At 70.5% G+C, this 48,152-nt stretch carries 49 protein-coding genes and 2 pseudogenes; 32 read left to right on the top strand and 19 right to left on the bottom strand.

The annotated features are described in order from the left end of the window. From ACH4E7_RS39785 to ACH4E7_RS39765, 5 genes are all read left to right on the top strand, one after another. The coding region (locus ACH4E7_RS39785; RefSeq protein WP_396254086.1) for an integrase core domain-containing protein at positions 1-532 on the top strand (532 nt) is incomplete at its 5' end. Between the two features lie 185 nt (positions 533-717). After that, a complete protein-coding gene (locus tag ACH4E7_RS39780) occupies positions 718-1,419 on the top strand; it encodes a DUF1524 domain-containing protein (protein WP_396254085.1) in 702 nt (233 codons plus the stop codon). Beyond that, positions 1,416-1,727 (top strand): hypothetical protein, encoded by a 312-nt coding sequence (locus ACH4E7_RS39775; RefSeq protein WP_396254084.1) that lies wholly within the window; start codon positions 1,416-1,418, stop codon positions 1,725-1,727. The genes ACH4E7_RS39780 and ACH4E7_RS39775 overlap by 4 nt, the downstream gene beginning before the upstream one ends. Positions 1,728-1,962: 235 nt before the next feature. Then, a protein-coding gene (locus ACH4E7_RS39770; RefSeq protein WP_396254092.1) for an IS5 family transposase occupies positions 1,963-2,753 on the top strand; the annotation gives its coding sequence in 2 pieces (ribosomal slippage) (positions 1,963-2,277 and positions 2,280-2,753; 789 coding nt in all). Between the two features lie 147 nt (positions 2,754-2,900). Then, the gene (locus tag ACH4E7_RS39765; protein ID WP_396254083.1) at positions 2,901-3,920 is read left to right on the top strand and encodes a DUF2599 domain-containing protein; all 1,020 of its coding nucleotides are present in this window, start codon (positions 2,901-2,903) and stop codon (positions 3,918-3,920) included. Here the strand turns inward: ACH4E7_RS39765 and ACH4E7_RS39760 are convergent, their stop codons facing one another. The 3 genes from ACH4E7_RS39760 to ACH4E7_RS39750 form a co-directional block, all read right to left on the bottom strand. After that, positions 3,921-4,499, bottom strand: a complete 579-nt coding sequence (locus ACH4E7_RS39760; protein WP_396254082.1) for a hypothetical protein — start codon at positions 4,497-4,499, stop codon at positions 3,921-3,923. A gap of 95 nt (positions 4,500-4,594) precedes the next feature. Continuing rightward, on the bottom strand, positions 4,595-4,762 hold the full coding sequence (locus ACH4E7_RS39755) for a hypothetical protein (RefSeq protein WP_396254081.1): 168 nt from the start codon (positions 4,760-4,762) through the stop codon (positions 4,595-4,597). 166 nt (positions 4,763-4,928) lie between these two features. Next, positions 4,929-5,816 carry a hypothetical protein gene (locus tag ACH4E7_RS39750; protein WP_396254080.1) on the bottom strand — a complete coding sequence of 296 codons (888 nt, stop codon included), beginning with the start codon at positions 5,814-5,816 and terminating at the stop codon, positions 4,929-4,931. A 204-nt stretch (positions 5,817-6,020) separates the two neighbouring features. On the opposite strand from ACH4E7_RS39750, the gene ACH4E7_RS39745 reads away from it, so the two are divergent. From ACH4E7_RS39745 to ACH4E7_RS39735, 3 genes are all read left to right on the top strand, one after another. Further along, a complete protein-coding gene (locus ACH4E7_RS39745; RefSeq protein WP_396254079.1) occupies positions 6,021-7,046 on the top strand; it encodes an ATP-dependent DNA ligase in 1,026 nt (341 codons plus the stop codon). Then, entirely contained in the window at positions 7,043-7,507 is a 465-nt protein-coding gene (locus tag ACH4E7_RS39740; RefSeq protein WP_396254078.1) for a hypothetical protein, read from the top strand. Before ACH4E7_RS39745 ends, ACH4E7_RS39740 begins: the two co-directional genes overlap by 4 nt. A gap of 432 nt (positions 7,508-7,939) precedes the next feature. After that, positions 7,940-9,319 (top strand): hypothetical protein, encoded by a 1,380-nt coding sequence (locus ACH4E7_RS39735; protein ID WP_396254077.1) that lies wholly within the window; start codon positions 7,940-7,942, stop codon positions 9,317-9,319. A 242-nt stretch (positions 9,320-9,561) separates the two neighbouring features. On the opposite strand, the gene ACH4E7_RS39730 is transcribed toward ACH4E7_RS39735, so the two are convergent. The 3 genes from ACH4E7_RS39730 to ACH4E7_RS39720 all read right to left on the bottom strand — a co-directional run bounded on the left by ACH4E7_RS39730 (position 9,562) and on the right by ACH4E7_RS39720 (position 11,745). Next, positions 9,562-9,882, bottom strand: coding sequence for a restriction endonuclease (locus tag ACH4E7_RS39730; RefSeq protein ID WP_396254076.1), 321 nt, complete (start codon positions 9,880-9,882; stop codon positions 9,562-9,564). A 299-nt stretch (positions 9,883-10,181) separates the two neighbouring features. Then, positions 10,182-10,844 carry a recombinase family protein gene (locus ACH4E7_RS39725; protein WP_396254075.1) on the bottom strand — a complete coding sequence of 221 codons (663 nt, stop codon included), beginning with the start codon at positions 10,842-10,844 and terminating at the stop codon, positions 10,182-10,184. Positions 10,845-10,998: 154 nt separating this feature from the next. Beyond that, positions 10,999-11,745 (bottom strand): TetR/AcrR family transcriptional regulator, encoded by a 747-nt coding sequence (locus tag ACH4E7_RS39720; protein WP_396254074.1) that lies wholly within the window; start codon positions 11,743-11,745, stop codon positions 10,999-11,001. Positions 11,746-11,909: 164 nt separating this feature from the next. On the opposite strand from ACH4E7_RS39720, the gene ACH4E7_RS39715 reads away from it, so the two are divergent. Continuing rightward, entirely contained in the window at positions 11,910-13,505 is a 1,596-nt protein-coding gene (locus ACH4E7_RS39715; RefSeq protein ID WP_396254091.1) for a CocE/NonD family hydrolase, read from the top strand. Here the strand turns inward: ACH4E7_RS39715 and ACH4E7_RS39710 are convergent. Then, the gene (locus ACH4E7_RS39710) at positions 13,502-15,055 is read right to left on the bottom strand and encodes a Tn3 family transposase (RefSeq protein ID WP_396254073.1); all 1,554 of its coding nucleotides are present in this window, start codon (positions 15,053-15,055) and stop codon (positions 13,502-13,504) included. The two genes, ACH4E7_RS39715 and ACH4E7_RS39710, sit on opposite strands and share 4 nt — an antisense overlap. Then, the gene (locus tag ACH4E7_RS39705) at positions 15,012-15,671 is read right to left on the bottom strand and encodes a hypothetical protein (protein WP_396254072.1); all 660 of its coding nucleotides are present in this window, start codon (positions 15,669-15,671) and stop codon (positions 15,012-15,014) included. The genes ACH4E7_RS39710 and ACH4E7_RS39705 overlap by 44 nt, the downstream gene beginning before the upstream one ends. A gap of 20 nt (positions 15,672-15,691) precedes the next feature. Between ACH4E7_RS39705 and ACH4E7_RS39700 the strand changes: the two genes are divergently transcribed. The 3 genes from ACH4E7_RS39700 (at position 15,692) to ACH4E7_RS39690 (ending at position 17,024) form a co-directional block, all read left to right on the top strand. Continuing rightward, positions 15,692-16,090 carry a transposase gene (locus ACH4E7_RS39700; protein WP_396254090.1) on the top strand — a complete coding sequence of 133 codons (399 nt, stop codon included), beginning with the start codon at positions 15,692-15,694 and terminating at the stop codon, positions 16,088-16,090. A 176-nt stretch (positions 16,091-16,266) separates the two neighbouring features. Further along, entirely contained in the window at positions 16,267-16,809 is a 543-nt protein-coding gene (locus tag ACH4E7_RS39695; RefSeq protein ID WP_396254071.1) for a hypothetical protein, read from the top strand. A gap of 56 nt (positions 16,810-16,865) precedes the next feature. Continuing rightward, positions 16,866-17,024: a hypothetical protein gene (locus ACH4E7_RS39690; RefSeq protein ID WP_396254070.1), complete on the top strand. Its 159-nt coding sequence runs from the start codon at positions 16,866-16,868 to the stop codon at positions 17,022-17,024. Between the two features lie 17 nt (positions 17,025-17,041). Here ACH4E7_RS39690 and ACH4E7_RS39685 read toward each other — a convergent pair whose 3' ends face one another. Genes ACH4E7_RS39685 through ACH4E7_RS39670 form a run of 4 tightly spaced genes read right to left on the bottom strand, consistent with a single transcriptional unit; the run spans position 17,042 to position 22,837 of the window. Further along, positions 17,042-18,955 carry a TniQ family protein gene (locus ACH4E7_RS39685; protein WP_396254069.1) on the bottom strand — a complete coding sequence of 638 codons (1,914 nt, stop codon included), beginning with the start codon at positions 18,953-18,955 and terminating at the stop codon, positions 17,042-17,044. A 5-nt stretch (positions 18,956-18,960) separates the two neighbouring features. Beyond that, on the bottom strand, positions 18,961-20,094 hold the full coding sequence (locus ACH4E7_RS39680; RefSeq protein WP_396254068.1) for a TniB family NTP-binding protein: 1,134 nt from the start codon (positions 20,092-20,094) through the stop codon (positions 18,961-18,963). Then, the gene (locus ACH4E7_RS39675) at positions 20,091-22,160 is read right to left on the bottom strand and encodes a transposase (RefSeq protein ID WP_396254067.1); all 2,070 of its coding nucleotides are present in this window, start codon (positions 22,158-22,160) and stop codon (positions 20,091-20,093) included. The genes ACH4E7_RS39680 and ACH4E7_RS39675 overlap by 4 nt, the downstream gene beginning before the upstream one ends. Before the next feature lie 11 nt (positions 22,161-22,171). Further along, a complete protein-coding gene (locus ACH4E7_RS39670; protein WP_396254066.1) occupies positions 22,172-22,837 on the bottom strand; it encodes a TnsA-like heteromeric transposase endonuclease subunit in 666 nt (221 codons plus the stop codon). Positions 22,838-23,260: 423 nt separating this feature from the next. Here ACH4E7_RS39670 and ACH4E7_RS39665 point away from each other — a divergent pair, with 423 nt between their 5' ends. The 6 genes and pseudogenes from ACH4E7_RS39665 to ACH4E7_RS39640 all read left to right on the top strand — a co-directional run bounded on the left by ACH4E7_RS39665 (position 23,261) and on the right by ACH4E7_RS39640 (position 28,048). Next, positions 23,261-23,476 carry a hypothetical protein gene (locus ACH4E7_RS39665; RefSeq protein WP_396254065.1) on the top strand — a complete coding sequence of 72 codons (216 nt, stop codon included), beginning with the start codon at positions 23,261-23,263 and terminating at the stop codon, positions 23,474-23,476. 322 nt (positions 23,477-23,798) lie between these two features. Continuing rightward, positions 23,799-24,539 (top strand): hypothetical protein, encoded by a 741-nt coding sequence (locus tag ACH4E7_RS39660; RefSeq protein WP_396254064.1) that lies wholly within the window; start codon positions 23,799-23,801, stop codon positions 24,537-24,539. A 328-nt stretch (positions 24,540-24,867) separates the two neighbouring features. Further along, positions 24,868-25,068 (top strand): annotated as a pseudogene (locus ACH4E7_RS39655) (helix-turn-helix domain-containing protein); the annotation flags it as partial. 36 nt (positions 25,069-25,104) lie between these two features. Further along, positions 25,105-26,079 (top strand): transcriptional regulator, encoded by a 975-nt coding sequence (locus tag ACH4E7_RS39650; protein ID WP_396254093.1) that lies wholly within the window; start codon positions 25,105-25,107, stop codon positions 26,077-26,079. A 312-nt stretch (positions 26,080-26,391) separates the two neighbouring features. Then, positions 26,392-26,814, top strand: coding sequence for an ATP-binding protein (locus ACH4E7_RS39645; protein ID WP_396254063.1), 423 nt, complete (start codon positions 26,392-26,394; stop codon positions 26,812-26,814). Between the two features lie 265 nt (positions 26,815-27,079). Continuing rightward, the gene (locus tag ACH4E7_RS39640; protein WP_396254061.1) at positions 27,080-28,048 is read left to right on the top strand and encodes a hypothetical protein; all 969 of its coding nucleotides are present in this window, start codon (positions 27,080-27,082) and stop codon (positions 28,046-28,048) included. Here ACH4E7_RS39640 and hemC (ACH4E7_RS39635) read toward each other — a convergent pair. Further along, positions 28,045-28,977, bottom strand: a complete 933-nt coding sequence (hemC, locus tag ACH4E7_RS39635; protein ID WP_396254060.1) for a hydroxymethylbilane synthase — start codon at positions 28,975-28,977, stop codon at positions 28,045-28,047. The two genes, ACH4E7_RS39640 and hemC (ACH4E7_RS39635), sit on opposite strands and share 4 nt — an antisense overlap. A 103-nt stretch (positions 28,978-29,080) precedes the next feature. On the opposite strand from hemC (ACH4E7_RS39635), the gene hemC (ACH4E7_RS39630) reads away from it, so the two are divergent. Together hemC (ACH4E7_RS39630) and ACH4E7_RS39625 are read left to right on the top strand one after the other, a co-directional pair. Next, positions 29,081-30,016, top strand: coding sequence for a hydroxymethylbilane synthase (gene hemC, locus ACH4E7_RS39630; RefSeq protein WP_396254089.1), 936 nt, complete (start codon positions 29,081-29,083; stop codon positions 30,014-30,016). A gap of 558 nt (positions 30,017-30,574) precedes the next feature. Further along, a complete protein-coding gene (locus tag ACH4E7_RS39625; protein WP_396254059.1) occupies positions 30,575-31,255 on the top strand; it encodes a GNAT family N-acetyltransferase in 681 nt (226 codons plus the stop codon). 390 nt (positions 31,256-31,645) lie between these two features. On the opposite strand, the gene ACH4E7_RS39620 is transcribed toward ACH4E7_RS39625, so the two are convergent. Then, a complete protein-coding gene (locus tag ACH4E7_RS39620; protein WP_396254058.1) occupies positions 31,646-31,921 on the bottom strand; it encodes a hypothetical protein in 276 nt (91 codons plus the stop codon). Between the two features lie 61 nt (positions 31,922-31,982). Between ACH4E7_RS39620 and ACH4E7_RS39615 the strand changes: the two genes are divergently transcribed. Together ACH4E7_RS39615 and ACH4E7_RS39610 are read left to right on the top strand one after the other, a co-directional pair. After that, complete coding sequence (locus ACH4E7_RS39615) at positions 31,983-32,225, top strand: hypothetical protein (protein ID WP_396254057.1); 243 nt, start codon at positions 31,983-31,985, stop codon at positions 32,223-32,225. 384 nt (positions 32,226-32,609) lie between these two features. Beyond that, positions 32,610-33,035: a hypothetical protein gene (locus ACH4E7_RS39610; RefSeq protein ID WP_396254056.1), complete on the top strand. Its 426-nt coding sequence runs from the start codon at positions 32,610-32,612 to the stop codon at positions 33,033-33,035. Positions 33,036-33,747: 712 nt separating this feature from the next. Here ACH4E7_RS39610 and ACH4E7_RS39605 read toward each other — a convergent pair. Next, positions 33,748-34,659, bottom strand: coding sequence for a DNA-3-methyladenine glycosylase family protein (locus ACH4E7_RS39605; RefSeq protein WP_396254055.1), 912 nt, complete (start codon positions 34,657-34,659; stop codon positions 33,748-33,750). Between the two features lie 162 nt (positions 34,660-34,821). Between ACH4E7_RS39605 and ACH4E7_RS39600 the strand changes: the two genes are divergently transcribed. The 5 genes from ACH4E7_RS39600 (at position 34,822) to ACH4E7_RS39580 (ending at position 41,951) form a co-directional block, all read left to right on the top strand. After that, positions 34,822-35,508, top strand: coding sequence for a hypothetical protein (locus ACH4E7_RS39600; RefSeq protein WP_396254054.1), 687 nt, complete (start codon positions 34,822-34,824; stop codon positions 35,506-35,508). Between the two features lies 1 nt (position 35,509). Beyond that, on the top strand, positions 35,510-37,051 hold the full coding sequence (locus ACH4E7_RS39595) for a DNA polymerase Y family protein (RefSeq protein ID WP_396254053.1): 1,542 nt from the start codon (positions 35,510-35,512) through the stop codon (positions 37,049-37,051). 52 nt (positions 37,052-37,103) lie between these two features. Then, positions 37,104-40,385: an error-prone DNA polymerase gene (locus tag ACH4E7_RS39590; RefSeq protein ID WP_396254052.1), complete on the top strand. Its 3,282-nt coding sequence runs from the start codon at positions 37,104-37,106 to the stop codon at positions 40,383-40,385. A gap of 112 nt (positions 40,386-40,497) precedes the next feature. Continuing rightward, entirely contained in the window at positions 40,498-41,184 is a 687-nt protein-coding gene (gene lexA / locus ACH4E7_RS39585; RefSeq protein ID WP_396254051.1) for a transcriptional repressor LexA, read from the top strand. A gap of 53 nt (positions 41,185-41,237) precedes the next feature. After that, positions 41,238-41,951, top strand: a complete 714-nt coding sequence (locus tag ACH4E7_RS39580; protein WP_396254050.1) for a hypothetical protein — start codon at positions 41,238-41,240, stop codon at positions 41,949-41,951. Between the two features lie 271 nt (positions 41,952-42,222). Here ACH4E7_RS39580 and ACH4E7_RS39575 read toward each other — a convergent pair whose 3' ends face one another. The 3 genes from ACH4E7_RS39575 to ACH4E7_RS39565 all read right to left on the bottom strand — a co-directional run bounded on the left by ACH4E7_RS39575 (position 42,223) and on the right by ACH4E7_RS39565 (position 44,407). After that, positions 42,223-42,438, bottom strand: a complete 216-nt coding sequence (locus ACH4E7_RS39575; RefSeq protein WP_396254088.1) for a transposase — start codon at positions 42,436-42,438, stop codon at positions 42,223-42,225. 266 nt (positions 42,439-42,704) lie between these two features. Next, a complete protein-coding gene (locus ACH4E7_RS39570) occupies positions 42,705-43,691 on the bottom strand; it encodes a LuxR C-terminal-related transcriptional regulator (protein ID WP_396254049.1) in 987 nt (328 codons plus the stop codon). 233 nt (positions 43,692-43,924) lie between these two features. Next, complete coding sequence (locus tag ACH4E7_RS39565; protein ID WP_396254048.1) at positions 43,925-44,407, bottom strand: SRPBCC family protein; 483 nt, start codon at positions 44,405-44,407, stop codon at positions 43,925-43,927. 63 nt (positions 44,408-44,470) lie between these two features. On the opposite strand from ACH4E7_RS39565, the gene ACH4E7_RS39560 reads away from it, so the two are divergent. Further along, positions 44,471-45,100, top strand: coding sequence for a TetR/AcrR family transcriptional regulator (locus ACH4E7_RS39560; protein WP_396254047.1), 630 nt, complete (start codon positions 44,471-44,473; stop codon positions 45,098-45,100). Positions 45,101-45,243: 143 nt separating this feature from the next. On the opposite strand, the gene ACH4E7_RS39555 is transcribed toward ACH4E7_RS39560, so the two are convergent. Beyond that, complete coding sequence (locus tag ACH4E7_RS39555; protein ID WP_396254087.1) at positions 45,244-45,585, bottom strand: hypothetical protein; 342 nt, start codon at positions 45,583-45,585, stop codon at positions 45,244-45,246. A 340-nt stretch (positions 45,586-45,925) separates the two neighbouring features. Here ACH4E7_RS39555 and ACH4E7_RS39550 point away from each other — a divergent pair, with 340 nt between their 5' ends. The 4 genes and pseudogenes from ACH4E7_RS39550 to ACH4E7_RS39535 form a co-directional block, all read left to right on the top strand. Beyond that, positions 45,926-46,069 carry a hypothetical protein gene (locus tag ACH4E7_RS39550; protein ID WP_396254046.1) on the top strand — a complete coding sequence of 48 codons (144 nt, stop codon included), beginning with the start codon at positions 45,926-45,928 and terminating at the stop codon, positions 46,067-46,069. Further along, a complete protein-coding gene (locus ACH4E7_RS39545) occupies positions 46,060-46,344 on the top strand; it encodes a hypothetical protein (RefSeq protein ID WP_396254045.1) in 285 nt (94 codons plus the stop codon). Before ACH4E7_RS39550 ends, ACH4E7_RS39545 begins: the two co-directional genes overlap by 10 nt. Positions 46,345-46,900: 556 nt before the next feature. Further along, a complete protein-coding gene (locus ACH4E7_RS39540; protein ID WP_396254044.1) occupies positions 46,901-47,383 on the top strand; it encodes a hypothetical protein in 483 nt (160 codons plus the stop codon). A gap of 53 nt (positions 47,384-47,436) precedes the next feature. Next, positions 47,437-48,152, top strand: a pseudogene (locus ACH4E7_RS39535) (hypothetical protein); the annotation flags it as partial.

Below are 48,152 nucleotides of genomic sequence, written 5' to 3'. Positions count from 1 at the left end.
CTTCGTCATGGAGATCAAGACCAGGCGTGTCCATGTCCTCGGCGTCACAGCACACCCAACGGGGGAGTGGGTGGCCCAGCTCGCCCGGAACCTGTCGATGGACTTGGGCGACAGAGCCGGCGACTTCCGGTTCCTCATCCGCGACCGCGACACCAAGTTCACCGCCGCCTTCGACGCCGTCTTCGCCGGCAACGGCCCGGCCGTGATCCCGACTCCGCCGCAGAGCCCGCGCTCGAACGCCTTCGCGGAACGATGGATACGCACCGTGCGCGCCGAATGCACCGACCGACTGCTCATCGCAGGTGAACGCCACCTGCGAGCCGTGTTCGGCGAGTACTCCGAGCACTACAACACCGGACGAGCCCACCGTAGTCTCGACCTGCGGGCCCCGGACGACGAACCGAACGTCATCCCCATGCCCGCTGCAGCGGTCAGGCGCCGCCGAGTGCTCGCCGGACTTCTCAACGAGTACCACGCCGCCCCCGCCCGCCCACCCGTCGACCCGACGGAAAGGTCCAGCTCAGCGGCCTGATCGGAGTTTTGACACCCTTCAGGCAGCCGCACGGACCAACCGGCGCGCCCCGCCGGTGGTTCGCCAAGATCACCCGGACAGCCCACCGCCATGTCCTTCGGGACGCCCCACCATCGCCTGCCAGAGCGTCACCGGACGGCGTGGCGCATCCGGTGACCTCAGCCAGGACGGGCAGGCTGCTGCCCATGCCCACCATGCGACCCGCCCGATCGGCCGGCGCGGCGATCCTCGCGGCCATGCTCCTCGGCGCCTGCGCGAAGTCCACGGCCGTTGACCCGTTGGCGTCAAACGCTGCGCCGCCGTCCTCCTTCGCCACCGTCGGGTGGCCGGGGCCGCAGCCGTCGGACGCTGCCACGGCCCGCACGCAGTTGGCCGCGTTGACGGTCGCCCCGGTACGCCCGATGACCGGCTACTCCCGGGACCGCTTTCCGCACTGGATCTCCCAAGGGGCGGCATGCGATACCCGCGAGCGCGTCTTGATGACAGAAGGGCAGTCGGTGGTGACGGACGCCCAGTGCCGGGCCACCTCGGGCACCTGGCGCAGCCCGTACGATGGCTTGCAGTTCACCGATGCTTCCAAGATCGACATCGACCATTTGGTGCCGCTGGCTGCCAGTTGGCGAGCTGGAGCGGACAGCTGGACGGACGAGCAGCGCAAGGCGTTCGCGAACGATCTGACCCGGCCCGAGCTCCTGGCGGTGTCCGCGGCCTCCAACAGGGCGAAGGGGGATCAGACGCCCGATCAGTGGAAGCCGCCGTTGCAAACGGCCTGGTGCCGCTACGCCGAGGCGTGGTCGAACGTGAAGTCCTACTACCAGCTCAGCGTCACCGAGCCGGAGAAGTCGGCGCTCGGCCAGATGCTCGATACCTGCCCGGCGGGATCGTGACCGCCCCCGGCACCCCGGCCCCCGGCCCCGCCGCCGGGCCGATCGTGACCACCGGCATCCCGGCCGGACCAGGCGGCGTGATGACCGTCGAGGTCGGGGTGATCACCGGCGATCTCACCCTGCGTACCACCTGGGACGGCCGACAAGCGCTGCTCACTGTCACGTACGACGGCGCCGAGGAGTGGTACACCGTCCAAGGCGCCCCGGTGCCCGCTGCGACCAGGGTCGCCGCCCAAGCCGCCCACCAGGCGATGGCCCACGCCGTCCGGCGCGGCGGCGCGGCCACCGCCGACGGACTCAGTGATTGAAGCGCAGCTCGATTCTGACGAACTCTTCCGGATGCATCTGGCGCATCCCGTGGCACAGGAGACTGCGATGACCGACGCCGTTTACTCCGAGATCGAACGCCTTTTCACGCCTGCACAGAAGGTGTTGAATTGCAATCCCTACGAGTTCGTAACACGATCTTGTTGAAGTCTGCTGGTTGGCCGTGACCGGTGTGATGATTCGGCCGTTCGTGAGGGTGTGGGTACTCGACCGTGGATCGTGGACGATGAGTTGTGGGCTCTGATCGAGCCGTTACTGCCGCCGTGGCCGGAGCGGTCCCCGGGGCCTCGGCCGGTGTCGGACCGGCTCTGTCTACAGGGCATCCTGTACGTCCTCTACAACGACATAGCCTGGCAACTCCTGCCGTTGGAGCTGGGTTTCGGCTCGGGCCAGACCTGCTGGCGGCGTTTGGACCGGTGGCAGAAGGCCGGCGTCTTCGACCGGCTGCACCGGGTTCTGCTCGCGGAGCTGAACGCCGCCGGTGAACTCGACTGGTCCCGTGCGTGCGTGGATGGTTCCCACATCCGCGCGAAAAAGGGGGCGCCGACACCGGCCCGTCGCCGGTCGACCGGCGGAAGACGGGCAGCAAACACCACCTGATCTGCGACGGGCGCGGCACTCCGCTCAAGGTCATCACGACCGCGGCGAACGTCAACGATGTCACCCAGACCCTCGCCCTGGTCGACGGGATCCCGGCCGTCGCGGGCCGTCCAGGTCGGCCCCGCCGCCGGCCCGATGCCCTGCTCGGCGACAAGGGATACGACTCCAACCCCAACCGAGACGCACCGCGCAAGCGCAGGATCCTGCCCGTCATCTCCTACAAGGGCCGTCCGAACATCAAGGGCCTGGGCAAGCTCCGCTACGTCGTGGAGCAGACCTTCACATTCCTCCACCACTTCAAACGCCTCGCCGTCCGCTGGGAACGCCGCACCGAACTCCACGACGCCTTCGCCTCCCTCGCCTGCAGCCTCATCTGCTGGAGACGACTCAAGAAGGCCCAACCATGATCGTGTTATGAGTTCTACGCGAACTCGGGCTCACGGGATGAGCACGCATCACGCCTGCCCGGGAAGACGCGAGGAAGGGGGAAATTCCGGTGCAGACCGGCCGGATTTCCTCTCCTCGCGCACCTCTTTTCCCGGTACCTTTCCGGGGTGAAAACACTTCGGAAACTCGCCCTGTTCGCGACAGCCTGCCTGGCCGCCCCCTTCCTTACGTCGTTCCCGGCAGCCGCAGCCGACCGCGACTTCTGCGGGAAGACCGTCTCCGGTGCCATCCTCGACAAGTACATCGCGCTGGGTGACGTGTCCTCGCCGCTGAAGTGCCCGGTGACGGACGAGATGACCACTCCCGACGGGCGCGGCCGGTACACCCGCTTCCAGGACGGCTCGATCTACTGGTCGGCGGCGACCGGTGCCCACCCGGTATGGGGGGCGGTGCGCGACAAGTGGCAGGCGATGGGCTGGGAGAGGTCCGCGCTCGGCTACCCGAAGTCGGACGAGCTGAAGAACGCGGACGGCAAGGGGGTGCGCCAGGAGTTCGAGGGCGGCACCGTGTACTGGTCGGCGGCGACCGGCGCCCACCCGGTATGGGGGAAGATCGGCGCGACGTGGGGCGAGTACGGCTGGGAGAACAGCGCGTTCGGCTACCCGGCGTCCGACGAGACGGACGGTACCGGCTCGTGGACGGAGGTCGACACCGGGCAGGTCCACACGTACCGGCTGGTGACGCAGAAGTTCGCCTCGGGTGCGACGCTGTTCTGGATTCCGGGCGGCGCGACGGAGGGCTGCGGCGGCGAGTGCACCGGCTACGAGGTGGTGGCACCGGGCAGCCTCGTCAAGCGGGTGCGAGTGAACCTGCCGACGGATTCGGACAAGTTCGTGCTGATGGTCTTCCCGACGGATGCCGGGTTCCGGGGCGGCATCGACAAGGCCGCCGACGGATGGCAGGAGGTGTGGACGAACACGCCGAATCCGCTGCGCCTGGACACGACCGACGAGGCGGAATCTCTGCGTGAGCAGTATGCGTGCCACGCCGCGTACGCGCACCAGGAGTCCGACGGCAGCTGGAACACCGGCAATTCGTGGGATCTGGAGTCGGACAGGCCGAACGTGAGCTGGACGTATGCCACGGACGTCCTGTTTGTGGCGCTCCACAAGTGCAACTGGACTTGATCACGGGCTGAACGAAAACGCGCGGACAGGTGCAGGGAGGTCTGGTCGACGCGTGAGGCGAGGTGAACGGCACCCCTTCCGGCAGCCCGCTGGAGGGGGCCTTTCCGTGCCCCAGGAGGAGGCGAAGGGAGGCTCTACGTCTTCGCCGGCGGCGGCCTGGGACGGGCTGGACCCGTTGTTCGCTGCCGTGCTCACGATGGTGCCGGGCGCGGTGGCCGACAGGACGCCGATGACCTCGTTTTGTTCGTCGGTGACGACCAGCGTGAGGCAGACGGTGGGCGCCGCCTGGTCGAAGGGCAGTGTGCCAAGGACCTGGGCGGCAGCCTCGTGGTAGGCGTTCTGGCTGCCGATCCCGGCGAGCATGGTGGAGGACGCGGAGCCGTCCTCGATGGCGGCGCGCAGGTCCGAGGTGAAGCGCATCTCCTCGCCGCAGGTGCTCATCAGGGCGTCGGTGGTCTCGGCGTCTTGCGGGCGGGCCAGGTGAAGGCGGATGCTGGCGGGTCCGTGCCAGCCGCTTCGCAGCCGATCGGCGGTCACCATCGTTGTCCGTCTGGTCTTCTTGGTCGTCTGCTTGCCCAACAGGTCCCCCTCTCGTGGTTGATCGGTGATCCCGGAACAGCGGGGTTCCGGGTGGACCCCGGCTCCGTTCGCGGCTGGCCGGGGCTGACGGTTTCTCAGCACCACATCTTGGTGCCGCCGCAGCTGGCCGCCGTCTCCGTTTCCGGCTCCTCCGGCTCCTGCTCGCTGTCCTCGGTCCAGGTGCCGAACGGGCCGGGCGTACCCGGTACCTCGGTGCCGAGTTGAAGGGTGCCACCCTTGAGTCGGTGCGGGCTGGGGATCACGGTGTACCTCCTCGCGGTCGGCGGCGGTGAGCGCGGCGCTGGGAGACGATTGTCCTGCCACCGGCATGATTACTTCTGGGTGCTGCCCCGGTGGCGATCACCGCCGCAGGGGTGGGCGCGGCCACGGCATGAGTGCGGTCCCGCGGCAGGATGCCGCCGGAGGTGTTCACTTCATGCCGCGTTCGACGAAGGCGGCCAAGCGGATCAGCACCGCGTTGTCGGTCCAGACCTCGCCACCGCCGGGCACCAGTTCGTTCCTGGTCCGCCACGGCTCAACGGCCTTGAGCACGGCTGCTTCGACGGCCAGCGCCTCCCGGTAGTCGTTCGTGGTGTAGGTGTCCACGATCTGCGCCCCGGTCGCTCGGTGGGTCTTCAACCGGCGGTCGCTGCTGAGCGTGGTGACGCCCACCTTGTACAGCTTCAGGAGGCGGTAGTGGGCGATGTAGACGCGGTGGGGGGCCTGCCCATCGCGGTGCTTCTCGCAACGGGGGCACGACTCGTCGTCGAGTGCGTCGTCATGACGTGCCATCGCCGCAGTGAACGGTCCCCGCCACATCCAGGGGTAGTCGTCCAGGAACGCGGACGCGACGTCGAGCGCGCTACGCCGGTGGGGCCAGCCCAGGGCGTCGAGGGCCTCGGCGACCAGGTGGTCACGCTCGGGCTGTCCCATCTCGCGGCCGTCGAGCTGCCAGCGGGTCACGAGGATGCGGGCGAGCTCGCGCAAGTCGCCCGCCAGCTCTGCGGACTGCTCGTAGAGGGAGCAAGGCGGCTCCTCGGGGAAGGTGTTCCAGCCGTAGCGTCGCTTGAGGCACCGGCGGAGGCGCTGCTCATCGGCGATGCGAAGGTCACGGCCGGTCACGGCGGGGCCCCGGCCGGCCCGGGTGCGTGCCTGCCCGACGGCGTTCCACTTCCGGTCCACCGCGTCGGTCAGGGCCCGGCTCCACCAATCCGTCGCCCGCTCCTGGAGGTACTGGGCCCGCTCGATGCGGGTGAGGTGCCTGAGCCCGGGATACGTCTGCAGCAGCTCGGCGTCGATGCGGGTCGTCAGTGCCATCGTCGTGTCTCCCCGTGGTCGTACGTCGTACCTGCGGCGCGCAGGAGGTGGGCCCGCCGGCCGTGGCCGCTAAGCGGCCTGCACCGCTGGACCCGCCGCTGCCGCGCTGGCTTCACCGGGGACAGCATCGGCAGACCGATCGCCGGGCATGAGGGCGGCACGCGGCCCCGCCGCCCGGCGCTGCGCCGGTGTAGTACTGGGAGTGTGGCTCTTCCGGTGCATCTGCCGCTGCCGCTCGCCGAAGCCCGCCCGATCGAGGCCCTGCCCGCCGACGTGGCGGACCTCGCCCTGGAGGCCAAGGTCGACGGGTGGCGCCTGGCGCTGGACACCGAACGCAGCCAGGCCTTCGGGCGCCGTGGTACGAACCTGACCGCGCGGTTCGCCGATGTCGCCGAGGCCTCCCGCCAGCTGGGGCCCGCGATCCTCGACGGCGAACTCCTCGCGCTCGACGCCACGGGCGCCATCGACTTCACGGCGATCCAGCGCCGCTCGCCCCGGGGGCCCAGGGCGGGCGAAAACTTCAAGATCGTCTTTGCGGCCTTCGACCTGCTCGCCCTCGGGACCACCGACCTGCGACCCCGCCCCTACCACGAACGCCGCGCCGAACTCGAACAACTGCTGCGCAACGCCCCGGCCACCCTCACGACCGTCCCCGCCGCCCAGGACCTCCCCAGCGCCCTGGCCTGGCTCCCCACCCCAGGCGTCGAAGGCCTGGTCCTGAAAAGGACCGATGCCGCCTACCAGCCGGGCAAGACCGCCTCCGGCTGGCTCAAGTGGCGCGAACGCCACCCCCTGGACCTCGTCGTCGTCGGCGTGACGGCCACCGACCCGGCCCACCAGGCCCTCGTCCTCGCCCAGCCGAACCACGCCGGACGGCTCCGCCCCGTGGCCGTCACCCTGCCCATCGGCCCCGCGCTGCGCACCGAGATCGCCCCGCTGCTCCACCCGGAAGGGGACGTGCGCGACCTGCCGGAAACCGTCGTCGGCCTGCCCGGAGCCGGTCGCCGCGGCCGCTACCTACCGGTGCTGCCCGAGGTCGTCCTGGAGGTCCGGGCAGACCAGGCGACTCCCGAGTTCGGCAGGTTCCGCCACCACGTGCGCGCCGGCCGGATCCGCTACGACATGACCCCTGCGGACGTTCTGCCCATGCGGTCGGCTGCGCCTGCGAGAACCGCACGGACCGCTCCGGTGGCGCCGGGGCGCGCAGGGCCGGGTACCGTCCGAGGATGAGCAGCGCCCACCCACTGCATGACCTTCTGGAGATGGCCGCCGAGGACACGGTCGACACCGGTCACCCGGCGGCCGGCCGCTGGCTGGTCACCGAGCTGGAGCGGCGAGGCGCCGAGGCGATGTGGGAGGGTGCCTGCCTGCTGCTCGCCTCCCTCGCAGCCCACCCCGGTCACGGCCTGTCCCCGGAGAAGGCCGCCGACCGGATGCGCCTCACCGCCAAGACGGCGCAACCCGACGTCGCCCTGGTTCTGCTGACGAAGGCCGCCTACCAGACAGCAGGCAGGGACGCCGCCGGCGAGGTGTGGGCGACGGCCGCCCCTGAGCTGCACCGGGCCGCGATCATGCACTGGCTCATCGTGTACTGCTCGATCATCGGGTACGACGGTCGGCGGCTGAGTCCGGCCGGGACCGTGGCGCTCATCCGCCAGGCAATCCCCAAGCCTCCCGGTGCTGCCGGGTAGCTGACGGTCCTTGAGGTCGACGCATCCGGCCTGCCCGGAGCCGGTCGACGGCGCCGCCACCGAGCCGCCGGGTCCGGCCCGTCAAGCGGTCTTGACGCGATCATCCTCGTCCTACGGCGTCTGCTGGCATGCTGGCCCACTGGGCCAGGACCGGGCCGGAGCGAAGGGTAGGGACTGCCGCCGTGGGCGATGCCGTACGCGGGGCGGGCACTCCTCGGAGAAACCGGCCCGCTGCCCCAGCAGACCGCCTGCACGATCGTCGCCGTCAGGGGCTGGCCGCGCTCGGGGGTTCACGGCCAGCCGCCTCCAACTGTGCGCCGTCCCCAGGCCGCGCGCGACGTACCGCCGCCGGCCGGAGCAACACCGCACCCGCCAGCGGAGCCCGACTGAAAAGCCCGGACGGCACCGGCCCCCACCCACCACACTGTGCGGATGACCCTGTTCGACGCCGACCACTACGAGCCCGACGAGATGCTCGCGCACCCCCGTCACCTGGCCATGCAACCGGTCCTGACGAGCCTGATCGAGCAACTGCGCGACGTCCACACCCCCGCGGAGGGCTACGAATTCCAGCAGGACCTCCTCACCCGGCTGCTGGACATCGAGCAGGACCGCGTCGGCTTCAAACGCGCCGCCGACCGCGCCCGCAAAGGCAAAGGCCCCCACGCCGATGCCCCGGAACCGCAGTCCGGCCGCGACCCCGCCGACCCCGCCACCTGGGCCTTCGAGCGTGACCTCTGTGAGCGCCTGGCCCGCCAGCTGCGCACCGTCGGCGACGCGCTGGCTTGGCGGGCGTTCGGCTTCCACCGGCCGTTCGTCATCGCCCTCTCCCGCAACGACCCGCCGGGCCCGATGTACGGCAAGAAGGGCCTCCAGGCCGAACTCGACCAGGTCCACCAGGCCTGGAAGGAAGACGGAGCCTTCGCCCTCCTCCACGATCTGACGAACTGCCTGCGCATCGGCGACGTCACCATCTGGGACGACACCACCGCGCCGCGCACCCTAGAGATCAAGACCAACCCTGCGAAGATGAAGCCGGCGCAACTGGAGCGGATTAACGCAGCCCGCCAAGCCGTTCTGAACGGCGGACCCATGCCGGGCGGCAGACCCAGCGAGACGCTGCACGACCTCGACCGACCCCTACGCACACACCTCGACCTGCTACGCGCCACCACCGACCGCGCCCTCGCGGAGGGAATCGCGGCCACCACGGTCCCCGGAAGCCGCGCGCTGCTCATAGCCGACCAAGCCGCCTGCTCGCGGCTGGGCATGACGGGCGAGCGGTTCACGGAGAATCTTGGCGGGGCGATGCACACCGCGCTCGTCCAATCGGGGATCGCTGTGGATCGTGATCGGCAGAACGTGTCCGCCACCAGTCTGGACTTCACCGCCCGTGATCCCCTGCGGGTGCCGTGGGCCTCCTACCCGCTCCACCCGGCCGTGTGTGCCCGGATCATCGGTGACTACATGGTCTTCACCGTCGAAACCTCCGGCCCGGTCCTCACCCGGCTCCTGCAGGCCGCTGGCTTTGACGCCCAATGGGTACGCCCGCCCCGCCGCGGCGGCCTGCAGGCCGGCGAAGTCGTGATGGAGATCGGCCGCCAACAGCTCCCAAGCTCAGCGATCCTCCGTGGCGGCTTCCGCCTGACTTCCAAGCGGACCCTGCAACTGCGCCGCTCCGAGCTCGACCGCTACCTGATCGAGCTTGTCCAGCCGGGCACCTGGGCGGCGGGCATCTCCCACCTCCTGGACAACACGCAGACCGGACAGCCATGGCCGCACTACCGGGACGAGGAACAGGTGTGGCTGTGACCCCCGCCACGGGTCCGGGCCGCCTTTGACGTCCCGGGCAGCGGCCTGCGTGCGGAGCGACGCATGCCCCCCTACGGGCCGGCTCCCGCGAATCGGAAGCCATCCGGCCCAACGGGTCCGAGCCACTCGGGTCGCCAAGATCACACGGGCGGCCGCAGCGCGCCGACCGCGCAAAGGCAGCCGACGCGACGAGGGGATGAGCGCATCCGGGTCGTGACGGTGCTGGTCCTCGCAACGGACCGTCAGAGGTCGGGAAGGAGTTCCGGCAACGGCTGGCCCCAGGTGGCCCACCGCTCCAGGCGGTCCCGGTCGAGGCAGTGAATCTGCTGTGACCGGGCGAAGGCGCGCGCGGGCGCGGTCACCGTACCGTTCGTGACCACCACGACCACGTCCGCGCGGTGCACGGGTCTGGCCGTGCCGTTGAGGCGCTGGATGTCTGGGGAGTCGACCTTCGCCAGCCGCCGACTGCCGTGCTTGCACTGGAAGACGTAGCGCCGTCCGTCGGGGGAGACAGCGATGACGTCCGCGCCGAGGTCCCCGGAGCCGCCCCGCTCCCGCAGCACGGTGAAGCCGTCTGTAGGTTCCGCGCCTCAGTGTCCAACAGCATCGCTGTGACCTGCGGGCCTTCGGAGTTCCGCGCTCATGTCCTCTGGTTGCTTTCCGCGGGACCGTGTCCAATCCTCGCCAGTCAGGTCATTGATGACGTCGCTACTGAACTTGATTGGGTGATGTCGGTCCCGTTTGCCTGACGAGGGTCGGGCAGGTCCGGTAGGCCTGGGGCGTGAGATACGCGCAGGGCGGCGGCTTGACCGACGCTGAGAGGGCCCTTGGGGAGGATCGGACCGGATTTTGGCGGTAGCGGTCAGCCGCTGGTGAGCTGGTGTGGGACGTGGCCGGAGGAGCGGAGCTCCTGCAGGTCGGGGATGTGGTTGTAGAGGGTGCCGGGGCTAACGCCGAGGAGCTTGGCGATCGAGGTGATCGAGTTCTCGGGGTTGGGGAGCATGTCGCGGGCGGATCGGATGATTTCGGGGGTGGCGACGGTGGGGCGCCCGCCTACCCGGCCGCGGGCGCGGGCGGCGGCCAGGCCCTCGTTGGTGCCGATGACGATGAGCTCGCGGATGAACTCCGCGAGAGCGGCGAAGACGTGGAAGACGAGCCGGCCGCCGGGGGTGGTGGTGTCGAGGTTCTCGTGGAGCGAGGTGAAGCCGATCTCGCGCTTGCGCAGGTCGCCGACCATGGTGATCAGGTCCTGCAGGGAGCGGCCGTAGCGGTCGAGGCTGGGGACGACCAGGGTGTCGCCGACGGCGAGGAAGGCGTGGCACGCCTGGAGCTCGGGTCGCAGGGCGCTCTTCCCGGACTTCTTGTCGGCGAAGATGCGCCGGCACCCGGCGGTGGTGAGGGCGTCGATCTGGCGTTCCAGGTTCTGCGCGCCGGTGGACACCCGCGCGTACCCGATCTTGATCTCGGTCCGGTGGGCGGGTTCGGCGACCAGGAGGTCGAAGGCGTCGGGCGCAGTGTCGTTCACGTCCCGGATCCTCTCAGAAAAGGGTGGTCCGGGGTTGTTGAACAACCCGGGTTGTTGAAGGGGTTTTTGAAGGCCCTGGCAGTGTTCTGACGGTCCGCCGGGCGATCTTCAATAAACGATGGTTTGTTGAACGATCGGCGCGCTGATCAACTCGTCAGGATCCCGGTGCGATCCCGTTGATCACGCGGTCGAGGAGGCGATCGAAAACCGCTTGGGGGTTCTGGTTGCCACCTGGTGCGGTCAGGGCCTGGGCCAGATGGGCATAGTTGCCGTTGGCGACGGCGGAGCGGAGGTAGCGAGCCTGGGAGTCGAGGATTTCGCCCGGGGCCCGCCCTGCGCCTTCGATCGCGCGCTCCTGGGCAAGTTCGTACGACATGTGGCTGGCCACGAACCCGGTGAGGAGGCTGAAGGTCTCCAGTCGTGCCTGGGCGTCCAAGCCGGTGGGGGCCAGTACGGCGAGTGCGTGGTCCAGGACGGCGAGGGTGTTCGGGCCGAGGGTCTGCCGGGCCGGGAGTGCGGCGGGAAGCCACGGGTGACGCCGCATGATGGCGCGTTGCTCATGGGCGATGCGCCGCAGGTCTGAGTGCCAGTCGCCGGAGGGTTCGGCCGGCAACCGGTGGTCACCGCTCACTTCGTCGATCATCAGCTCCAGCAGCGTCTCCTTGTTGGGGACGTAGCTGTACAGGGACATGGTCCCGGTGCCGAGCCGGGCCGCGATCGCGCGCATCGTGACGGCGGCGAGCCCTTCGGCGTCGGCGATGGCAACGGCGGCCGCGGTGATCTCGGCGCGGCTGTGAGCGGGCGGCCTGCCCCGTCGCGGGCGTTCGGCCGCCAACCAGAGCGCCTCCGGATCCACCTGGGCACCGCTGCCTGATGATGCTGCCGATTCTGCGCGGGCCATGGTGGCACCTCCCTCGTCCTGACGGGCAATCCAAGCATGAGCTATTCTCGTACATTGTACGGGAACTTGCCGCCCCATCCCAGAAACGAGGCACCGCAACGATGCCCACGCGCCGCCCACCCGCGATGAAGCCACCCCTGAGCACCAGGGCCATGCGACGGTCCATGCGGGGGTTGCCTCCCAAACTGCATGACATCGCCTACGAACCCGGCCTCGTCGTACCCGCAGCCGACGGCAGTCCGCTGCTGACCGACCACTACTTCCCACTGGACGAAGGGGACTTCCCCACACTGCTGGTGCGCTCGCCGTACGGCCGGGGATTCCCCTGGGCGCCGATGTACGGCGTGCTCCTCGCCGAGCAGGGCTTCCACGTCGTCCTCCAGAGCTGCCGCGGCACCGGCGGCTCCGGCGGCGACTTCCACCTCTGGCGCAACGAGGCCGCCGACGGCCAGGCCACCGTCGCCTGGCTGCGCCAGCAGCCGTGGTTCTCGGGTGCCCTGGGGACCATCGGCCCCAGCTATCTCGGTTACGTCCAGTGGGCGCTCGCCATGGATCCGCCTCCGGAACTGCGTGCGATGGTGATCCAGATCGGCATGCACGATCCGCACGGCTTCTTCCACCCTGGAGGCGCGTTCTCTCTGGAGAACGCGCTCGTCGTCGCCATGGGCCTCACCACACAGCACCGGGGCGTACTGCGCTTCCTTCGGGCGAGCCTCCGACTGCAGCGCCATCTGCGAAGGGCTGCCGTCGGCCTCCCCCTCGCCGAGGCATACCGGCCCGCCCTGGGCGGCCCGGTGCCGTTCCTCGACGAGGCCATGGCGCACCCCGATCCCGGGGATGTCCACTGGGACGGCGCGGACGTGGGGTCCGCCGCCGACGGCCTGAGGGTGCCGACCGCCCTGATAGGCGGCTGGCACGACGTAAATCTCGACCAGACCTTGCAGCAGTACGACCGACTGCGGCGGGCGGGCTGCGAGACGTCCCTGCTCGTCGGCCCCTGGTCGCATCAGTCGGCGCTCCAGCAGGGCTGGCCCGAGGTCTTCACCGAGAGCCTCGCCTGGCTGCGGGCCCACCTGTGCGACGACCCGTCCGCCCTGCGGCCGACCAGGGTTCGCGTCCACGTCGGAGGCCGAGGAACCTGGCAAGATCTGCCCGACTGGCCGCCGGTCCTCCGGAGCCGACGCTGGTACATCGACACCGATGGTGCCCTCACCGACCGAGCGCCCGCGGACACAACCGAGCCGCTGTCCTTCCTCTACGACCCGGCCGACCCGACCCCCTCCCTCGGCGGTGCCCTGGCCGGCGGGAAGGCCGCACAGGCAGACAACCGCCCGTTGGAGGCGCGGAAGGACGTACTGACCTTCACCACGGCGCCGCTCTCCGAGCCGGTCACCATCCTCGGACCAGTGAGCGCGGTCCTGCGGGTCAGTACGGACACCGGCCACGCCGACGTGTTCGCCCGGCTCTGCGACGTCGATCCCCAGAACCGCTCTACCAACGTTTGCGACGGCCTGCGACGGCTCCAAGCCGACGATGAGACCTCGGCCACCCTGACCGTGGCCATGAGCTCCACCGCCTACCGATTTCCCGCCGGACACCGGATCCGACTGCAGATCAGCGGTGGAGCCCACCCGCGCTTCGCCCGCAACACCGGAACGGGCGAGCCCACGGCAACGGCCACTCGCCTCGCATCAGTTCGGATCTCGCTCCACCACCCATCAGTGCTGGCACTCCGCGTCGCGGACGAGGTTGCTAACTAGGCGTCGCCGCCGACTTTCTCATCGGACGACGGTTCGCGCAGCGGCCGTCGTCCGGCCTCCTGCGGGCGGAAGAACGCGTAGCGCCCGAGGAAGTTGATGTGGCCGAACTGCAACGGGGACAGCCGGGCCAGCAGGTCGTCGGTGACGGGGAAGCCGTCGGCGGCCAGCTGCTTGGCGGCGCGGTCGAGGTAGAGGCTGTTCCACAGCACCACGGCGTTCAGCGCCAGGCCGAGCGCGCCGAGCTGGTCCTCCATGCCTTCGCGGTAGTTCTGGCGCAGTTCGCCGCGGTGGCCGAAGAAAATCCGCCGCGCGAGTCGGTGGCGGGCCTCGGTGATGTTCAGCTGCTTGCCGATCATGCGGCGGTAGCTGTCGTCGGAGATGAACTGCAGCAGGTGCAGGGTCTTGAAGATCCGGCCGTAGTGGGCGAAGGCGTCACCCAGTCCGGTCGGTCGCCCGTCGCGGGAGAGCATGCGGATCAGGTCGTGCCCGCGGACCTCGCCTAGGGTCAGGGAGCCGGCGACGCGTAGCATGTCGCCCCAGTGGGAGCGGATGCGGTCCAGGCGGACCGTGTGCCGGGAGGCGTCTTGCAGCGGGCCGTAGTCCGCCGTGGCGTGGGTGCGCCACAGCCGGGCGTCGGAGATGTCGGCGATTCGTGGGGAGAACTGGTAGCCGCAGATCGCGAACAGGCCGAAGACGATGTCGCTGTAGCTCGCGGTGTCAGTGATGACGGTCTCCGGCTTCGGCCCGCCGTCGCGGCCCAGCAGCGCGTCCAGGATGAACAGCGAGTCGCGCAGGGTCCCGGGCACTACGACGCCGCCCAGGCCCATGACCTGGTCGTTGACGACGTTCAGCCAGGTGGCGCCCTTCTTGCGCAGCCCGAAGTAGCGGGGGCTGTAGCCGGCGTGCAGGGTCTGCATTGGCACGGTGAAACGCACGCCGTCGGCGGACGCGACCAGCCCGCCGCCCCAGGCGCGAACGATGTCGACCTTGGCCTGCGCGTCGATCAGCATCCCGTTGGCGGCGGAGATCGTCCCGGCACGCAGGTAGCCCTGGTCGACCTGGACCAGGCGCGCCCGGGTCAGCGCCGGCACGTTCGGCTTGGCGACCGGGACCAGGCCCACGTTGCAGGCCTCCGCGAGCAGCAGCGCGCACACGCTGACCTCGAACTCGTCCATGTGCGGATCGGCGCCGGAGATGTGGGTGAACGCCGTCGTCATCCCGGTCAGCTCGGCGACCTCCAACAACAGCTCGGGGAAGTCGACCTTCGGCAGCATGCTGTTGGCCAACTGCCGGAAGGCCGGCATCAGGTTCGGCTCCGGGGCGGGGCCGAGCCGGTCCAGCTGCAGCTTGCCGTCCTTCACCGTCACCGCGCTGTTGGTCGGCAGCCCCGCGACGACCTGGTGGTAGGCGCCGTGCAACGCCGAGGCGAACTCGGCCAGGTGCGCGGCGGGCTCCGCCTCCAGCCCGAGCGCCCTCAGCACGGTGGGCTGGGACGACTCCCAGCGGTCACCGGTCAGCAGCTTGGCCCGCGTCGCCCCACCGGTCCCCACCCCGGGCGAACACGTCCCGGCGCCGCAGGGCGCGGTGCAGGTGCTCCAGCACACAGAACGAGTATGCAGCCTTCTCCACGCAGCCCGGCTCCACCTCCGGGTTGGCGAACACCAGGCGCCGCCAGGAGCCGGTCACCAGCGCCTGGTCGACCTCGGTGGCGGCGACCTTGCGGCGGCCGACCAGGTGCGGCAGCTGCTTGAGTGCCTTCACCACCGGCGCCCCAGCCTGGACGGCGCCGAAGTCGACGGTATCGACCAGCAGGCGGATGAAGCCGCGCACCGTGCCGTACCGGGAAGCGAGCGCGGCCCGCCACTCCGCGTCCTCATCGCCGTCGCGGTCCGGCACGCACTCGGCGATGGTGGCCAGCGCCTCGGCGAGCTTGGCGCGCGGCACCACCTTCTCGATCGCCTCCCACGCTGCAAGCACCGACACCACCTCGCCCTCGGTGGTGGCCGGGGCGGTGTCCAGCAGCACCTCGACCGCCTTGGCGACCCGGCCGGCGGCCTTCTTCAGCTTCGGCAGGTTCTTGAGCTTCTCCTCCCGGCCGAGCCGCTCGGCCCGCGCCAGCAGCCGAGACCCCATCAGGACGTCGAGCAGGTCCAGGGCGTCGTCCACCGAGGCGGTAACGCTCCCGGCTGATCTACGGGTTCCGTGTCCACCGGGGACGCAAGGGTGAACCCAAGGGCTTTACGTGGAAGGATTACCGGGACCTGATTCTGCGGGCCCGCATCCAGCTCGGCGGCCCGATCGTGCTGGTCTGGGACAACCTCTCCACCCACTGGATGCCGCCGATGGAGGAGTTCATCGCCGCTAATGAGGACTGGCTGACCGTCTTCCAACTTCCGTCGTATGCACCGGATCTCAATCCGCAGGAAGGCATTTGGTCGCTGGTCAAGCGAGACATCGGCAACCTTGCCGTCGCCAACATCGACCACCTGGCCAAGACCGTCAAGCGACGTCTCAAGAAGATCCAGTACCGCCCGCACCTGATCGACGGCTGCCTCGCTCAGGCCGGTCTGATCATGGACGGCTGACCACGATCAGACCCGACACACATTCAATTTCAGTAGCGGGCCATCCCTTTCAGCGAAACCTGCCCGGAGTCGCGGCCGTCCTCCCGGCGAAGGACTCGATGCCCCCTCGCATGGGTGATCATCAGACACTGCTTCAGGCCGATCCCCAGCGCAGGCTGGGCAAGGAAGATCGGAGCATGCGATTCAAGATGTTTCATCATTCCCCGGCGGTCGGTGACACCGCGCGGCCGGTCCCCAGGTGGGCCATCCGCACCGCCCAGGTCATACCCCTGGTCATCCTGCCAGCATGCCTCTGGCGCCTGCCGTTCGCATTCGACTACGAGATGGGCCAGGTCTACGCAGTCCACAAGACGTGGCACTGGTGGGTGATCCTCTACGTCTTCGGGCTCAGCCTTCTCTCCGAGGGCCTCGCCTACCTCTCCTTCGGCCTGGTGGCCCGATGGGGCGAAGTGGTTCCTTCCTGGATCCCGATCATCGGCGGCCGACGTGTTCCACCGCTCGCAGCGATCATCCCGGCCACCTTGGGCGCTTTGGGGCTGATCGCGCTGTGGGACCCGCTGCCGCTCGCTCTTCTCCACGTCGGCGGGATCCCTCTCGTCGAGTACTCCAATGGCTGGTGGAAGGCCCTCGCGGCAGTGGCCGCTCTCCCGCTGAGCCTGTGGGGCCCGCTTCTCCTGGCTCTGACGTACGCGTACTACAAGCGCCGCCGTGGGGAGTGACATGTGGGTCAACTTGATTGGGTGGAGTTCGGTGCCGTTCGCCTGACAACCGGCAGATGCTGTCGGCAGCCCTGGCCAAGCGCACCATCGGCAACCTCGCCGCTGCCAACCTCGACCAGCTCGCCCGAGCCGTCAAGGGGCTTGAAGCAGATCCAGTACCGACCTGCCTGGTCGACGGATGCCTCGCCGCCACCGGCCTGATCTTGGACGGCTGACCACCCGCAAACCGACATCACGAATTCAAGTTCAGTAGCGGCGAGGTGCATAGTTCGGGGCAAGTCTCGAAGGCGAACCTGAGGTGTTCCACGGTGGTGCCGAGCTCTCGTGCGGCTGCGGCCGGGGACATCTGCCGGCTCCGCACCAGGTCGGCGGCGAGGACGGTGTCCAGGTCGCTCGTCCTTCGGCCTGGGAGGTCGAGGTGGCTGACCAGAGCCAGCGGTGGTGACCAGGTGACGGGCTCGTTGATGCCGCGGGCCGCGAGGTAGTTCGTAGCGTGGTCGTCGAGTGCGGTCAGCAGGGCCGTGGTCAGGATGAGCATCGGTTCACGTGCTCCGTTAGGTAGCCGCAGGGGCCCGGGAACGGCGTACGGATCGGAGCCGGTGATGCGTTGCAGCAGGAATCGGCGAACTTGTGGCAGCCGGTAGCGTTCGTCGGGGGGCGTGCCGCTTCGGTGGCGGATGTCGGACCAGGCGTCTTCCGGGAGGAGGCCGGCTCCGGTCAGGGTTCGGCGTCGCCGGTAGTCGATCGGGGCCGGCGTCCGGTCGAGGTAGTCGGCGAGCAGGCATATTGCTGTGAGCGCGTCGGTGTCAGGGAGCTTGGCCAGGAGGCGGGCGATCGGCACTCGGTGCTGTCCGTGGAGCATGGCGATCAGTGGAGCGCTCCGGCCTAGCCACCAGCCTGGAAGCAACACGGCGCTGGAGAGTGCGGCGCGGTAGTGGCGGTGTTCGGGATGTCTTCCGGAAGCGGTGGGTGAGGGTGGGAAGATGGCCAGGGTCCAGTCCCGCCAGAGCAGTTGAGGGAGGGAGCGTGCCCGCGTCTCGATCGCGGGATCGGCGGGGATCGGGATGCGGGGCTGGGTGGTGCAGGTGCGATAGCGAAGCCGCACTCTTGTGTCGAGTCGGTGGTCGACTCCTCGCCAGAACAGCCCCTCCAGGCTGCTTGAGCCGATCCGTGTGCGTCCGCGGACGCGGTCGATGGTGGGCTTGTTGGTCGCTGCGGCGTCGCGGTCGGCAAGCATGCGGGCGGCTGTGAGGCTGGCGTCGCTGGAGAAGTCGCGAACGATCTCGACGGCGCGGGTGAGAGGTCCGGCCAGGACGGCTGCGTCGACGGGCGCGTAGCGCCAGTCATTGCCGTAGGCCACGCGGGCTTGGTCGATCTTCTGCCCGTAGAGCTGGAAGTCACCCGGCTCGGCCCGCAGGAGCAGGCGCGAGGCGACCACGGCCAGGTCGCCGAAGATGCTGCGCAGGCGGTCGCTGCCAGCTTCGCTTTCGGCCTGGGTCAGCAGGTCGTCGATCCATGCCTGGGCCGCGAGAACGGGGTTGTCGGGGGTGAGGGCGAGAGCAGGGGCCTCGGCGAGGTCGGCTCCGCAGAAGACTCCTGACGCTCCCGGGTCAGAGTCGTCGTTCAGCTTTCGGGCCGAGCACCTCTGGGGATGGATGCGGGAGGCGAGCGGGCTGCGGCTGTGTGGCCGGGCTCCGCAGGCCACGCAGGTGTGTGCGAGGAGGACTCGGTGGCGGGTGCAGGCCATCGACCAGGTGAGGCGCCAGCGGAGAGGCCAGCGCCCGCCTTGCTCGGCCAGGCACTGCGGGCAGTATCGCGACCCGATGCTTCGCCCCCAGAGCGTGAAGCGTTGCACGAGCCGACGCTGAGTCATCAGCGCGAGAGCGCGGCCGTCGTATTGACGCAGAGTCATCGCGTGGAGTCGGCGGGTGGGAACGCCGGTGGCCCAGGACAGTCGCTCGGCTTCCTCGTCCGTGGGGCAGGTGGTGTAGTCCGGGGCAAGGCCGCTGCCGCTGGAGAGGGACGGGCCGGCGGCGGTGAGGATGCCGCGCAGATCGACCGCGCTGCGGTGGGCCAGCGCCGCCAGCCAGGAATCGAGCGCTTCACCGGGCAGTGGAGCCAGCCGGATCGGCAGAGTCCGCACCACGGACGTCACTTTGCCGCACCGCCCTTCACGCGGGCGGGCCTGCTGGTCTTCGTGCCGGACTGCAAGGCCACCTCCCATTCCGCGCGCAGTCTCTCGGCGGCCGCGTCCAGCCTGATCCGGGACAGGAGCTCGCGGGTCACCCGTTCCTCGCCCGTGCGGATCGCCCGCTCGCAGGCCCGCATGAGCAGGGTCATCAGAGAGCCGATGTGGCCGGTGGTGCGCGCGAACAGGTCGTCGGCCAGGTCGTCGGCCAGCATCCCGGGGTACTTCTCGGCCAGCACCAGGCGTTGTTCCAGAGCCAGTAGCAGGCTCCGCCACTGGAGGCGCCCCTGTTCGTCCTCGATTCGGAACGGCTCCAGCCCCAGCGGGGTGACTCGCCGTTCGAGCTGAGGGTCCAGGTAGAGCCCCTTGCCTCTCAGATCGTGGCCGATGAACAGCAGCATCACCGGGAACTCGTTCGCGATGAACTTGAAGTGGTTGCTCAGCTCCGTCCCGGACTTGCTCTGGAACTGCAGGAACTGGAGATCGTCGACGATGATCAGCTTCGTCTCGCACGAGGTCACACAGTCCAGCGCCTGGTAGGCGAACATGTTGGCGGTGCCACTGTTGCGGCCGGCGTGGGCGAAGAACTCCAGCAGAGCCCAGTTGAAGTCCTTCATCCTGGTGTCGCCGGTCATCCCCACCCGGCAGACCGGCCACCGTTCGTGGCCGGCCGCGGTGAACCGTCCGTCCTTGGCGATCAGCCTGTTGTGGACGTCCCTGGCGAACGCCAGAGCGGCCGTCGTCTTGCCCAGGCCGGGGAACGCGTCGATCGCGGCGGCGCTCTTCGCCTGCTGGCTGCCCTGCCGGAGGCTGGCGTTGAAGATCTCGTTGAGGTGCTCGTGGAGCAGATCGACTTCCTTGGTCCTGACGGGTTTCATGTTCGCGTGCCAGCGGTTGCGGTCGTCGTTGTAGCAGGCCAGAGCCTGCTCTCCCAGGCCCTTCAGCTGGGCGCGGGTGTGGGCCTCCGGACGCGCCGCAGCGGGGGCCTCGGCGAAGGACCCGAAGCCTTCCTTCTTCGTCAGGGTGAGGTTGTCCAGGGGCAGCTTGCGCCACTGCGGGTCCTCGGACGCGGCCGCTGTCCGGCCGCGAGGGCTCACAGGTCCTCCAGGGCGTCGGCGTAGAAGGCGTCCTCGTCGAGGTCCGTGTTGCCGTCGAAGTCCTCGAAGTCGGCCGCGTCGTCGTCGCCGCCCTCCTGCACGGGCGGTGCTGGATCCTCGGCCACGGGCTCGTCGTCCTCGATATCGATCACGAACGCCGCCTGCTCGCGGGCCATGCGCAACGCCATCCGCCGCTCGGTCAGCGTCTGGGCGAAGCCCAGGTTCCACCGCTCGAACAAGTCGGCCGTCACCAGGCGGTCGTTGGGGTGCCGGTACTGCTTGGCAGCGAGTCTGCGTCCGTAGCGCAGCGCGTCCCTGCTCATCGGCATGTTCAGGACCGGGGCGTGCTCCCAGTGCAGGACGCGCCAGCGCCGGTCCTGGTCCCGGAAGTAGGCGCGGGTAATGTCGTCCGGGTTGACCTGGAACGGCCACAGCCCGTTCGGGTAGGGGCTCGGCCGCCCGTCCTTGGGCAGCCCTGGGCCGTCGTAGCGGCACCCCTCGATCTCCACCCCGTAGGGCTGAATCGTCCGCCAGGACGTCTCCAGGAACTCCAGGCCCAGATGCGGATCCCGCGGGACCTCGATATAGCCGGCCCTGGCCATGCCGTGGGCGAACATCTGCGCCGGGGTCATCCGCAGCCCGGGGACCCCCGGCTCCACCAGACTGCGGTGCGGCTTGTGGTGGTAGACCGCCGCGGTCCACTGCCGGATCTTGTCGGCGAGCTCGTCGAGGAAGAAGAACGCCTCGCCCTCCGGGTCCACCCCGCGGGAGAAGATGTCAGGGCCCTTGTAGCCGGGCAAGCCGTAGAGCAGGTCCTGGCGCAGGGTCCGGAAGAACCTTTCGATCGGACCCTTGTCCCGGCCCGTGCGAAGCCGGACCGGCTGCATGGAGATCCCCATCCGCGCGCAGACGCTGGTCAGGTGATCGGAGACGTAGATCTTGCCGTGGTCGATGACGATCGTCTCCGGTGCCAACGCGGGCCCAGCAGCCCGGGCGATCGGCCCCTCGATCACGTGCGGGTCGATCAGCACCGACCGCGGGATCCCGTGCTCGGGCCAGACCGCCTCGGCCGGCCAGCTCGGCAGCACCGGCAGCGGCCGGTATGCCTGGTAGAGGACCGCGGCCGCGTCCACCGCCTTGGTGGAGACCGGTGTCAGGCGCATCCCGACGATGCAGCGGGTGTACCAACACATCGCAACCGTCAGCTCGCAGTTCACCCACCGCAGCGTCAGCGGGTCCAGCGCGAACACGTCCAGCCGGGTGGTGTCCATCAGCACGTACTCACCCGGCCGGGTCGCACGCAGCCTGCCGTAAGCCTCCTTCGGCCGCCCGGCGATGTCCCTGTTCCGCTTCGCACTCAACCGGAACGTCGGATGCTGCTTCTCCAGCAGCGCCAGCGCCTCGTACGCCTTGGACTTCGAGGGCATCGTCACCGCGCCTTCGCCGTATCGGGCGATCAGCCTGGCCCGGGTCCGGTCGATCACGGTCTTGCGCATCGGCGTGGCCTGGTCAACGTACTCGACGAGTACCTCGACCGCCGTCTCCACCCAGCGCGGATCACACCGGTCCAGGACACTCTTCGCCAACGCCGTGGTCGCCAGAGCGGCTTCGCCGCCGCTTTCCAGTCCCGCGACCCATCGCCCGATGGTGCGGACCGACACGCCGAGCTCGTCCGCCTTGGTCTGATAGCGGACCATCTTCGGCAGCGCCGGATCGTAGCCGGGACGCGGCTCGCCCTCGCGGGCCAGCCCACGGCTGCCCGACCGGTAGCCATAGAGGACTTCTCGGACGTGCTCGGCCCTCTCCAGCAGGCGCCGCCGCTCCTCCAGACCCAGCTGGGACAGCACAACGGAGGCCAGGTCCATGTCGTCCGCCGACGACGGCCCCGGCCCGTCAGGCACGAACTGCACCCGGTCGGAGAACAGCAGTTCCTTGACCGAGACCCGCACCAACCGGCCAAGCCTGTCCTTCAGGACGACCTCGTTGCCGGCCGTCGTCGCCGCAGTCTCGACGACTTCGACCAGTTCGCCGTCGTAGAGCATCCGGGTGCCGACTCCCAGCCTCACGGCCCCGGAGTTCACGGCCGCCGCCGCAGAACATGCGCCGACCCAAGCGGACTGTCCAGGTCCGTGGTCAGCCACCCCGACCAGAGCAGATGGAACACCGCCGAGCGCACCGCGCCGGGCGCGAAGGCCGGGACCGAGGTAAACGCCTCGGCCAGGGTCGCACCGTCCAGATCGGCCAGCCGAAGTGCGGCCAGGATCATCGGGTCGAACAGCCAGGCCCGGCGATAGCCGGCCAGGAAACGCAGGTTCTCCAACCGCTCCACCGCTGGCTCGCTCCACACCTGGTAGCCCCAACCGCGCGACTCGACGACAAGTCGACTCCACCCGAAGGTGAAGGCAACGTCCGGGCGTGACACCCTGTGCGCCGGCTTGACGTCGACAACCAGCGGCCCCGCAGCGGTGCGAAGAAGGAAATCAGGGATGTGCTTGCGCTCCGCACCATCGACGTACGCGGTCATCAGGAACGGCTGTGCGACGATCCGGGAGACATCAGGGTCGAAGTCCGCGAACAGCAACCGCGCCAGCTCCAGCCGGGACTCGTAGATCACCAGCTTCTGCTCCGTCGCCGACCAGAAGGACCCCGAGTAGTGCTTCTGCCCCAGGTGCCAGCGAAACGTGCGCCAGGGAGACGCGTCGAAGAGGCTGCTCGGCGACGCTTCGCCGAAAGCGCACGCCACCGACGCACTCCCGTCAACCTGCCTGGTACGTAGCATTGCTGACGAAGCAACACTTCCGATGGACACGAGTCGTTCGCTCCCTGATGCCGCGCTTCAGCTGCAACACCCACGGTGACTTCGGGCCGTGACCGCTGTCTTGGCGAAGACCCCGGAGTAGCCCGAAGGAGTGAACGCACCGACCAGCGGTTCCACGCGGCTTGTCCAATTTGCTGTTCGCTGGACACGGCGGTCCGGAATTGGACACCGAAGCGCGGAACCTACACCGTCGCGGCGCGCGAAGGCGGCGACGGCGAGCTCGCTGGTTATCTGGGGTTGTCAAGAAACTTGGCTGGTCAACAGGATCTAGGGCTTTCAGTTACGTGAGGCACGTTGGAGGGGCGTGATCTCACTCGGCTGCGGTTGGAGCCGTGAGACTCTGATCCCATGACAGCGATCTCGGATGATCAGTACGGCAAACACAAGAAGTTCCGGGAGTTCGCGGATTGCCCGCGCTGCGGCTACATCGACTTGCCGCCCGGAACGCTGAACGAGGACCAGACGGTTGAGACCCGGGTCTGCGAGGAGTGCGGCTCGAAGGTCGAGACGGTGCCGTACTTCACCACACCGCCGGGGGAGGCGACGACCTTCTTCGAGAGCTGACTTGTGCCGCTCTCGCGCCTCCGCTGCGTGTCATCGACCTTCGGTCGATCCGGCAGTGCCGCGCCCGCTTCGCTGCGTCTGGCCGGACGGCGGCGAGAGTGCCCTTCCGTCGGGTGTGTTGGGCTTCCAGCCGCGCGGAAGCCCCGGCGGGGGCTCCTCCGGACCCCGCCCCGCCGGATCCGATAGGGCCACGGCGTGATCCCGGGGCACAAGGTGCCTCTTCGTCGGCTGCTTCCCACTACCGGTGCAGAGGTGGCCCGCGCCGCTACAGTGGGCAACCATAAGGTCGTTGTTCTTGAGTTCGGCGGCGCGGGGGCTTGCGATGGCAGAGGCGAGTGAGACGTCAAGGGGAGCCGAGCGCGTCCTGAATCCGTTATGGATCATCTCCCTGTTTCTCGGCTTGGCCGAGGTCACCGTTGGGGTGGCCGCGACTCAGGCCCATGGGTGGATTCAAGGGATGCTCGCGACCTTCTCTGTCGTGTTTCCGTCCGCGGTAGCCGCAGCCTTCTTTGGCGTCCTGCTCACCCGGCCCTTCGTGTTGTACGCGCCGAAGGACTACCCCAACGCACCGAGCATCGAGGCATACGTGACCGCCGTATCCTCCACGGCGGGTCGGAACCTGCAGAACGTAGAGGCTGCCGTACGTACGGCCGTTGAAGAAGTCGTTGTTCCGCGGCTTCCGCCCGCGGAACGTGAGGTTTCTGAAGCGTTAGTCGAGGCAGCGGTCCGCGCGGCGCGCACGGACTTCCAGCGCCGTTCGGTGGAGGTCGACATCAGCGGCATCGACCCGAAGGGGCCGGTCAAGGTACTCACCTTCCCGATGGAGTCGATGACGGTCTCAAAGTTCCTTGACGCGATCTACCTGGCTGTCCAGGACGAACTTGAGGCGTACTCCTACGGTCGCCAGTGGCTCCTTCATGAGCCGGCAACTGGTAAAACCTTCACGGAGATCGGGACTGCGTGGTGGAAGTCCCAGGGGTTCAACCCCAAGGACAACCGCAGTTTGCGGGAGATAGGTATCGAGGAGGGAACCCGCTTGGTCGCAGTTCGCGCCGACCGATGACCCTGTCTCCCCGCGCTGTCACGTCGTGAGGCAACCCCCTCCGGAGCCGCGCACGCATCGAAGGTGATCCCCGCGCAGTAAGTCGGCCCAGCCCCCGAAGAAACTCACAACAGCCCTGGTATCCCAGGCATCGGCCTTCGGCCGATCCGGCAGTGCCGCGCCCGCTTCGCTACCTCTGGCCGGACGGCGGCAAGAGTGCCCTTCCGCTCCTCCGGACCCCCGCCCCCGCCGGATTCAATCCGGTGTCAACGCTGGTTGCCGAAAGGATCTGTGGGCTGACGAGTTCGGGGGTACGGTCCCGTGCACACGGGTTCAAGGCGTGCACGGGATGGGGACCAGCATGGCACCTCCGGATGGAATCAGCATCGGCCAGCGGATCGCGGCCTACGAGGATGTGAGGGGTTTGAGCCATCGGCAGCTGGCCGACCGCGCTCATGTCTCGTACAGCCTGCTCACGAAGGTGGTGTCGGGGCACAAGCCGGCGACGCCGGAGTTCGTGGCAGCGGTCGCCAGGGCCTTGGGAGTTGAGCCGGGCGACCTGCAGCCGCCCTCGTACAGTGACGGGATGGCCGATGACCCGCTGGTCCCGCTGATGGGGCCGATCCGCACGACGCTCGACCTGTACGACCTGCCGCCGCAGGAGGCCGTGCGCCCGCGGGCCCTGCCGGCGCTTCGGGCGGCGGTGCGGCAGGTGAACGCGCTGGCCCAGGCCGCGAAGTACAAGCCGATGGTGGCGATGCTGCCGGGGCTGCTGGTCGAGCTGCACACGGCCGCGCACGAGTTCACCGGCGAACAGCAGCGGCAGGCCTGGGGCCTGCTGGCGGAGGCCTACCGGTGCGGGCACTCGGTCGGGATCGCGATCGGGTTGAGCGACCTGTCCGCGACCGCGCTGGCCCGGATGGACTGGGCCGCCCAGCGGGCCGGTGACCGGGCGCCCGCGCTGCGGGCCGCCCGCGAGTACCTGCGGGTCACCGCCTACCTGCGCGTCGGCGACCTGGCGGCCTGCCGGCGCCTCCAGGAGTCCGGCCGCAGCCACCTGGACGGCACCGACGCCAAGACGCCGAGCGCGCTGGTCACGACCGGGCAGCTCCACCTCGGCTCCGCCGTGGTCGCCGCCCGCGCCCGGCAGACGGACGTGATGAGGCACCACCTGGACGAGGCCCAGAAGGTCGCCACCCAGACGGGCGAGCGGCCTGACCTGTCGCTGCACTTCGGACCCACCAACGTCCAGGTCCACCGGGTAATGACGCTGGTGGAGGCCGGCGAGCACGACCAGGCGGTGGCCGCCGCGAAGGGCCTTCGGTTCCCGGCCGGCTGGGCGCCGACCAGGATCGGGCACCACCACATCGACCTGGCCCGCGCCTACCGGTGGATGGCCAAGCCCGAAGCCGCACTCGACCAGCTGGACGCCGCGTACGCGGTCGCGCCCGAGCAGGTCTCTAGGCACCCGCTCGCCCGCGAAACGGTAACCGCCCTGTCACGCTCCGCTAACCGCCGGAGTCTACGGCTGTCAACCTGGATCACACGAACGGGCATCTGACGATCTTTCACTTCTGGTGAAATTCACGGCCTTACATCAGCGGCATCGTGGTGTTCAGTCCCCCGAGAGGCGAAGCCCCGGGGCATGAGCCCGGTCCGGACCGCACGCTGGTCCGGACCGGCGTCTCCACCACAGCACTGATTCCCCTGGAGCCGTGATGGCCGCTACCCGCCGCCCGCCGCACCCCGCCCCGACGCCGTCCGGGCCGCGCAGATCCGCCGGGGACCGCCTTCGGCGGACTGCCCTGGCCACCGCGGCGGCCGGCTGGGCCGACTTCCCCCCGGCCGCCGACCCCCGGATGCGCCCGGCCTCGTGAGCACGGCGACCGCCCCGGCGCCCACGATCGAGAAGCCGTCCGTCGCCCACCTGCCCTACCGGCCCGAATCGGCCTCGGCGGCCCGCCGTCTGGTCCGCGACAAGCTGGCCGAGTGGAAGCTGGACGAGCTGATCGACGACGCCCAGCTGGTCGTCTCCGAGCTCGCGGGCAACGCCAGCAAGACCGGCTGCCTCCTCAGGATGACCGTCGAGATCACTCGGATCACCGCCACGGCGGTGCGGATCTCGGTCACCGACGGCAGCCGGGTCCTGCCGGTCCTGATGGACGCCGGTCTGAGCGCCGAGGGCGGGCGGGGCCTTGCCCTCGTGCACCAGCTCACCAAGGGCCAGTGGGGCACCACCCTGGAGCCGCTGGGGAAGACGGTGCATGCGGACCTGCGGATGCGGGGTTCGTCATGACCGGCCAGCACCACGGACAGCACCGCGACCCCGTCCACGACGCCCTCAAGACCCTGGCCGTGCTCGGGTCCAGCAGGAGACCGCCCACGGCACCGCGGCGGCCACCGCCCCGGACGACGACCCGAAGAGCGACCTGCCCACCATCTGAGCCCCCGCCCACCCGGCGCCCCGGGCGGGCGGGCCCGGGGCGCCGGCCGCCGACGACGCGGGTCGGCGCCCCCTTCCACGCACCTCGGCACCACACACCACGGACCGAGAGGACGAGATGACCACCACCCAGCACACCGCCGCACACGCCGCCTGCGACCGGCTGCACGGCCGCCCGGCCGTCCGCAGCTTCCTGGAAGGCCCCGAGCTGACGGCGGCCGACCTGAGCATGGTCCTGCTGGTCCGCGAGGACAGCGAGGACGCCGACCGGCCGATGCCGACCGTCACCGTCGCCGAGATCCCGCAGACCGTGCGCGACCTGGCCGGCGCCGGCATCCGCTCGGTGAAGGTGTTCGCCAACAGCCTGCACCGCGACCCGCAGGCCGGCGGCGCCGTCGCGCCGGACAGCCTGATGGTGCGGGCCATCCACGCCGTCAAGGACACCGAGCCCGGCATGGCGGTGATGACGGAGAACTGCCTGTGCGGCCACACCGACACCGGCGAGTGCCACCTGACCGTCGGCGGCCGGATCGACCTGGACGCGACGGCCGCGCTGACCGCCGCCCAGGCCGTCATCCAGGCCGGGGCCGGCGCCGACATCGTCGGCCCGGCAGCCATGACCAGGGGCACGACCTGGACCGTGCGCCAGGCCCTGGACGAGGCCAGTCACCGAGACGTGGCGACCATGCCGCACCTGATCTTCGACTCCGCCCTCTACGAGGGCTACCGCACCACCATGCGGGCCACCCCCGCCTCCGGTGCCCGCCGCCCGTTCCAGATCAGCCCCCGCAGCCCGGAGAGCGCCGTGGACACCGGCCTGGCGTTCCTCGGCGAGGGGGCGGACATGCTGCTGCTGGAACCCGGGATGCTGTCGGTGGACATCCTCACGGCCCTCAAGCGGCGCACCCCGGCGCCGCTGATGCCGTTCTCCGTCTCCGGCGAGTACATGCGCCTGGCGCCGCTGGACCCGGCCACCGGGCGGCGGGACTTCCGCCCGCTGCTGGAGGTGTTCACCATGCTCAAGCGGGCCGGGGCCGAGCGGATCATCACCTACGCCGCGCTGGACCTGGCCCGCTTGTGCGCCTAAACGGTGACGGTGGGCCGGACCTCCGCCAGGATGCCCTCCGCGCCCTGGTCCAGCAGGAGGCCCGCCACCTGCACGCCCAGCTTCTCCGGCTCGCTCAGCGGGCCGGAGAGGCGGGCCTCCACCTGCCGCCTGCCGTCCACGGAGGTGACCTGCCCGTGCAGGGTCAGCACGTCGCCGTCGGCCTTGCCGAATGCGCCGACCGGCACCGAGCACCCGCCGTGGAGCTCGGCGAGCATCGCGCGCTCGGCCCGCACCTCGGCGTCGGTCACCGGGTCGCCAGCCCCGGCCAGGATCTGGTGGGCCAGCTCGTTGTCCTCGCGGATCTGGATGCCCAGGGCGCCCTGGCCGGGCGACGGGGGGAACAGCTCGATCGGCAGGATCTCGCTGATCTCCTCGCCGCGGCCGAGCCGCTTGATCCCCGCAGCGGCCAGGACCACCGCGTCCAGCTGCTGTGTCCTGAGCTTGCCCAGCCTGGTCGGGACGTTCCCCCGGATCTCCACCGGCACCAGGTCCGGGCGGACGTGCAGCAGCTGGGCGATCCGGCGCGACGCCGAGGTGCCGATCCGGCCGCCGTGCGGCAGATCGGCCAACGTCGAGCCGCACAGCGCGTCGTGCACGTCCGCGCGGGTGGGCGGGGGCAACAGGATCAGGCCGGGCGGGTTCGCGGTCGGCAGGTCCTTGAGCGAGTGCACGATCACATCGACCTCACCGGACATCAGCGCGTTCACCTGGTTCACGGAGAACGCCGAGCCGCCGCCTCGCTCCGACACGTCCCGCAGAGCCGACCGGCGGTCCTGGTCGCCCGCTTCCGTGATCACCCGCTGGCGGAAGACCACGTCGGGAAAGCGCTCCCGCAGCGGCGCCAGGAACTCCCTGACCTGGGCCCGCGCCAGGTGACTGGCCCGCGACCCCACCACCAGTGTGCTCATACGCCAACTCCCAGCATCTGACGAGATGTTGACCGCATGCTACTCGCATCGAACACGCCTGGTTTCCGACGGTTTGTCGGGATCCTGGAAGGAGCCTTTCGTGCTGGACACCACCCGGACCATCCGCATCGGCGCCCGCACCTCCCCGATGTCGCTGGCCCAGGTCGCCCGGGTCGCCGAGGACCTGCGCGAGCGCTACCCGGACGCCGGGATCGAGCTCGTGCCGTTCACCGCGGCCGGCGACCTCGAACCCGGCCGGCAAGCCGAACTGCACGACAAGGGCGCCTTCACCGGCGAGATCGAGGAAGCCCTGTTGACCGGCGTCTGCGACATGGCCGTGCACTGCATGAAAGATGTGTCCGGTTACCCGCTGAACGCTCCGGGCACCGTCTTCGCCGCCCACCCCGCCCGCGCCGACATCCGCGACGCCCTGATCCACCCGGACGGCCTGACCCTCGACCGGTTGCCGCCCGGAACCCGCGTGGGCACCGCCGCCGTGCGCCGGATCGCCCAGCTCACCGCCAGGCACCCGCACCTGGAGCTGGTGCCCGTGCGAGGCACCGCGAACCTGCGGCTGGCCGCCCTCAAGGCCGGCAAGGTCGACGCCCTGGTCCTGGCGGCCTCCGGCCTGGAACGCATCGGCGAACAGCATCACATCAGCGAGCTGCTGTCCGTCGAGCAGATGTGCCCGCCGCTCGGGGCCGCCGTCCTCGGGCTCCAGTGCCGGGCCGACGACCCGGAGATGATCGCCCTGCTCACTCCGCTCGGCGACCGCCTCACGACCCGCGAGATCACCGCCGAGCGGACCGTGCTCAATCTCCTGCGCGGACACTGCAACAGCCCGATCGCCGGACACGCCCGCGCCTTCGAGGACGGCCGCCTCGCCCTGCGGGCCATGGTCTTCACCCCAGACGGCGCGAGGGTGCTGACCGCAAGCCGCACCAGCGACCAGCTAACCCCGCAGGCCATCGGCGAAGGCGTCGCCGAAGCACTGATCCGCGACGGCGCACGCGAACTGATCGACTCCATCGACCACTGACCGGCGGCAGCGGCCGGGCCGACCGTCGCGTTGCGGCCGGCCCGGCTGGGCGGACAGCAAGTTCACTGCCCGCCGCCGGAGGGCGGCCCTACCGTCGGGGCCGGTTCGGGACGGTCCGGGCTCGCACGGGCAGGGTGGTGATGTTCTCCGGGTGTTCCAGGGCCTTGCGCAGGCACCTGATCTCGTCGTGCTGGGCGGCCAGGCGCGACAGCGCGAGGGTCTGGAACTCGGTCAGCGCCGTGATCCGCTGGTCCCGGCGGGCCAGGCGTTCGCGCAGATCGGCGTTGTCGGCCTTGAGACGGGCAATCTGCCCGTCCCTGGGCCCGCTCCAGCTCCGGCATCAGCCGGCTTTTCTCGCCCTTCGGGAAGCGCGGGTTGGCGAGGAACACCTTGTGGTTGGCGACCTCAGTAGTTGAAGCTCAGCTCGATCTTGAACTGCGCTGAGCGGGGACCGCAGGACCACCTGGCGCCGGAAGTCCCCACCTGCTCGCCCGCATCCTGCGGCGCGGGGTACACCATTTGGCCCCTTCAGGGCTGCTGACGGGGCATCATGGCGGCATGGGAAAGGCATCGCGACGAAGGGCGGAGAACCGGTCCACCGGGTCGGAGGGGCGAAGGGCCCGCTCCCGAGTCCGGCCGGCCGGGCCCGCGGACGCCGAGCGGGTACAGCAGCTGATGGAGCTGGTGGAGTGGTCCGACCCGAGCATGCCCAGCAGGATGGCCGCAGCGCTGCGCCAGGGGTACCGGCCCCAGACGCCTGGCCTGTACGTGGCCCTGGTGGCTGAGGACGCTGACGGTCTGGTCGCGGGAGCGCTGACTGCCGGTCCCCCGATGGACTTCGCCGCCGGGTCGGGCGCGGTCGGGCCCGGTTACCGGGACCTGGTGGCGCGCCGGATCGTCGACCTGGAGGCTGTGGCCGTCGACTCGGAACGGCGCGGCCGCGGCCTGGGAGCCGAGCTGATCGACGCCGCCGTCAACCAGTTCCGGCACAGCGGGTACCGTCTGATGACCGGATCTTTCCAGGCGTCCCGCGGCTATCTGGCCCCCTACTACGAGCGGCGCGGATTCACCGTGCTGGAGGCGGGCGAGCCGCTTGTGCTCGCGGCCTCCGGCATTGGCGGTGCCGCCTGGCCGGCCACTTCCGACATGCGGCAGATGTGGCAGGGCATCGTCCCGGGCGTCGCTCTGGCGGGACGTATCCCCCGCCAGACCATCGGCGGCGTCCTCGACCAGCCGTGAGCGGCCGGACCGTCGGAGCCTGCGAAGCGGTCCACGAGGTGCGGTCGGCCTGGTCACCATATTGGTGGGTGGGGCCCATGATGAAGGACACGTCGACCTCGGGCGGTGCGCTGGCCTGGGCGGTACGCAGGCCTCTGCTGATGGCCCGCCACTTCCGGGAGACCGCCGCAGACGTCCTAGGCAATGTGTAGCCTCGGCAAACGCCCGCGCTCACCGCGGCCAACCGGCTACGTTGATCGAATGGCGAAGCGCAAGGGGGCACGCGGCGGCTCGACGCCTCCCCGCCCGATCACCAGCAAGCGGTTGATGGACGGCTGGGACGGACCGGACGGCGGACGGATCAGGTTGGCCCGGGCAGGCGACGTTCCCGCCGTGAAGGAACTCCTGGACCTACCTGGAGTACGGCTCGACGAAATCCACGCCGACAGCATCGACGACGGAAGCCTGGCCGCCACGCTGCGCGCCGGCCTCGACGGAGGCCACGACCAGCTGATGTGGGCCGTTGCGGGAGTGGCAGCCCAACATGAGCTCGTCGCTGCTGTCCCCGGCCTCTCGCTCGTCCTGGTCGCCGAGGGCCACGCTGGCCAGCCGCTCGGCGCCTTGACCGTCGTACCTCCCGCCTCCCTGATCAACGTTGCCGCTGATCAAGGCGTCCCTGGCGAACAACTCCTGTTCTTCTGCATGACCATCGCCAAGATCGGCGGACTCGCTGTCGCCGACAACGCCCGTGGCCGCGGCTGGGGGAACCCACCTGCTCAAGCGAGCCGTGCAGATCTACCACCAGCTCCAGTTCCGCCTGCTCTACGGCCAGTTCGACGCCGACTCGCCCACCCTCCCGACCTTCTACGGCCAACGCGGCTTCACCCCCCTCCCGCCAGGCAAAGGCATCGACCTACGAGTGCTTCTCGGCCTCCCTCTCGGCATCCAGGCCGGCCCCGACGAGCGCCTGTTCACCCGCTGGCGCCGCTAAGCAGCCCGGGTCGCGCCCACCGAGACCACCGGGACGGGCGATGTGGGTGCCTGCCTGCAGCCTCCCCACGGCTGCTGGGCCGTGTGGCCGTGCTCTACTGGTCAGGGTGCGGCGGGTACAGCACCAACGTTGCCGTACAGGGGGTGAGTTCAGGGTGCACCTGCACCTGCTGGAGATCGGGGCCGTGACCGCATCGCTCTCCACGATGGTCTCGGCCATTGCGTCCGTGATCATGCGGGCCCGGGTTGGACGCCGGATCGCGGCGCGAGGCCGACAGCGTGGCCTGGTCGCGGGGCTGGCCCGTGCACTGAGGGCCGGAGAAGCGGCTGAGATTGGTCGGGCCGGGCGGTGGGACCGATGAGGGGGCGTCGAGAGGACGCGGGCGTGTGGGAGCTGCTTGAGCTCCTGCTGCGCAGGCCGGAACTGGATGACGTGACCCGTGCCGCGATCCTGGAGGCGTGGGACGCTGAGCAGGGCCGGCGGCACGAGCGGTGGCTGGTCACCGCGGATCGCAGGACACGGTACGTCGAGGCCCTGACGGCGTTCCTCGCGCTGGTGATGCTGGTGCTCACCGGCGCGATCTTGGCCGAGCAGGGTCATGAGTGGGTGGCCGTCGCACTGTTCGGGCTGATCGTGGCGGTGACCGCCCTGTTCCTTGGCAGGTCGACAGGCTCCGCGGAGACCGGGCTGGCCAGGGCTGGGCTGATGGGTGCGCTGCGTGGTCTGTTCGGTAGCGGCGGGGGAGCGCAGCAGCCCCAGGCTGTCAGCCCGCTGCCGACCGCCGACGCCGGAGCCGGTCAGCTCCCCTAAGCGACGCACCGGGGGACGGGTGGAGTCCGCCTCCGACCCGGCCTTCGGTGCGTCCGCGGCGGGCAACCAAGGCCGGAGCGGGGATCCTTGGGCGGCTGTCAGCGCGTGCGGGACCACGGGGGAGACGGCTCGTTGGGCAGGTCATGGCTGATGATGGCAGGCGTGGGGCGCCGATGGTGTGGGCATTCGTGGTGCGCTCGGCTGACGTTGGGCCTCCGTTCGCGGAGGCGATTGTGGAAGTCGGTCCGGGGCTGTACGACCAGCTGGTGTCCGACGCGGTGGACAGCGGGTTCCTGCTGGCGGCGGGGGAGCCGCCGCAGAGCACCGGCGTCGTCGAACTCAGCGGGCGGTGGTTCGAGAAGCTCGTGCTGGTGGGCGGCCGAAACGTGTGGGCGCCGGAGCCACCGGTGAGGGTTTCACCCGCTTGTGGTCGCGGCGGCCCAGGGACGCAGTGGGGTTGTGGTGGTCGTGGTCCCGCCGGGCACGCGGCCCGCCGGCCTGATGAAGCGTGCGCAGCGCGACCGGGAGGCGGAGTTCACCCGGAGCCTGGAGGAGGCGAAGGCCGCAGGCCTGGTGCTGTTCGGCATGACCGCCGTCGAGACCGGCTGACGTCCGGGCGCGGACGGGCCGTTACGGCGGGAGTCTGTGTTCGGGCCTCGCAGCCCGGGGGCTCGGGGCAGTCCGTGCAGTCCGGGGCGCGCGAGCGGATTCCTCACCGGCGGCGGTGGTCGTTGGGGGCGAGTCTGGGGCCGAATCGTGGGGCGCGGGCGCCGGCGAGGAAGGCGAGTTTGCAGACGCGGTGGCGCTGGCCCGTGTAGGAGGCGAGGAGTTCGAGCATCTGCTCGTCGGTGCTGCGGGCGCGTCCGGTGAAGAAGTGCCCGATGTGGTTGGCGAGGTGGTAGTCACCGACTGAGACGGCGTCGGGGTCGCCGTTGGAGCGCTGGAGGGTCTCGGCGGCGGTCCAGATGCCGATGCCGGGCACGGTCATCAGCCGCGCGTGGGCGTCTGCGCTGGTCATTGCCGATGCCTCTTCGAGCCGGGGTGCGAGCCGTACCGTGCGCTGGATCGTGTCGGCGCGCTTGCTGTCGACACCCGCGCGATGCCAGTCCCATGACGGGATCAGGGCCCACTGCCGGGCGGAAGGGGCGACGCGCAGATCCGACCGGGGGCCGGGGGCGGGCTCGCCGTAGCGGTGCACGAGGAACCTCCAGGCGCGTCGCGCCTCGGTGACCGTGACCTTCTGCTCCAGTACTACCGGGATCAGGGAGTCGAGGACGAGTCCGGTGGCCGGCAGGCGCAGCCCGGGGTTGCGGCGCTGCGCCTCGCGCAGTGGTCCGGGCGCGAGGACGAGCTGCTGGGGGGTGTCGTTCGCGCCGAGCAGGACGGGCAGCCGTTCCAGGAGCCAGTCGGCGCCCGCGCCCCATGCGGTGGCGACGACCTCGCCGTCGGCTGGCCGGGCGGTGACGTGCAGGGTGCCGGTCCCGTATGGGGTGCGGAAGGTGCGCCACATCCCGTCCGGGCCCCATGCGGAGACGGGGTCCCCGGTACCCCGGTGCAGTGGGGCCAGGGTCCCGGAAAGGTCGAGGGGGTAGTCCGGCCGCCAGGTGCGGTGGAGCGGCTCCATGGCGTTCGGCTCCTCTCTCAGGGACACGGGGGAGGTGGGGGTCTGGCGCGCCGAGCGTAGCCCATTCTCTGGGCCGTGACCTGCAGTGATGCAACTGGTTCGAACGGGTGACCGATTTCGTTTGGACTTCCCATTTTCGAACGAATGCTCGATTCTGGGACTGTGGAAGCAACTCTGGCCGCGCTCGCCCCCCAGCTCCAGCTGTCCCGCCCCGGGCCGCTGGTGCCGGTGCTGCCCGCGCTGGAGGAGCTGCTGCCGGAGCGGGGGCTGCGCCCGGGCGCGGTGGTGTCGGTGACCGGCGGCGGCACCGCGCTGCTGCTCGCTCTCGCGGCCGCCGCCACGTCCGCGGGCACGTGGTGCGCGGCGGTGGGGTTCGAGGGGCTGGGGTTGCTGGCGGCGGCCGAGCTTGGCGTCGACCTGCGCCGCCTGGTCGTGGTCGAGGCCCCGCGCGAGAGGCAGGCGGATGTGGCCCTGGCGCTGGCGGATGGTGTCGGGGTCCTGCTGCTGGGCGGCGCGGCGTCGTCCGGTTTGCTGCGTGAGCGGCTGGCCACGGTGGCGCGGCGCAGCGGGTGTGCGGTGGTGGTGGCGGGGGAGTGGCCGGGGGCGCGGGTGCGGTTGCGGGTGGAGTCGCGGGTGTGGAGCGGGTTGGGGGCGGGGCGGGGTCGGCTTCGGGCGCGGCGGATGGTCGTGGTGGCCGGCGGTCGTGGTGCGGCGGCGCGTGAGCGCCGGGTCGGGCTGTGGTTGCCGGATGAGCAGGGCGCGGTCCGTTCGGCCGAGGCGCCGGTCCTGGTGTCCGAGGCGCCGGTGCGGCCGGTGGCCGCCGGGCGCGGTTCGCTGGTGGTGGTCTGAGGTGCCGGGCCGTGAGAGTGTGCCGCGGGTGCTGGTCGGGTGGGTGCCCGACTGGCCGGTGGTCGCGGTGCTCGGCGGCGAGCCGGAGCCGCAGCGGCTGGCGGCGGTCGTCGAGCGCGGCCGGATCGTGGCGGCGACCGATGGTGCGCGGGCGGCGGGGGTGCGGCGCGGGCAGAAGGCGCGCTCCGCGCAGGCCCTGGTGGAGGGGCTGGAGGTGTTCGAGCGCGACGCCGACGCCGAGGCGGCGGCGTTCGAGCCGGTCGCCGATGCGGTCGGCGCACTCGCCGCGCACCTGGAGGTCGTGCGCCCTGGGCTGCTGGCGGTCGCGGCGGCGGGCGCGGCGCGCTTCCACGGCGGGGAGGACGTCCTGGCCGAGCGGATCGTCGACGCGGTCGAGGCGACCGGGCACCCCTGCCGGGTCGGGATCGCGGACGGGCTGTTCGCCGCGCAGCTGGCCGCGCGGGCCGAGCGGATCATCCCGGTGGGGGACAGCGCCCGGTTCCTGGCCGCACACCCGGTGGCCGAGCTTGCCGACGCCCGCCTGGCCGGCCTGCTCCTGCGACTGGGGATCACGACGCTCGGCCAGTTCGCCGCGCTGCCGCCCTCCAACGTGGCGGACCGCTTCGGCGCCGGCGGGACGCTCGCGCACCGGCTGGCACGCGGGCTCGAAGCACGGCCGGTCATAGCGCGGCCGCCGGGCACCGATCTGGCGGTCGAGGACCGGTTCGAGCAGCCCTTCCTGCTGGCGGAGCCGCTGGTGTTCGCTGCCAGGGGCCTGGCGGAGCGGCTGCACGCGGGCCTGGCCGGGGCGGGGCTGGCATGCGAGCGGGTGGAGATCGAGGTCGAGTGTGCTGATGGCACCACCGCCTCCCGGGCCTGGCGACACGAGGGCGTGCTGTCGGTGGGGGCGGTGACCGAGCGTGTCCGCTGGCAGCTGCAGGCCTGGCAGAGGCGTCCGGTGTTCGACGAGCGGGCGGGCGGCGTGGTGGCCCTGCGCCTTGTGCCCGACGGCCTGGTACGCGACCCGGGCCGCCAGCTCTCCCTGGAGGACGGCGACCAGGAGGCCACCGCGCGGGCGGAGCGGGCGGTGGCCCGGGTGCAGGCGATCCTGGGCCACGCGGCTCCGGCCACCGCCGAGCTGGCCGGCGGCCGCGCCCCCGGCGACCGCGTGGTGCGCACCCCCTGGGGTGATGCCCACCAGGAGCGCCGGGCGGACGGCCCCTGGCCCGGGCAGCTGCCCGGGCCGTCGCCCACCCACGTGCCCGACACGCCCCGGCCGGTGCGACTGCTGGACGCCGACGGCCACGACGTCCAGGTCACCGCCCGAGCGGAGGTCAGCGGCGCCCCGGCGCGCCTCGTGCTGCCCGGCGACAGCGCCGAGGTGGCGGCCTGGGCCGGGCCGTGGCCGGAGCAGGAACGCTGGTGGGACCCCGAGCAGACGCGGCGCACCGCGCGGATGCAGGTCGTCACCCACGACGGCCGGGCTTTACTGCTGGCCGTCACCGCCGGGCGATGGAACGTCGAAGGCGACTACGACACCTGACCCCGGGCAACCAGCCACCCGCTCACCCACCTGCACTCTCGGATCCAGCGTCATGGCCTCGTTCACCAGCCACCCGCACACCCCTTGGCGCGAGCTGCACCGCCGCCTCGCCAGCACCCCCGCAGCCGACGGCGATCGCACGGTCGTGCCGTTCCCCGCCAAGACGCCCCCGGACAAGGACACCGCCCCGACCAAGTGCCAGGACAGCGGTGCCGGGCAGGCCTGGGCTGAGCTGCACGTCCACTCCTCCTACAGCTTCCTCGACGGCGCCAGCGACCCGGCCGACCTGGTCACCGAAGCCGCCCGCCTCGGCACCGAGACCCTCGCCGTCACCGACCACGACGGCCTCTACGCCGCCCCCGCGCTCGCCACCGCAGCCCGCGCCGCAGGCCTTCGCACCGTGTTCGGCGCCGAGCTGACCCTGGAGGCCACCACCGCCCCCACCGGCGTCCCCGACCAGGACGGCGAGCACCTGCTCGTCCTCGCCCGCAGCCCCGACGGCTACCGCCGCCTCTCCAAGACCATCGGCGACGCCCACCTCGCCGGCCAGGGCAAACGACGCCCCCGCTACGACACCGACCGCCTCGCCGACACCCACAACAACCAGTGGGCCATCCTGACCGGCTGCCGCAAAGGCGCCGTACGCCGCGCCCTGGAAACCGAGGGACCGACCGGCGCCGAGCGCGAGCTGCGCTCCCTCACCGAGCGCTTCGGCCGCGAGAACGTGTACGTGGAGCTGACCGACCACCACCTGCCCGGCGACGACGACCGCAACACCGCCCTCGCCGACCTCGCCCACCGCACCGGCCTCACCCTGGTGGCCACCACCGCCGCCCACCACGCCTCCCCCGCCCAGGCCCGCCTCGCCCAGACCCTCGCCGCACTGCGCCAGTCCCGCTCCCTGGCCGAAGCCGAGCCCTACCTCGCCGCGGCCGGCACCGCGCACCTGCGCTCCCCCTCCGAGATGGCCCACCGCCTCGCCCCCTGGCCCGGCGTCCAGCAGAACACCGTCGACCTCGCCCGCGCCTGCACAGTCGACTTCCGCGACATCACCCCCCGCCTGCCCGGCTACCCCGTCCCGGGCGGCCACACCGAAGCCAGCTGGCTACGCCACCTCACCCTGCAAGCCGCCACCGGCCGCTTCGCCCCCGCCAACACCAAGGCGCACCGCCAGATCGCCTACGAGCTCGACGTCATCGAGCAACTCGACCTCGCCGGCTACTTCCTGATCGTCCACGACATCGTCGACTTCTGCCGCACCGCCGACATCTGGTGCCAGGGCCGCGGCTCGGCCGCCAACTCCGCCGTCTGCTACGCCCTCGGGATCACCTCGGTCGACCCGATCCACTACGGCCTGCTCTTCGAGCGCTTCTTGTCACCCGAGCGGGACGGGCCACCGGACATCGACCTCGACATCGAGCACCGGCGCCGCGAGGAGGCCATTCAGTACGTCTACGAGCGCTACGGCCGCGACCACGCCGCCCAGGTCGCCAACCTGATCACCTACCAGCCTCGGATGAGCATCCGCGACGCCGCCCGAGCCCTCGGCTATGCACCCGGCGACCTCGACCGCTTCAGCCGGGAGACCGGCTGGCGGGACATGCCACCCCCCGAGGCCCCGGTCCCGGCGGACGTACGCGACCTCGCGACCCAGCTGCGCGGCCTGCCCCGCCACCTCGGCATCCACTCCGGCGGCATGGTCCTCACCCGCGAACCCATCAGCGAGACCTGCCCCACCGAGTGGGCCACCATGCCCGGCCGCAGCGTCCTGCAGTGGGACAAGGAGGGCTGCGCCGAAGCCGGGCTCGTCAAGATCGACTTGCTCGGGCTCGGCATGCTCTCCGCCCTGCACGACGCCTGCGACCTGATCGCCCAACACCACGGCCGCCGCCTCGATCTCGCCACCATTCCGCCCGACGACCCCGACGTGTACGCGATGCTCTGCCGCGCCGACAGCATCGGCCTGTTCCAGGTCGAATCCCGCGCGCAGGCCTCGGCCCTGCCCAGACTCAGGCCCCGGGCCTTCTACGACCTCGTGGTCCAGGTCGCCCTCATCCGCCCCGGCCCCATCCAGGGCGGATCCGTCCACCCCTACATCAACCGCCGCAACGGCCGCGAACCCGCGGTTATCCCGCACCCGCTGATGGAGCGCGCCCTTGCCAAGACTCTCGGCGTCCCGCTGTTCCAGGAGCAGATGATGCAACTGGCCATCGACTGCGCCGGATTCACCCCCACCGAAGCCGACAAGCTGCGCCAGGCCATGGGCGCCAAGCGCTCCCACGAACGGGTCGCCGAGCTGCGCGAGCGTCTCCTCGCCGGGATGGCCGAGCGAGGCATCCCCCAGGATGTCGCGGAGGACGTCTACGCCAAGATCGACGCCTTCTCCGGGTACGGCTTCCCGGAGAGCCACGCAGCCTCGTTCGCCCTGCTGGTGTACGCGAGTGCCTGGCTCAAGTGCCACTTCCCGGCCGCCTTCACCTGCGCGCTGCTTGCCAACCAGCCGATGGGCTTCTACAGCCCCTTGACGCTGATCCAGGACGCGCGTCGCCACGGCGTCACCGTGCTGCCCGCCGACATCAACCACAGCCGGGCCCGGCCCACCCTCGAACTCGCACCGCCCGGCAACGGGGGAGAAGCCGGGCCCGCGATCCGCCTCGGATTGGCGGCCGTCCGCGGGCTCGGCGACGAGCAGGCCGAGACGATCGCCGCCGGCCAGCCGTACACGGACCTGGAGGACTTCGCCCGCCGCACCGACCTGCCCGAACCCGCCCTCGAAGCGCTCGCCACCGCTGGCGCCTTCGCCAGTCTCGGCCTGAACCGCCGCCAGGCCCTGTGGTCCGCCGGACTGCTCGCCCGCACCAGCGCCGCCATGCTCCCGGGCACCGCCCCCGCCCTCGCCGCCCCCGACCTCGCGCCGATGACGGCAGTCGAGGAGACCATCGCCGACCTGTGGGCCACCGGCACCTCCGCGACCGCCCACCCCGTCCAGCACGCCCGCGCCCACCTGGAGCGCTGCGGCGCCCTGACCGCGGATGCGTTCAAGACCGGCGCCGCCCCCGGCACGCCCGTCGCTGTCGGCGGACTCGTCACCCACCGCCAGCGCCCGCCGACGGCTGGCGGCGTGCTCTTCCTCAGCCTCGAAGACGAAACAGGCCTGGTCAACGTGATCTGCCAGCCGCACATATGGGAGCGCCAGCGCCGGGCCGCCCTGCAGTCAGCCGGCCTGCTGGTCCACGGCACGGCCGAACGCCGCGACGGCGCCGTCAACCTCGTCGCCACCCGCCTCGTCCCGCTCACCCTCGCCCCCGGCGCCCGCAGCCGGGACTTCCGATGACACGGCGCGCACCCCCGAGCGGGCATCCGGGCAGGTCAGCGAACCCGAAAGCCCAGTGACGGACCCGCAGGACGCCGGATACAGTCAACACCCGCACGATCGAGAGGGCACCATGGCCGACACCACGACAACCCGCGCCCGTAGTGGCCGGCCCCCGGGCGTGCGCACCGACGCCGAGGGCCTCACCGAGCGCCAGCGCCGGGTGATCGAGGTCATCCGCGACTCCGTCCAGCGTCGCGGCTACCCGCCGTCCATGCGCGAGATCGGCGAGGCCGTCGGCCTGACCAGCACCTCCTCGGTCGCCCACCAGGTGAAGGCCCTGGAGCGCAAGGGCTTCCTGTATCGCGACCCGCACCGGCCCCGCGCCTACCGCGTGTGGGCCGACCGCCAGGCCGTACCTGCCGACAGCACCGGAAGCACCGGCGTCCCTGTCCCCGTGCCGCTGGTGGGTAGGATCGCCGCCGGCGGTCCGATCCTGGCCGAGCAGACGGTCGAGGACGTCTTCGCGCTGCCCCGCCAACTGGTCGGCGAGGGCGAGCTGTTCGCGCTCACCGTGCGCGGCGACTCGATGATCGAGGCGGCCATCTGCGACGGCGATACCGTCGTCGTGCGCCGCCAGCCCATCGCCGAGAACGGCGACATCGTGGCCGCCATGATCGACGGCGAAGCCACCGTCAAGCGCCTCAAGCGCGAGGACGGCCAGGTCTGGCTGATGCCCCACAACCCGGCGTACGAGCCGATCAACGGCGACAACGCCACCATCCTTGGCAAAGTCGTCGCCGTGCTGCGCCGCCTCTGAGGGCCCGGACGGCAGCCGTGGACGAGGACAGGACCATGTCGGAGGATATATCCATGCGGGAGTTGTGGGACAGGACCTATCTGGCGCTGCTGCCCTGGACCCATGTACCCGTGGGTGATCTGCACGCGCGCTGCACGGAGGCGGTGACCGGGGCGCTCGCCGTGCTGTGGGACGGCTGCGACGACGCGCTTCTCGACGCGCCGGCCACGGACGGGCAGATCCACGCGATCGTCGCCGCTCAGAGGGCGTACGGGCTCGGCTGGCGCGACGCGGTGCTCGGCGATGTCGCGGCACAGGCCCAAGCGGCACGGCTGGGTGATGGCCCGGGCGGTCTGTGGACACCGGCCGAGCGCTGGAACCGTGGCCGGGGACGGGCGTTCCGGCCAACCCTTCGCCGCAACCTGGAATTCTTCGCGATGCATCCCTGGGCCGCGGAGCTGGAGCACCTGCGGACTGTGCGGTGCGCCGTTGAGGCCTCCGCAGGCGATCCGCGCTCCGCGCTCGCCTTGCTTTTCCGCACGGCCTGGACGAACAAGGCCACCGAACGCCGGGGGTGGGATGACGCCGAGTGGTGGCAGTACCTGGGGGTCGAGGCGCTGGCGTCCTGGGCGGTGGTCGCGCTGGGCCTGCCCGCAGAAGACCCCGCGAGCGCCGGATGGGCTGTTGAGGAAGCCGCCGAGGCGGTGAGTGCGTCCGACTGGACCTGGAGGGGAACGGGTCTGCCGGACGGTTTCCTCGACGCGGCCTTCGCCGCACTGGCCCTGTGACGCCGACAGGTGTCGAGTTCTTGGCTGAAATCACTCCGTCGCCCCGTCAATGGGCTGCCCCCACGGATCGGGCGGACACTCGACGTGTGCCTGCCGACCTGCTGACCGCCGACGAGTGCGCCCTCGTTGACGCCGTCACAGCCCTCGCTACCACGACCGTCTGCCCGGCTGCCCGCGTCGTGCTCGCCCAGGGACGACTGCTCACTCCCGCGCCCTGGCCGCGCTCCGGCGCCCCGCGCCGCAGTCGTGTCCCCCTTCATGGTGTAGCCGATCAATCGGCGGGCGTGTTGGTGGTGTTGGGTAGTGCGGGGGCGCTTTCGGGGAGCTTGGTGGGGTAGAACTGGTCCATGCTGCCTTCGGGCAAGTAGCGGCGGGGGAAGGCGATCCATTCGGCGTGGAGCTCGAAGAGCACGGCGGTGACCAGCCGCAGCAGCGCGTCGCCATTCGGGAAGACCTGGACGACGTCGGTGCGGCGCTCGTCCGGCAGCGGACGATGATGGGCGGCAGATCGGTCTGCGACTCGGCCAGCGCGCGGGAGTGTCCCCCGTTCTTGCCGGGCACGAACTCATCCCAACCGTCGTCCAGATCCTCGGTCCTCCCGCGCTGGGCCCCCTCGCCGCCGCCCTCCCTCCTCCTGCTCGCCGTCGACGCCACCTACGAACAGCGACTCCGTGACGCCCGCCGGCTCACGTGACGGGCCCTTGATGCCAGCCCACCCAGAGTAGCTCGCGGCTCGGATGGGCTGGCGTCGGCTCACAGCCAGCCACACCGGGCCGCCTTCAGGCCCGCCTCGAACCTGCTCGTGGCCTGGAGCCGTTCCATCAGGGCCGCCATCTGCCGCCGCACCGTGCGCATCGAAACACCCAGCCGCTTGCCCGCGGCCTCGTCCGTCATCCCCGACGCCAAGAGCCTCAGCAACTCCTGCTCTCCCGAACTGACCCCGTCCTCCGACGCCTGCCCGCGCGCCGCGCCCAGCGGAACGGCCGCCTCCCAGGTCTGCTCGAAGAGTGCGACCAGCGTGGCCACGATGCCCGGGGAGGTGGTACACAGGGCGCCCAGGCGCGAGTTGTCCGGGTCGATCGGGACGAGGGCCGTGGTCCGGTCGAAGATCAGGAGGCGAGAGGGCAGGACGGGGCTGGTGCGGACCTCCCCACCCCGTTCGGTGGTCCACTGGGCGTAGGCGAGCGTCGCCGGGTCGTTGCGGGCGCTGTCCTGGTAGACGGCGCACATCCGCACCTGCCGGTTCAGGGCCTGCTCGTCCAGAGGTCGTGAAGCCTCCAGGCTCGCCTCGGACTGGGCGCCGCCCGGGATGATCGACAGGCACTCCTCGCGGAGCCGCCGGGTGAGGATCTCCAGGCGGCCCTGGATGACGTCGAGGCCGACGAGGCGTTCGCTGCCGTCTTGGTCGGTCTCGGGGCGTATGGCTGAGTACTCGGCCATGGCACGGGCCGCGGCGGCCTTGCCGACCGCAAGGGCATGGTGACGCCTGGCCAGTTCCTCCTCCTGCCGGCGCAGCAGGTGTGCCAGCCCCGCCTCCAGGCTGACGGCGCGGAGCCCGCCCACGACCTCCCGGGACGGGGTCAGCAGGCCGAGCTCGACCAACTGGTCAAGCACTTCTCGCACCCCAGACTCGGTCGTTCCGACCCGTGCCGCCAGTTCGGCGACACCACCGGGCGTCCCCTCCAGCATCTCCCGGTAGACAGCCTCCGTGCGGGTGTCCAACCCGAACGCTTCCAGCACTGTGCATCCCCCCAGTGTCGGCGTACGGGTGAACGTGGCCCTGGCAAGATTTCCGTGAACTTCACGGAAATCTTGCCAGGGCCGTGAACGTGCCCAGCCACGTACGGATGAACGTACTCACTTCTTGATGTACTGAATACTGCGCCTCGGGCTGCCCGCGACCCTTGGAGCGCGCTCACGCCTGTGTCGACCCTCTGTGGTGCGGTCTGGACGTGAGCGCGCGTGCCCGGTGGTCAGCGCATGAGGCCGCGCAGCAGCCGTACGTAGCGGCTCCAACGAGCCGGGCGGGTCACCGCGCCCGAACAGGCCAGTTCGGCGCGGTCCAGGCTGTCCTCCAGGCAGGCGTCATGGAGGGGGCGGAAGATGAGCGGCCAGGTGAGGCGCGCCGGGCCGCGGGCGGCCATGGCGAGGGTGTGGCGCAGTAGCGTGTGCTCCTCGTCGACGGCCAGGGCGGCGTATTCGTGGAATCCGTGGAAGCCGCGCGGCCCGCTGAAGGTGAAGCGCACCCATTGCGAGGGGACATGTGCGGCGACGGTGTAGCGGACCGGGCCGTGCCCGCCGGCCGCTCCGACCGCCAGGGGACGGTCGAACGCCATCGACGGCCAGCTGCCCTGCGGCCGTAGCTTGTCGTCACTGCTCGCCAGGGTGTCTATCAGCGCGCCCACCTCGCTCCGCTTCGCGGCCAGCAGGCGCTCGTGCACGTTGTAGACGCCCATGCGTCCTCCTCGGGTTCTTTTTAGAGGTGCATCTCTAATATTGTGGAGAGTACTCTCTAGTTCATGGCAAGACCACCCCGCTTCGATGTGAAGCAACTCCTCGACGCCGCCGTGCGACTGGCCGCCGCAGGGGGCCCGGCCGCGGTGACGATGTCCGCGGTCGCCACGGAGGTGGGCGCCCCGAGCGGTTCGGTGTACCACCGGTTCGCCGGACGGGCCGCGCTGCTCGCCGAGGTGTGGCTGCGGACGGTAGAGAGCTTCCAGGAGGGCTACTTCAAGGCCCTCGAAGCAGGCGTCGACGCGCGGCAGGCGGGGTGTGCGGCGGCACGCCATGTCGTCGCCTGGAGCCGCGCCCACCCGCAGGAGGCCGCTCTCCTCCTCTACGGCGCCGAGGACTTCGGGCGCGCCGACTGGCCCGAGGAACACCTCCAGCGGGCGGACCGCGGCGACCAGCGCGTGCGCGCCTCCCTCGCCTCCCTCGCCACTGCCCTGGGCGCCGAAGGCCACCAGGCCACCGAGCGAGTCGCGCTCGCCGTGGTCGACCTGCCCCTCTCGCTGGTCCGCCGCCACCTCCGGGCCGGCGAGCCCCTCCCCGCCCACGCCGAGGACCTCGCCGAGGAGTGCACCGCCGCACTGCTCGGCTCGCTTCCTACGGCGTCGGCGTCTGCGCCAGCGGCTCCAGCCACAGACTGAAGAACTGCCCCCATGGCCATCGAGCGGGCCACAGAGTCGTCTGACGACTGAGCACGTTCATCCGTACTTACCTGAGCACTTCACCGGCCCTGGCAAGATTTCCGTGAAGCCGGGGAGTGCGACCGTGCGCCGGTGACGCTCCGTCACGGGCGGCGTCGTCGGAGTTGGGCTATGAGGATCACGCGGTGGCGAAGCAGCGGCACTCCGGCGCGGCCGGCCATGATTCGCTTCTGGAGTTTGACGTCGGTAATGCGGCCCTCGTTGACGCCGGAGTTGAACGGGGTGGTGATGCCCTGCACGACCGCGGCCTGGTCCTCGCGGATGGCCTTGGCAAAGCTGGCCAGCGCCGGGAGGCGGGAGGCCGTGAGCTTCCCGAGCCAGTCCGGGAGTCCGCTGGCGTCGCGGGCATCGAGCATGGCGGCGAACTGACGCACCAGGTCGTGAGTGTGGTCCAACTCCTGGCAGCGTGCGACCAACCGGTTCAGCCGCTCCGCGGCGTGCAGGCCTGAAGATGTGACGGATCGTCACCGGCGCACGGTCGCACTCCTCGGCTTCACGGAAATCTTGCCAGGGCCACTTCACCGAGTACGCCGACACCCAGTTCCAAGTCGGTGTCGGCGAGCCTCCCCATTGGCGATCATAATCGCCAACAGGGAGGTGTCATCAAGCGGCCCGGCCCATTGGTGACAGCCCGAAACCGTTCCCCGGGGCGGGCCGGACCAGCAGGATGGTGATCACCGGGACGGCGAGGAGAACAACTCCCCAGCCCGGGCCGCAAAGGGTCGCATCGACCCACCTCACCATCGACTTCTCTGGGGGACCCCTGTGCTCCGCACTGCTTCCTCGATCGCCACCGCTGCCCTCGCCGCTCTGCTCCTGTTCGCCGCCGTCCCGGCCGCCTCCGCCGCGACCGATGCCGGCGTCCGGGCCGTCTCCGTCGTGTCCTCACAGGTCATCGGGTGGGACTGAGCGCAATCCGGGTCGTCATGGCCCGCCTGGAGCCATCGCACGCCAACCCGCCCGCCGAACCGGCCGGACCGCTCGTCGAGGACCTGATCTGGGCTCACGCCAGGCCGTCCGAGGGACTTGAGCACCTCACCGTCATGCCGGCCGGGCAGAGGCTGGAGCTCTACTTCTTCGTCCAGGCCACCTCCGAGGCCACCATGCTGGCCCAGGTGCAGGCACTGATCGACCGCGTGAGCGGACCGCTCTCCTCGCACGGCTTCGCCCTGGACCGCCGCTGATCCCTCGCCCTGGACTCCAGGCGTATCCGCCCGCCATGTCTTGCGAACGTAATCGCCATGCATCTGGCCGCCTCTTCTTCCTTCCCGCCCTTCTCATTCCACGGGAGCCGTCATGCCCGGACGCACTCGACGATCGACCTTCACCGCCGTGTCGGCGGTCCTGGCCCTCTGCACCGCGGCCGTGGTGACGGGTTGTGGTGCGGCCGACACCGGCACGGCCACAGCTGCCGCGTCGAGCTCGGGTGCTCACGCCGCCACCGCGTCTGTCGGTGCAACGCCTCCTATGGGCAGCGGAGTTGATACTTCGGCGACTGCACCGGAGCCCTCGCCGACCCCGACGGCTACGGTCGTCGAAGCGAGCCCCGCTGGCCGGCCCGAGTCTGCACCGGCAACGGGGAGTGCATCGGCCGCGGCGACGCCACCGGCCGTTGCGAAGCCGGTGGCCCCGGCTCCGGCCAAGGGGGACCCGGGCGCTGCCCTCGCCCCCGCCGTCCAACCGGCCGGCCTGGCGCAACTGCCCATGGCACCGAAACTCGGATGGAAGCCCGACGGGCCGTTGAGCAGCCAGGACGTGCACGGCCGGAAGATCACCCTCAACGAGTGCGCGAGCGTCACCGGCGCCACCACCTGGCAGGAGCAGGGCTACCTCAGCGCGGCTCAGAACCCTGCGGGGCAGCAGCTGTTCTCCTTCTCGGGGCCCGAGGCCGCGCACGCCGCCTACCAGCAGCTCCTCGCTGACATGGACGCCTGCCAGACGGCCTCTCGACAGCTCCAGGCCCGCCAGGGCGTGGCCCAGGACGCGACCGTGACCCGCACCGCAGTCACCGCCGACGGCACGTCATGGTCCAGGACCTGGACGGGCGTCGGCGGCATCTCGGCCCCCGAGCGGCAGACCAACCACCTCTACGCGCTCCAGCAGGGCGCCGTCCTCACGCTTTTCCAGTTCGACGAACTCCAGGAGCGTCCCGCCCCGGCGTACGACACCGGCACCGATCCGTCGGTGCTGGCGGCTCTCGCCGCGCTCGGGGTCCGGCACTGAACCCGCACCACCCCACCTTTCACCTCTGCACCATCTACCGAAGGAACACGTCCATGCATCTCAAGAAGTCGTCCTCGCGCCTGGCCGGCGTCCTGGTCGCCGCCAGCGTCGCGTCCGCGGTGCTCGCCTCCACTCCGGCTCACGCCGACAGCGTCCAGTCCACGTACATAGCGGCGTCGTCGACCGGTTCGCTGGGCAACAACGCCGCCCCGGGCGGCAAGGTCACCCGCAGCCAGGTACTGGCCCGCGCCCAGGACTGGGTGAACCAGGCCGTCCCCTACAGCACCAACGGACTCCAGGCGCCGTACAGCTGGTGGTCCGACTCCCAGACCGGCGGCCGCTACCGCCAGGACTGCTCCGGATACGTCTCCATGGCGTGGGAATTGCCCGAAAGCCCGAACACCGGCGGCCTCCCCTCCTACGCGACCGCCATCAACAACTCGGACCTCCAGCCCGGCGACATCCTCAACAGCGCCGAGCACGTGGTCATCTTCGCCGGCTGGCGCGACAAGGGCGCGGGCACCTTCAACTACTACCAGGAGAGCAACCGGAGGGTCCGGACGAACTACAACACGGACGGCGACCTCAACGCTTCCACGCTCTCGTCCCACCCGATGAGCAGCTACACCGCGTACCGCTACAACAAGATCGTCGACTCGGGGCCGACCGGGATAGGTGTGTACCGGCCGGGTGACCAGGTGTTCTACGAGGCCAACCAGTCGGGCGGCGTGTTCGGCTCCAACCGCTACGGCATGGCCAACGATGTTCC

Origin of the sequence: Kitasatospora sp. NPDC018058 (genome assembly GCF_044327205.1) — a bacterium.
GTDB lineage: Bacteria > Actinomycetota > Actinomycetes > Streptomycetales > Streptomycetaceae > Kitasatospora.
The sequence above is the reverse complement of the archived record's forward strand: the minus strand, read 5'-3'. Positions and strand labels throughout refer to the sequence as shown.

Bases quoted from the DNA above. Each gene is read 5' to 3' on its own strand.
- ACH4E7_RS39660 (WP_396254064.1), top strand. From the start codon at position 23,799: ATGGCAGAGGCGAGTGAGACGTCAAGGGGAGCCGAGCGCGTCCTGAAT.
- ACH4E7_RS39590 (WP_396254052.1), top strand. From the start codon at position 37,104: ATGGCCTCGTTCACCAGCCACCCGCACACCCCTTGGCGCGAGCTGCAC.
- hemC (WP_396254060.1), bottom strand. From the start codon at position 28,977: ATGAGCACACTGGTGGTGGGGTCGCGGGCCAGTCACCTGGCGCGGGCC.
- lexA (WP_396254051.1), top strand. From the start codon at position 40,498: ATGGCCGACACCACGACAACCCGCGCCCGTAGTGGCCGGCCCCCGGGC.
- ACH4E7_RS39560 (WP_396254047.1), top strand. From the start codon at position 44,471: ATGGCAAGACCACCCCGCTTCGATGTGAAGCAACTCCTCGACGCCGCC.
- ACH4E7_RS39605 (WP_396254055.1), bottom strand. From the start codon at position 34,659: ATGGAGCCGCTCCACCGCACCTGGCGGCCGGACTACCCCCTCGACCTT.
- ACH4E7_RS39750 (WP_396254080.1), bottom strand. From the start codon at position 5,816: ATGGCACTGACGACCCGCATCGACGCCGAGCTGCTGCAGACGTATCCC.
- ACH4E7_RS39720 (WP_396254074.1), bottom strand. From the start codon at position 11,745: ATGGCCCGCGCAGAATCGGCAGCATCATCAGGCAGCGGTGCCCAGGTG.
- ACH4E7_RS39780 (WP_396254085.1), top strand. From the start codon at position 718: ATGCCCACCATGCGACCCGCCCGATCGGCCGGCGCGGCGATCCTCGCG.
- ACH4E7_RS39690 (WP_396254070.1), top strand. From the start codon at position 16,866: ATGCTGTCGGCAGCCCTGGCCAAGCGCACCATCGGCAACCTCGCCGCT.
- ACH4E7_RS39715 (WP_396254091.1), top strand. From the start codon at position 11,910: ATGCGGGGGTTGCCTCCCAAACTGCATGACATCGCCTACGAACCCGGC.
- ACH4E7_RS39640 (WP_396254061.1), top strand. From the start codon at position 27,080: ATGACCACCACCCAGCACACCGCCGCACACGCCGCCTGCGACCGGCTG.
- ACH4E7_RS39695 (WP_396254071.1), top strand. From the start codon at position 16,267: ATGCGATTCAAGATGTTTCATCATTCCCCGGCGGTCGGTGACACCGCG.
- ACH4E7_RS39665 (WP_396254065.1), top strand. From the start codon at position 23,261: ATGACAGCGATCTCGGATGATCAGTACGGCAAACACAAGAAGTTCCGG.
- ACH4E7_RS39580 (WP_396254050.1), top strand. From the start codon at position 41,238: ATGCGGGAGTTGTGGGACAGGACCTATCTGGCGCTGCTGCCCTGGACC.
- ACH4E7_RS39565 (WP_396254048.1), bottom strand. From the start codon at position 44,407: ATGGGCGTCTACAACGTGCACGAGCGCCTGCTGGCCGCGAAGCGGAGC.
- ACH4E7_RS39735 (WP_396254077.1), top strand. From the start codon at position 7,940: ATGACCCTGTTCGACGCCGACCACTACGAGCCCGACGAGATGCTCGCG.
- ACH4E7_RS39650 (WP_396254093.1), top strand. From the start codon at position 25,105: ATGGCCGATGACCCGCTGGTCCCGCTGATGGGGCCGATCCGCACGACG.
- ACH4E7_RS39740 (WP_396254078.1), top strand. From the start codon at position 7,043: ATGAGCAGCGCCCACCCACTGCATGACCTTCTGGAGATGGCCGCCGAG.
- ACH4E7_RS39625 (WP_396254059.1), top strand. From the start codon at position 30,575: ATGGGAAAGGCATCGCGACGAAGGGCGGAGAACCGGTCCACCGGGTCG.